This window comes from Paraglaciecola sp. QJM3NY_14 (assembly GCF_056173245.1).
The window spans coordinates 57672-115342 of record NZ_JBWBUI010000002.1 but is presented as its reverse complement, the minus strand read 5'-3'; the positions used below and the strand labels follow the sequence as shown (position 1 = coordinate 115342).

The window sequence follows — 57671 nt, the reverse complement described above, 5'->3', positions numbered from 1 at the left end:
AGAAATCAGGCAACGTATGAGTACAGTACCGACGGGAAAATATTCAATCCCTTTGGGCCCACTTTTACTATCAGTTTTGGTAAATGGACAGGTGACAGATTAGGTTTCTTTTCATGGAATGAAAAAGAAGATGCGGGGTATATAGACGTAGATTGGTTCAAATATGATTACGATGGTCCGAAATCCAAGCGGAAATGAAGTTCTAATCAAACTAATATTTGAATAATCACTTTAATTTGAAATCTATTTACGTTGAAGGAGTTAACTATGCTGGGACTCAAGGGATATATACTTAGTGTAGTACTTGTTTGCTTGGGTTTTGCTTGCAAGGCGTCAAATGAAACTAGTGAGTCACGCGCTACAAAGAGCGACTCGTCCGTGGCTAATCAGCAAAATATTGTAATGATTATTGTCGATGATTTAAGACCAGTGTTAGGGGTATATGGTGATGATAAGGCGCACACACCCAATATCGACTCATTGGCATTTCAAGGTGTTAGTTTTAATCAAGCGTACGCAAATGTGCCAGTATGTGGAGCCTCTCGAGCCAGCTTCCTTACAGGGCTTAGACCCCAAAAAAATAGATTTATTGATTACAAAGCATTAGCCGAAAAAGATGCGCTAGGTGCTAAATCATTACCACAAATATTCCGGGAAAACGGATATCAAACGATGGCCGTTGGTAAAATATTTCATCATGCACGAGACCTTGCAGATGAAAGTTGGAGTGAAGGAGTTCACACATCGGGAATACCTCATACCACTTCCTTAGCAGCAAACGCGGCGAAACTAAAAAATGATGTCCCAAGCGAATCAGAGCAACTTGACATGTTATGGTTCGAAAGTGCAGATGTCGAAGACGAAGACTATCCTGATGGAAAAGTAAAAGATAAGGCGCTTGATGCTATATCCCTTCTAGCTGTCAAAAAAGAGCCTTTCTTTTTAAGTGTCGGTTTTATCCGCCCGCACTTACCGTTTTATGCGCCAACGAAATATTACGATCTTCATCCGTTAGAAAAATTTTCACCGTTTTCGCACAGGACTACCCCTGATGATGCACCTTCTTCGTTGCGGGGATCTGGAGAAATTAAGACGTACAGCTTTGGTGACTATGTTTACAATAGTGATGTGTTCCATACTTCTTCCCTGCGTGGTTATTATGCTTCAATCAGTTATGTGGATGCCCTAGTTGGGGACGTAGTTGAACAATTAACGTCATTAAATTTACGCGAAAGTACAACGATAATTTTACTAAGTGATGATGGTTTCCATTTAGGCGAACACAACTTTTGGACTAAACACACTCTATTAAAAACTGCCTTGAGAGTACCTCTCATTATTTCAGGACCAAATACCGCAACTAATGTACAGTCAAATGCCCTTTTAGAGTTGATAGATATTTTTCCAACGGTTTTAGATTTAGCTAAAATTCCTAAGCCAGAGGGTATCGATGGTGAGAGTTTCGAAAGTATAACCAACAACCCTTTACTGGAACATAAGAAACAAATCTATAGCCGCTTCAAAAAAGGCGATTCAATCATTACTAGTGACTCAATTTTTACGTTGTATGACCTAGGAACCTCAAAAGAAGAAATGCTTTTTGACTTAATTGCCGACCCACACGAAACCCAGAATTTAGCGAGTGAATCAGAGTACCAAAATCGAAAAACAAAGTTAAAAACAATGCTTCTAGATTGCAAAAATAACAGCAAGTGCGTTACACATTGACTGCTAGTTGCGACATTTATTTAGAGTAAACTCATGGGGCTTTTTATAAACAACAGATTGATTTATTTAGTCATTAGCATGGTTCCGGCCATTTTTATAATAGGTTGCATGGACCAATATTTGTCTGCTTCGGTTACTGATGATGAGCGCAATATTGACATACGGCCGAATATAATTTTTTACTTAGCTGATGATCAAGATTATACGGATTATGGGTTTTCCGGTAACGAAAAAGTTAATACGTCAGCAATTGATAGGCTAGCAAAAGAAGGTATGGTCTTTAGTAATACATTTACAGGCCAAGCGATTTGTGCACCCAGTCGCTCTCAACTCTTTACGGGGAAGTACCCCATAAGAAACGGGACTTTTGCAAACCATACTCCAACGAAACCAGAGATAATATCCGTTACTAAGAAAATGCGATGGCTGGGATACGAAGTCGTACTGGCAGGAAAAAGTCATGTGAAACCTGCCAATGTATATGATTGGGACCAAGAATGGACGTCGATACCTAAGGCTGGTGTGCCACGAGATTACATACCATTAGAGGAAATAGAGGAGTACTTTTTAACCGCAGAAAAACCGTTTGTGATGTTTATTGCTTCAAAATATCCCCATGGTAAATATTTCACTGTTGAAAACCCTAAATCTGAAAACTTAGAATTTTATCCCCATGACGAGCATTTGAAAAATAATCCCGACTATATATCCAAGAGGGCGGGCTACTATAGGAGTATTCAAGAGGACAATACTCAGCTTGAATCGGTCTTGAATATGGTAGATCGCAACCTCGGAGACAATACATTATTTATATACAGTTCTGATCATGGAGTTTCTGGTAAATTTACCGTGAAAGATATTGGATTAAAAGTGCCATTGGTTGCTCGCTGGCCAGGTTTGATTCGGGCAAATTCTCATTCAGAGCAGTTAATTCACTTTACAGATGTATTACCTACTTTTATTGAAATTGCGGGTGGTAAGCCGGATAAGAACTTAGATGGGGAAAGTTTTTTACCTTTATTGAAAGGTGTGAATAAGCCAATCCATCAGTATGTTTACGGGGTAAGTACAAATCAAAATATCATCAATACTCATGTTTTTCCTTCGCGCATGATTCGTGACAACCGCTATAAATACATACGAAACTTCAATGCACTGGATGTATTAAGTGAAAATCTCACAAACAGAAAAAGTGTAAACATATTTTTGCGTTTAGGTGCAGAGAAACATCCTGATACTGCGTTTGAAGAGTTATATGATCTTAAATCGGATCCATTTGAAAAAATAAATCTTATCGATGCACCACATCTGCAAGAAACAGTACAACGCCTAAAAGGAGAGTTGTTTTCATGGATGACCAAACAAGGTGATTTTCTCGATGAACGTATGGGTAACGTTCCTTTGCTTTTATCCCCAACGTTCAAACTCGATCAAAACAATCCGTTAAGAAAAAATAAATTAAAGCCTGAGAATTTAAATATTTTGAAGGAAGAAGACTACCTGAAAATAGAACATTGGTTACAAAAAGATTAATAAGGATAACAAATGAAGTTACTTATAGCCTTAACAATGCTCTGCTACTTGCTTACATCTTGTAGCAATGAACCGATACTTCAGAAATCCATAATACAAAAAAAACCTATGGATATAGGTTCTTCTAAACCAAATATTGTAATGATAGTAGTTGATGATTTGGGTTGGTCTGACGTTGCTTACAATCAAACAACCGATTTATTTGAAACACCTAATATAGATGGTCTCGCTAAGCAAAGTTTAAGTTTTGATAATGCGTATGCTGGAGCAGCAAATTGCGCACCTAGTAGAGCTGTTTTAATGTCTGGGCAATATGGTCCTCGACATGGCGTATATACAGTATCACCTTCAGAGAGAGGGGATATCAAAACACGGAAATTAGTTCCAATTAAGAATACAAGAGGCTTATCCACAGAGAATGTAACACTTGGAGAAACGTTAAAAACAGCGGACTACACTACAGGCAGTTTTGGGAAGTGGCATTTGGGAGCTGATCCTGACAAACAAGGTTTTGACGTAAATATAGCAGGCAGTCATCAGGGTATGACTTTTCATTATTTCAGTCCTTATAACTTGCCTAATATCGAGGATGGTCCTGAAGGAGAGTATTTAACAGAACGCTTAACATCAGAGGCGATTCGCTGGATGAAAGCGCAAGAGGATCAGCCGTTTTTTGCTTATATACCCTACTATACTGTCCATACGCCATATCAAGCTGTACTAGACAAGATTGAAAAGTATCGGAAAAAAGGTATTACAAATGATAAGGAAGCGACTTATGCCGCTATGGTTGAGCACATGGATATCAATGTCGGTCGTATATTGGATATGTTGAAAGCTGAAAATTTAGAAGAAGACACTCTAGTCATTTTTACGTCTGACAATGGCGGTTATCGCATGTCATCATTCCCCTCCCTATTGAGAGCCGGAAAAGGTTCGTATTATGAAGGTGGATTACGAGTACCTTTGTTATTTCGCTGGAAAGGTAAGATAAATCCAGGCTTAAATCACAATCCAGTTATTAACGCTGATTTTTACCCTACTCTGCAGGCCATTACTAAAGCTCGGCCTCCTGAACAACAATTAGATGGAATTGACTTGACCCCTGTATTACTAGGAAAGCAAAAGGACATCAAAAGAGATTTGTTTTGGCATTTCCCGGTTTACCTTGAAGCGCACCATGCACCTTCAGATCAATCGCAAGATGCACTTTTCCGCACACGCCCGGGTAGCGCAATTCGCAGTGGTGACTGGAAACTTATTCAGTATTTCGAAAACGACGATTTTGAATTATATGATTTAAGCAATGACATTGGGGAAACTAATAATGTAAGTGAAATTTATAAAGAGAAATTCAACGAGTTAAAAGCCAAACTGTCGATCTGGCAACAAAATGTTGGAGCCGATATCCCCACCAAACTTAACCCAATGTATGATGAGACTTATAGTCGTCAAAAAGCCTCTGAGGTTTTAACCGGGAAGACTAGGTGGTCTAAGAGTAACGAACAGATTCACAATTGAGTGCTCCATTATTTCAGCCAATAATTTTTTGCCTGTTAATTAGGCGTTAATTTCTGCTTTAGGGTGATAGTCGAATTAAAATCTGAATGTCCCCAACGACTGCTTCTGGCACAAAGCGGCACTATGAGTTTTGAAACCTGAGCGTCCGCTCCTTGTCTTAAGCGGAATACCGCCGCGTTTCTAACCAAGAACCGCTTTTCGCTCAAAGCTGCCAGTCAGAGAACTACCTCACAACGACTGCAATTGGCACATTGCCGTCGTTGTGAGGTAGTTAAAATCAACATTTCGAAAATGTAAAATCTACGCGGAACTTCAACCTAAAAACAATGGCCAGTTTACGCTGCTGACAAAACATGCCGTTCTCAAAAGGTGCTTGTGAGCATGACTGAATCAATAGCTTGATAATCGTCATGTTAGCTTTCATTCGATTTAATTAAATCAACATTAGCTAGCAGGGTAAAATTGAGTTGTTTTATTTTCTTTCCAACAGCTCACCGACTTCACATTCAAATAATTCACATAGTTTATCGATTGCATCTAGATCAATACGCTGCGCTGTTTCTTTGTAGAGGAGTGTCACTGTATTTCTGTGCAAACCAGTTTCTCGGGCTACGTCCATCACCTTCATTTTTTTCTCGCCCATTAGGCGAGCTAAATGACATTTAATCATTCTTTTTGATACCTAGAGTTATTATTTGTCTCTTTACATGACATTTTTTAGATTGACTTGAGACGCTTATAATTACATAATGTCATTCAGGGTGGCAAAACGTTCTTATAAGTCGTTAATTGCTGTGTAACTTAACATATTTAGGAGTGTCGAAATGAGTTTTTTAGTGATAACACGTAAATCTGGCGAATCTCTGGTACTGAGAGCAGGTAACCAAACTGTTCAACTTGTGGTTAGAAAAGTAACAAATGATGGGGTTAAAATCTGCTACAACACTTCATGTGCAGTAAATATAGACACTGGATTCAGCATGGTAAGCGTTAGCAGTATAGAGCCGGTTATTATCAATCATTCTAGCAACGATTTTGAAATTTCGGGCCTGAAAAATGAATTAGGTAACCCAGTTTATGTAGGCTGTTCTTTTTTAGATGTTAAACGAGGACACATAAAGCTGGGGGTGCAGGCTGATAGTTGCGTTGAAATCATGCGTGATGAACTTCTTTCAACTGAGGTGCTAGCATAATGTTTCGTTTAGGATTTGAAGGGAAAGGTAAGTTTGGATTAAATTATGATTATTACTGGGACTTGCAAAACTATCGTAATAGTCATGAGCACGAATCCGCTCCACTGTTTAATGATTGGCAGATGCAAACCCCGTTTGCGCGATATCTGTCTGAAGAAAAACGTGTTCTATGTTTTGCTTCTGCAAAAAGTAAGTGCGATGTCACAATCGACAACTGCATTTTTCACCTTAGGCAGCATTATGCGCTGAATGAAGGTGACCACACATTAAAATTACATGTCATTAGCTATCATGGTCATGATGATGTAGTCGTGTGGGACGTCATGAAGCATTTGCCAGCGAATTTGAATAAAGGTGGGGCTCACACAGAGCACAAGGTGAAAATTGCGCGCCCTCTCAAAATAACGATGCAGCAGGATGATGAGCTCATCTTAACACATAGCATGAATATTCAGTTGTTGGACTCTACGTGGATCGATATAAGGCAAGATGAGCATTGCTTGGGTTAATAGGCTGGTATTTGCCAAACAAGCTTTGATTACTGACAGGTTCACGAGTGAAAAATTAAACTCGCAGTGTGATATAAAAAGTGAAACTTTAAATAGGTACGAAAATGGATGTCGATGTCGTAAAAAAATTACAAGTGGAATACTCAAAATCTGACAAATTGATAGTCGCGCTAGATCAGGACGATAATCTGCATATTGCTATGTATGTAGGGCAAGGTGCATATGACTCAAGGCCTGTTGAGCGTTTTGTAGATGAAATCAAAGAGACCGTTATTGAACTGTATCAAAGTGAGCAGTTTATACTTGACGGGACGATAATCTCATACCCAGGATGTCCAGTGCTCAGGCGTTTAAAAGTTAAAGATACGATGCAGCAGGAGTTCATTTTGAATCGCGTTAAAATGTGGGCAGGGAGTGATGAAGCGGCACTAAATTGGTATGAAACTGAAACGATTGCTGCATTTGGTATGACAGCGAAATCAGCTGTGGGATCTGGTTTTTTTATTGAACTTGTTGATTACATTGAGGCCATTAATTTGGGTGGTTATGCTTGATACTCAATCTTACTTGTTGGTTTTATCTATCTGCGTGGACGGCTAAGATGGTAGATGAAAGTAAGTTTGTCACATCAATAGGCGATTTGACTAGGGCTTAATCTCATCATTGTCTGCTTGAAATAATCTAGAAAGCTATGTAGCAATCTGTTTACCCATGCTCTCATAAAATTTCGGATTTTTAGGGCTCAGAAAGCAAAAAGTGATTTATGGATTTGCAACGCATTGAAGGGTTATGGAAAGTTTCCAACGACACGAGTTGCCGATTGATGTGCTAATTAACAGAATCGAAAAATTACGAAAACACCGCTGAAGTGATCAGTGATTTTAAAGATAATTTAAAACAGCTAAGTCAGTGCGCTGTGAAGTGGTAGCGGTTTTCAAATAAAGGGTAAATAGTGAGGTATGAATCAACTATATTTGCGAAGGTTCATTTTGGTATTATTTAGAGTACATAATAATATATATTGCAAATAAGATTTATCAGTTAATAGTCTCCATTAACGAATAATACTTGGTTCGTAAACGCCTGCAAAAATACGACGAGAGGACGCAGTTCTGCATTTCGTTTCGTAGATTAATCATTCAAAAAAGACGTTACTTGATTATTTTATTGGCAATTTAAAATACTTTTGTGCGCTTAGTGTCACTGGACCTAATAATCCAGAATCAATCAGCGGGTCACCAGCTTTCACAAACTTATAAGTGGTAAAAGTACGACGATGCCCTTTTTTCCCGTAATTGGGAAGCGGCTCATTGTTTGTATACCAACTTGGCATTACAGGCACATGACTGCCATCTTGTTGCCAATATCCCGAGCTATCAATAAGTTCTTCGTCAGTGATTAAACGGTTGTTCCATGAGTTCGCCACCTTCACGGTGATATGATTGTCGCCGCTTTGTAGGTAATCGCTGACATCTAGAGTAAAGGGAGATAACCAAACCGTACCTACCTTGCTCCCATTAATAAAAACTTCTGCTGTATCATGTACTTTACCAAGATCTAAAATAACCATTTGATCTTCAGCGAGTAAATCTTCGTTGACAATAAACGACTTTCTATAAGTGGCGATACCCGAGTAAGCGCGAATTTCGGGGTTATTAGAGTCTTTCCAATTGTTTAATTGTTCAAAGGTAACGTTTTGGCCGAAACCGTAATCTTTATCAAATACCACATGCCAACTACCTGATAGGGTTTGCGAGGCAGGGATACGTTGACCGTTGAAGTCGGTTAACTGTTCTTGTTTATTTGTAACTTTAAACGAAATTTCATATTGCTCGTCATATAACACTTCAATATCGTTGTCTTTTACTAATAGTGGGCTAAGAGTAGCCTTATTTGCGATATCATCGTTAAAGACGATAAATGTTGATTCATTTGGGTCTAAGCGGAACGCTAGATTTGTAGTGCTGTTACCACTATCGAAAGCAGCTATTTTCTTTATCCTGCCAGTCTTAGCATCCCATAACTCTGGTATCTTTCCACTGACCTCAAAACTAGCGTCAAATAGTTTTCTCTTTCCGCTATCGTTGTATACAAAGTAGATATCTTGTGTATCTGTTTTTCTGTGGGTATAAAACAAATCTTTGGTATCTTTTATGCGTAAATCAAAATCAAAGCCATGTTGCTGGTAGAGTTTTTCCCACTCTGAAGCGCTATTAATGCTTAGGTGAGTGGTCGGCTGTGCCCAAATAAATTGAATCATTTTCTCAAACTGGGCTTGTTGAACAGTGGTAGTATTTCGACCCGCTAAATGTTGAATTGGAGCCCCAATAATAACGCCTCCCTGCTTGGCGAACTCGTATATTTTTTTAACCGACGACAGCGATAAAGTGTCATGGTTTTTCAGCATCAGGATCTTATATTTAAGGCCATGATCAAGCTGATAGCGACCGGTTTGGTAACGTAACTCGTTCAGTTTTTCTGTGTTTAAACAATCGTAATTCACATAGGTTGGCACGTGTTTACTTTCTCGTTGGCGTCTGTCAGGGCAACCTGTTGGTGTAGCTTCGCCTATATACCATGCAACATCAGCAACTGGATGCCCTTGACGTAAGATATATTGCCCTCTTGAAAGGTATTCAAACCAAGCTTTTCCGGCCGTTTTAAACCAAGGCTGAGTTGCATCAACATGCGCTCCCCACTTATCCATGGTCATACCGGGCACGACATGTGTATTCGCTTGATGAACGAACCGATGGAATACAAATTCGTTTACACCCAAGGCCCATGTTTTATCACCATCGAATTTCGCATACGCTGGATTAAACTTCCAGTTATGATCTACGGTTGCAGTAAAGGCTTCGGCAGATATGACATTTCGGTTATATATGTGACCTGCGGAAATTGCTGACGCTAACATATAGATATCACGTTTTAACCAGAACTCACCCATCGGTATGTCGACTTTACTGCCAGCGTCCAACTCATTAAACGGCCCATGCCCGTATGGTTCCGTATAGGTTTTCAAACCATCTTGATGCGCTAACTCAGTAAAGTACTCGTAATAGTTTTCGGTGATTAGTTTATTGCTAAAATCGCGTATATCCCAAGTAATATCCTCTGACGTTTCAGCTGAGTCCACAAACTTACCAGCGAGCAAAGGCAAAAAAGGTATTAAGTCGTAGCCTTTATACTGTTTAAACTGTCGGGCATAGCCTTGTGTCCAGTTTTGCCCGCCCACCTCATAACTATCAATTTCTAGATACTGCATTACTCCCGGTGCCACTTCTTTTACCTTATCGATAACGTTGGTAACATAAGCGCTGTAGTGATGTTTAAATGCAGCGCGGCTGAATTTGTCCACTTCTAGACCCCGTCCTTCATCGGTAGGAGGTATATTCGTTGTTCCTTTAGCTGTAAAACCAAATCGCATTATTGTCCAGTCCCCCTCGGGCAACTCTGCTGTTAGGTGACCATCGTCTGATAGCTTGTCGGTCAGATCGACAATCGATCTTGGGTCAATAATATGCGCTTTTTTAGGGTTACCAATTGGGGGAAGGTCATGGTATTTGGTATGAGTCGCAGATGTGCGTCCTAAAAAGTTTCCTATTCTAGGTGTGGAAGCAAGACGAGCCTCAAATATGTTTAAGGTCTTATCAGCAACAATTCTAAAATATTTAGCCGTTACTCCTTCAAAAGCAGCATCAAGTGCCCACCGGACACGGCCAGGCCGATTGACCCGCATATCGGTGTGCTTTTTAAAGTTCGTCCCATCTTGCGAATACTGGAGTTCATACTTTATATGTTTCCCCCAGTTTATATCGACACTGGCAAAGCGAATGGTAACAGGCTTTTCATAACTAAACTGTAGCCACACAGGTTCCCCGTTTTTTGATTCAATGGTCGAGACATTATCAACTTCGGTATTGTTCACTACCGTGACATCAAATTCAGGATCAGACGCTGTTATGATTGGCCTAAGTTGAGAATCAATTATATCGGTAGGCAATGAGGGGTAAGCGAGTACCGCTATATCATGATAATAGTCAAGCATAGTCATAGGTTGGTCTAATCTGAGACTTATTTTCCCCTCGTTACTAGCGTCACTAGTCACGACTGATTCACTCCAAGTAACTTGCTTCATGCTATGTTCTGGTTTGTTCCAGGGCCCACCACTTGACGACCATCCGTCAGCATTGTGAATGCCAAATGTCAAACCAAGGCGCTTAGCTTCAGAGGCCATATGCCCTATCAGTTCAATGTGTTTTTCCGAGTTAAAAAGTACTTTTCCTTTAGAAATATTACGGCCAAGATTGAAATACAATACGCCTCCTATGCCAGCCTCAGCTATACTTTCAAAGTCTTTGGTGATCCCTGCTGCAGACATATTGCTATTCATCACGTGATACCAAGTATAAGGTCTGCTGTCGGAAGGTGGTGACTGAAAGTTTTGCACTAAGGTTTGATACTGTGTCTTCTCTTTAGCGCGAGGGATAGCTTGACTATCGACGTTTGACTGTGTTTTTGTACTTTGTCGATTCTCGCAACCCGTTAATGTGCCAATAGTGAGAAAGGTTGCGAGCATTAGTATTTTATTATTTAACTTCATGAATACCTCATTTCGTTATTTTCTGTTTTTCTAGTGCTACATAAAACAGGGCATAATTCGCTTTGAGTTGATTTTGTCTAGGACTATGTTGTCAGTGTGCTTCTTATAAACTTTCAATCGTAATATTTCGGAAAGCGACGATATTTGTAGCGTCGCCATGGTCTTTGTAAATTTTGCTTCCATGATGTTGAAACGCAATAACCCCTTTTCTATCTTTAGAGTCTTCAACATGGGTTGTTAAGGTGCCATTGACATAAATTTTTAATTCAGAGCCAATACACACAATTTTCAAAGTGTTCCATTCTAAGTGTTTGTACGCGTCTTGTTGCTCTTTCCTCCAAGCACCTAAATGACTTCTAATGAAGTCTTCATCACGATGTGATCGAGTCGGGTGAGTGGGATATAGCCATTTTCTTCTTGATTGATCGAATAATGCGCCTGTCCATTTTCGATCACTAGGGTCCACTTCCGCTTGATAACCAATCACTTGTTTTCCATTGTCTGTATCTACAATTTGGCCGCGAAAAATGATGCCTGAATTGCTGAATTCTGAGGTATTCGGCATTTTGACTTGTGCTTGTAAAACGAAGTCAGAATATTCAGCTTTCGTTGATAGAAACCAATTTTTCTGCGAAATAAGATGTAGTTCGTTATTTACAACCTCCGCATGACCGTATGTGTAGACATTTTTAAAGTTAGAAAGCTTATCGTCTATTAAGCTCTGCTGTGCTAAAGACTGATAAGATATAGTTGCTAATAGTAAGACAATGAATAAAGTTGATATTTTCATAATTGGATGCTTTTTCTCTGAATGTTTTGACTTGGGCGTTAGTCATATAAAACAATACCTCTCCATCTTCCTCTAGCGAAAGCTGTTCCGCCGTTTTCAGGAATTTTCCCATTTGTGACAGCTTTCGCTTCAACTCGTAGGATATCGTTGGGTTTAAGCGTCAATGATCCGAGTTGGAAATAATTCTCCTGATAGTCGATTGCCGTTTCCTTGTTAGTAACCTGTGCTATCAATTGATCATTAAGAAAGACACGTTATGATGATTCCCCATCAATCTCTCCTAGTGTCACTAAAGTTACTTGTGAAAATACGCGCTTTTCTAAGGGCTTTTTACTCCAAATATTGTCTGAAACTTTTAACTCGGCTGAGACCCAAGTATCTCTGTATGCATCTTTCCGAGCATCAATAGAAAGTGCTTCATTATTCTGGTCGTAGTAAAAAGGTATATTGCCAGCTGAACCAAATTCTTTATCCGCTTTAAGGATTAGGCTGTACTCTTTGATCTTGAGAAACTTTGTTTTTTGTTTAATTGGGTCTGGGAAATAACGAGTCTCTTTTGGCCCCTTACCCGAAGGTACATAGGAAGGATCTTGGGTAAGAATAAGTTTATCTAACTCGAAACCGTCTTCTCGCATCGAAACGGAGAGGTTATGTATCCCCTCATTTGGAACTTCAATCCAGACAGTGTTTGGTGTTCCACAATGATTTCCTTGAACCCTTTGATTAGAAGACCATGTCCAGCTGTCTTTGCCTTTACATAATTGAAGGCGCTTACCACTGGCGGGCCACTGCGCGTTCAGGCCGAAGTGTACGCCGTTATCTTCGCTGCCTGTGCTGTAAGCTCTTGCCCAAATATAGTATTTCCCTCTTTCTCGAAAATGTATTGGATATGTAATGATGGCTAGTTTACCGGGCTTTGCTGAAAAATTTTTACCTTCGATGAGCTTCTCATTATGATGAGTTCGCGTGTCAGGTAGCAGTTCAATGTAACTGTTTTGACTTGCGCCCTGAACGTGCAACGGATCATTATCAGCGAAGCCGTGTAGCACTGCGCTAGAATCATTAAATACTATCCATCTTCTGTGATCGCTATAAATCTGCGTTGCATACTGTTCCGCTTCAATAACAACTAAACCATTCTTGCTCTGAATTGGGGTATCTCTTAACGCTAAAGTAGCGTTAGCAAGCTGACTGTTCTCAAGTGCCTTAGTGCTTGACGATACTAGAAAAAAACACAGTACCGTCAAGTTCTTGCAGCTTTTGTTACGAATCAAAATGCTTACTCTGTGTCGTTGGTGATTCGGAAATCAAATTGAACTGATAAGTACCTGGTTGAAGATCGAATGAATCGCTAATAGGTTTTTCATTCAAAACTTTAGATTTATCTATCTTGTAACCTACTGGTATGACCACTCTTGCTGTCGAGTTTTGGGGTATTACTACATCTAGTGTTAGTAAGCTATTTTTCGTACTCCAAGAGACTTTTACCTCGCCTTGAGGCGTTGGATATGAACCTTCAACAAAATTAAGCTTTGCTGTAATTTGGGGAGCAATCGTGATTTCCTTAAAACCTGGTTTGGCGGGCTTAATACCCAAGATTCCTTCATAGAACCACTTTGATATTGTGCCATAAGCATAATGGTTGAGTGAATTCATACCTTGTGGATTGAATCCATCTTCAGAAGAGTACGAGTTCCAACGTTCCCATGTAGTCGTTGCACCATTATTAATTGAGTAAAACCATGATGGGTAAGTTTCTTTAAAAATAAGCTCGTAGACTAAGTCACTTCTGCCTGAGTTTTGAAGTGTTTCCGCCAGCAAAGGGGTACCTAAAAAACCGGTACGTATATGCATATCTGATGCTTCAATAAGTGCTATCAGTCTGTCTTGTGCTGTTGCTCTTTCAGACTCAGGAATCAGATCGAATGCTAATGATAATAAGTATGCGGTTTGTGTTGCTTTACCTTTGATCACGTTCAGGTTTGAATCAAAAAACGTATTTCTGAAAGCGTTGGCTATTTCAGTATGCAATGCATTCAAAGTTTTAAGATCTTTCACTTTATTCAGTTCTTTGGCGGCCTTGGCTGTCATTTCTACTGAGCGAGCGAAAAAGGCGGTTGAAATAAGCGAGAAATCAGTATCCCCACGGTTTGCAGACTTGCCTTCTGCTTCTGGAAAAGGTTGTAACCAATCTCCAAATGTTTTCATATGAGATACATAGTTAGTTGACTGACTTTTATGGTACTCAACCCAAGCGAGCATTGACGTATAGCTGTCTTCAAGTATTTTGTCGTCTCCGGTCATTATATAGAGTTCCCAGGGTAAAATTGTCGCAGCATCTCCCCAGCCAGACGATGTCCAATCTATCCATTTCACATATGGAATATAAAGCGGAACGAACCCATCTGTTGTTTGTTCTTCGCGCAGACTTTTTAGCCACGCCGACCAAAAGCCATATGAGTCTGACATGTACAAAGAGGGGGTAACAAAAGCGTTTGCATCGCCTGTCCAACCGAGCCGTTCATCCCTTTGGGGACAATCCAGAGGAATATCAAAGAAATTACTTTTTAGACCCCAGTTAATATTCTCAAACAGCTTATTCAGCTTTGGATTCGAGCTGTTAAAGTTTTTGTAAAGTTCAATATCAGAATGTTGAACATTGGCAGTTATCCAATTGATATTTGGTTTTTTGGTTTCATCAAAACCAGAAACTTCAACATAACGGTAACCATGGAAGGTGAATGTCGGTTTGTAGTTTATTACTGATGTTTTTGCTGGAAGATAATAATCAGTTGAATGCGCAGAGCGATAGTTCTCAGTATAAAACGCCCCCTTATGTAACGCTTCTGCAAATCGAATTGATACTTGCTTCCCTTTTGTAACTGGTAAACTAAGTGAAGGGACACCCACCATATTTTGGCCGAAGTCAAAAATAGCAGTACCTGGTTTGGTTTGAGTAACAGAGATTGGATTAAGCGTTTCTATTTCTCTTATAGGAAGATGACGTTTTGGGCGTAAATTTACAGATTGCAAAACATCTTCTACTACTACTTTACTCCAACCAGAGTCATCAAAGGTGTGTGTTTTCCACCCCGGCATTTCATAACGTTGGTCATACCGCTCACCGTCATAATTACTAGCAAAGCGAATCGGACCATCCTGCGTGGACTTCCATGTGCTATCCGATGCTATAATCTCTTTGCTTCCATCAACGTAAGTAATTTCTAACTGAGCTAAAAAGCGAGGGCTTTGCTTGTGATCTGTGTCTAATAGATCTGCAATCCTTCCTGCATACCAGCCTCCAGCAATTGTTGAGCTGATAACATTTTCCTTCGACGTCAGTAGGGGAGTAACATCGTATGTGAGGGTCTCAATTCTTTTCTTATAAGGTGTCCAGCCGGGCGTAAGGACATCGGATTTCGCAACATCTCCACCATTGATAAATACCTTAAAAACGCCTTTCGCAGTGACATAAAGTCTGGCTTTTTGTACATCAGGGAGTACGGTAAACGGTTTTCTTAAGTATTGAGGTGTAGCTAGCACTTCTTGAGATGGGGATAAATTAGTATCTGTTGTAGCAGCACCAATCCATTTTCCTACCCAGTCATTATTCTGTAGAAGCCCCATTTCAATAGTTTGAATTGGGCTCCAGTCGGACATGCTATTTACCTGATCCCAAATTCTTACTCTCCAGAAGACCTTTTCTCGTGAATGCAATTCTTGGCCCTTATAAGAGATCCAAGATGTTGATGACGACGAGATCTTTCCACTATCCCATTTATTGGGAGCAGACTGAAGCTGCTTGATGGATGTAGCCACTTGTATTTGAAAAGCTGTCTGCTCTAGGCCGCTTGTTTGATCGGAAGGAAGCTTCCATGAAAAGCGAGGCTGTTTTTCATAGTAACCCAAAGGGTTTGCAAATCCTTCTCCCACTCTCAACTCCTCTGGAGGAGCGTTAAGTGAGCTGACCTCATTGGTTGAGCAGCCGATTATTAGTTGGCTGATTAAAAGTGAGATTGAGATAAATATGATGAATTTCACTGCGACTTACCATCCTTTTGACTAGGTTGACTGATCTGAAATACGTTGCTAATGCTTTTTTGAAAACCTATTCGATGTGCGTTTGCTTCAATCTCTCCTTGGTTCACGGCAATTGCTTGGGTATATGGGCGCCAACCTGAAACTGAGCCCTCATCTTGTCTAATACGATATGAAATAACTGCACCTGGAGTGTCGCTTGATATTGTGATTTTCCCGTTACGTTTTTTAAATACCGGCGCAGATGTCTTCGGTTGTACATCGCTACCATTCCATAATTTCGTTACAAGCTCTCGTTCGGGTAAAAGTGGATCATCATCAATCTCAACAAGCCAGCGATCCATTTCATGCTCCAGTTGGTTGAGCACGGGTTTGTAATTCTCAATATTTGCTAAATTGGATAGCTCGTGAGGATCTCTACAAACGTCAAATAGCTCGTTTACAGGCTTTTTAGTGCGAAACCATTGCTTTTGATCGGTAGTTAGCTTGCTTGCTTTTTCAAGTGATAGTAACTCCTGCATCGTCGGGATCTTTTCACGATAAGCTACAGGCAGATAATAAGGCGTGTCGGGTTGATAATTTCGAATGTATTTATAGCACTTACTTCTCACCGCTCTTATTCTGTCAGTTATCGCATCAAAGCGGTCTGCTGCAGCATGTATGTATTCTCGTTGTTGAGTATCTTGTGAGAGAAAACTTCTACCTTGCATATAATCTGGCTGTGAAATACCGGCCATATCAAGTGCGGTGGGGGCAAAGTCAACAAATGAGATTAACTGTTCGTCAATTGTTCCTGCTTTTTCACCGTCAGGGAAACGGATTACCATAGGAACTTTTAGACCACTATCATAGATTAAACGTTTTTGCCTTGGCAGCGGCCCCCCATGGTCTGAATAGAAAACGATAATGGTGTTGTCATACAAACCGTCTTCCTTTAATAGTTTGAGTATGGCGCCAATTTGTTTGTCTGTTTCGACGAGATTATTGTACATCTTCCAAAGGTCGTGCTGCACAACGAGCGTATCCGGCAGATACGGTGGAACAGGGAAGTGAGTATCTTTACTAATGTGTACAGGGGTGTGTTCTTTGTCGGTTTTAACGAGTGCTTCGGTGGGTAATTTGGAAATTTTTTCCGCGTTGTCAGAGTAGTAGTGTCTTTGTTCAATTTTACGGATGCCATAGGGTTCAAACAATCCTGACTCGTGTGTAGTGGTGAAATTAAAAACAGAGAAGAAAGGCTGGTTACTGGGTCGATGACGCCAGTGTGCATATATACCATTTTCATTCCAAGCACTATCTGGCGCTGTAAATTGATAATCAGTTTTATAATTATTTGTAGTGAAGTACCCAGCTTCTCGCATTAGTTGACTTAACATTTTAGCGTTAACCGGAGGTACAGCTTCATACTTTGGTAACCCAGTTTCCTGTGTATTTGAAGAGGTACGCATATTATTGGCGCCCATTGAAGTCGGATATATTCCTGTTGCTATAGCTGCTCTGCTTGGGGCGCAAACACCTGAAGTAGAGAACACATTGGTGTATACCACTCCTTCTTTAGCCAAACTATCAATATTGGGTGTCGCTACCGTATCGTCACCGTACAAGGCCAACGTAGGGCTCATATCTTCGATTACTAGCCAAATAATATTTTTAGGCTGCGATCCCACACCATCTTGTGCAAAGGATTTAGCGGGAGATAAAAATTGTCCTATTAAAATAAGTAGCGAGATAATTATTGTATTGCGATTCATGAGTTGTCCTATCACTTACTCGTTTACGTGGTCAGCCATAAGCCGGTGCGACATAGAATTATCACTATGTTAACACTTTTTTAATCAAATGTAGTGAAATATAGTCATAATCAATCTTTGTTGTCAGTGTTATCCTCCTAATATGGTGCTTAGACCTGTGCTTCTGTCTTTATTTCCTACACTAGTATCGGTACATTATTTGGCGATAACAAACTAAAACTCCCTGAATACTTTTGTATCTAACTGCTTTAGATACACTTATTGTCGACTTCGGCGTTTTACTCGAATACTGATTGGTCAATCCCACTTGGTGAGCGAAAAAGATTGTAAATGACGTTTTAATTGTTTAAAATTGTTAACGCTGTATTAACGTTTAGGTATTTAGGAGTTTGAATTGAAATCTCTTTGTCGCTTGTTGAGTACGACGTTTTTGGGGGGAGTATTGCTTACACCAAGCCTTGCTTCCGCTCAGACTTTTGACAAAAGCGCTTGTTTTGCAGTGGAAGCAGTCGATCGTGTTTGGTCAGGTCACCGTGTCGCTTTTGACTTTGTGACCAAAGGCGATCGACAAATAGTCGCTTATTATGATGCAAGTAGACAAATGAGCGTTGCCTACCGTGAGTCGCCAACGGGAAATTGGTTTTTTCAAAAGTTAGATAGTTACCTTGGTTGGGACAGTCATAACAGCGTTGTTATTGGATTAGATGAGAAAGGGTATATTCATATTGTTGGCAATCTGCATGTGAATCCAATTGTCTATTTTCGGAGTGAAAACCCTTACGATGTGCGAAGCCTTAAACGCGTTGAGTTTATGGCGGACAAGGTAAGTGAAAGCCGAATGACATACCCTGAGTTCTTCAATGATGCGGATGGCCATTTATACTTTAAGTACCGAAACGGCCGAAGCGGAAGCGGAAATGAAATCTACAATGCCTTTAATGCAGGCTCAGTTAGTTGGGACCGACTTCATCAAACTCCCCTTGTTGACGGCGAAGGAGAAAGAAATGGATATTTTTGGGGGCCTGTTTTGGGGCCTGACGGCTTCTTTCATCTTTCTTGGGTGTGGCGAGAAACGCCTGTCGCATCCTCAAATCACGATATCTCTTATGCGAAGAGCCGTGATCTAGTCTCTTGGGAGACGTCGAATGGAAAGCCCCTTCAGCTTCCTATGACACTCAATAGCGCCCAGGTGGTTGTACCTTTGCCACAAAAATCAGGGTTACTAAATGGTCATACCCCCATTGGGTTTGATCGTCAGGGGCGCCCTATTATTTCTTATCAAGCTTATGATAAGGAAGGGCAGAGTCAGTTATTTATTGCTATTAACATCAACGGAGAATGGCGCCGTCACCAAGTATCTTCATGGAAGGGCTCAAGGCAAGATCTTGATATGACAGGAGCCTTACCTACCACGTTAAGCGTTAAAAAGCCTGCTAAGACTCTCGATAATGGTGATATCCAAGTTTATGCAACCTTTGAAAATAATCGTTTTGCTTACAACTTAGACGTCGATACTTTGAGGGTCAAATCACAGAGTATCGTGTCTGAAATACCTGAAGCTTTACAATCATTCGATAAACCAAACGATATGCCCCTTTATACGGCTCCAGCTAAACGGTTAGAGGAAAAAGGGACCTATTTTACAGGTGACAAAAAATTCTACTTAGCGTGGGAATCGCTGCCACCTAACAGAGATAAAGGCAGAACGTTTATTCCAGAACCAACTACTTTGACCATGCACTGCATTGAGTAGTGATCGGTAGCGGTTTCGCATACACATTTTTCGATACTTGTTATCTCAATTTTATTAGGAACTATAATGAAAAAAATCAGGGTTAGCCTCATTGGGTTATTTGGTGCTGTCTTAACATCCTTATCCTCTAGCGTTGTTGCAGCTGATAAACCCAATATCATATTTATTTTGACTGACGATTTGGGATTTAACCAGGTTGGTGCGTACGGCAACTCGCCCATTAAAACGCCTAATTTAGATAAGCTTGCGTCAAATGGAATTCGATTTGACCAAGCCTATGCGGGCAACACTGTTTGTTCGCCCTCAAGAGTGTCTTTGTTTACAGGGCGAGATGGGCGCTTAATGACAAACAATTCAAATACCGTTCAATTGACTGATATGGATGTGACGTTGGCGCACGTGCTCAAGCATGGTGGTTACGATACGGCTTTATTCGGTAAATACTCAATTGGGTCTCAGATGGGCGTTACCGACCCACTCGCGATGGGATTTGATACTTGGTTCGGCATGTATTCAATTCTAGAAGGCCACAGACAGTACCCACAAATTTTATGGCGTGATGGTAATAAAGTCCGTATTCGCGAAAATGAAGGCGGCAAGAAAGGCGCATACGCCCAGAAACTATTTACAGAAGAGGCCATAAAATACATTAATGAGCCGAGAGAAAATCCATATTTCATTATGCTGGCTTATTCTTCTCCCCATGCCGAACTGGGTGTTCCAGAGAAATACAGTGACCAATACAAGTTTGACGAAACCCGCTATACAGGCATGGCGTCGGGCGTTCCCGCTGACAAATATGCCTCATATTATCCTGAGCCGATCGAAAAGCCTAATGCTACTTTAGCGGGAATGGTTTCTGCGTTAGATGATTATATTGGGCAGATAGTCAAAGAGCTCGAGGCGAGCGGGCAGCTTGATAATACGCTTATCTTTTTCACATCAGATAATGGTCCACACGATGAAGGCGGAGCAGATCCTGAGTACTTAAAGGCGTCAGAGCCTTATCGTGGAATGAAACGCGATTTATATGACGGGGGCATTCATGTACCCATGATCGTGCATTGGCCAGAAAAAATTAAAACCTCTCGAGTCGATGAAACGCCTTGGTTGTTTGCAGATGTAATGCCTACGTTTGCTGACGTCGCAGGGGTCAATTTGAACATGGTTCCGCGAGTAAAGACTAATGGTAAGTCAATCATAGGGCTACTCAAGTCACAGCCAAATAAAATGGAGGAGCGGGTTTTGTATTGGGAGTTTTCAAAGCAAGTTGGCGATCCTAACTCGGGTGTTATTGGAGATACGTACCAAGCTGCGCGTAAGGGCAAATGGAAAGCCGTTAGATATGGCTACGATGCGCCACTAGAACTTTTCAACATCGAGGCTGATCCTTCTGAATTAAAAGAAATGTCTAAGCAACATCCAAAAGTTGCAGCTGAATTTCTGAGCCTGTTTGAAGAAAACAAAGACTAACTATCTCTCGGGATACTTAAGAGCCAATAGTATTATGAATTTAAATAAAATATTTAGAAAAAATTCGCCCAGTGGATATAAAGCATTACTCACGTTTTCAATTATCTCCGGTCTTATGTCCACCGGTTGTGCGCATCAAGAGTCTTTGCCAAACTCAACGGAAAATACTGTAGACAGGCAGGTTGGATACTTCGCAGATAATGGGGTAGGTAATCCGTTAGCAATTGTACAGCACCCGGCTGGAATACATCAAAACGGTATCACTTATGTTTCCTATCAGGGCCCGAAAGAAGATCCTTATATTGCGTCTTATAACCATCAAACTAGAGAATGGCTGGGGCCATTTAGAGCTGGGATCAGTGAATTAGGTAGACGCGATGGAGGAAAGAAATTCGATAATCATGGTAAGCCAACCATGTTAATTGATGATGAAGGATATATTCATATTTTTTACGGTGGGCATGGCGGTCAAGCATCGAATGGGAAAAACCCTCTTGGTAATACTCACCATGGAGCGAATAAACACGCTGTTTCCAAAAGACCATATGATATCTCACAGTGGGAAGACCTGAACAATATCACTCCGTTTGGTACCTATAACCAAGCACTCAAAATGGACAATGGCGACATTTATTTATTTTTCCGCCACGGTGCTCATCGAAGTGATTGGGTATACCAAAAATCTGTTGATAACGGTCGAACGTTTGCTTCACCTGTTTCTTTCCTAAAGCACAAACGTAGAACTGATATTGACGCGGTTGATAGCTGGTATGCATGGGCGGGAAAAGGGCAAGGAGACAATATTATTGTCTCCTACGACTATCACGTTTGCTGGGACGGAGGTGCAGGTGTGAATGGTCGCGGCCACACTACAGAGCGCCACGACGTGTATTTTATGTCGTTTAATACCAAAACCGGAGAATGGAGCAATGTTGAGGGTGAAAAGCTCGTATTGCCAGTCACGCGCGAAGTCGCTGATGAAAAAACATTGGCGATGCGAACCGGCGATCTATGGACTTTTAATGGATCAACCCATTTGGATGCACAAGGCCAACCTCATATAGCTATCAATGCCGGTATAGACAAAGGTGCTAAAACCGGTGGACCAAAACAAACTAGACATGTGCGCTGGAACGGCAACAAATGGGTCGGTGGAAATAAAGTTGTTTCGCAATATGAGGGCGTATCGCGAGGTGACTTTACGGTCAGAGATCCTGAAAATATTCGCTACTTAACTGCATACAATCAAGACAATGATGCTGTTTTATCGTGGTGGCAGAGTCATGACGGTGGGGAACATTTTGTAGAGGATAAAACGGTCTTAAGGAAAACTAATGCTAGTTTTGCGATATCTGCATTTATCAAAGACGCTATCCCTGATGCACAAATGTTAGTTGCTGAAAAAGTCAGTGACGAAGGGATAAAAATGTACTTAGTGGGCGAGGGAGGTGCAGTTACTCGCTCTCTTGTTGACCTTAAAGCAGCTATACCAATTTCAAATTAAAATTTAATAAATGTCTTTTGGGCGAAGGGGTTTTTATAAAAACGCGCCGCGAGCCAACAGTGGGAAACGATGATGAAAAAAATGACAATGAAATTATCTGCTATAGCGCTTAGCTTAACGATGGGCTTAGTTGCTTGTTCTGAGCAGTCAGACACGGTGCAATCTAGTTCGAAAAAACCAGTTGTAGATATACAGGCTCAACAAATGAGCGAAGCTGTTGATCGTGATATTCAAAACACTGCAAAAGATGTAGGAACTAAGGTTGCGAAATGGCAAATAGCCCAGTTTGGAAACCTGAACTACATACCTGAATCTCATCGTGAAAAATCAGAAAATGCGAAGTTTTGGATCCAGGCATCATTTTACATTGGCTTAACTCGGTGGATAGACGAAACAAATGATAAGTCACTGAGTGACTACGTTAGTGATGTAGCGAAGAAAGAGAATTATGAACTCATACTTGAAAGACCCTACCATGCTGATGACCACGCGATAGCACAAACTTATCTGTGGCTGGCTGAGCGTACAGGTATAGAAGATGCTTATCTTCCTACCAAAGAAGTTTTCGATATGATACTAGAAAAGCCACCAACAGTTGGTTTGTCTATGGCAGATACAGAAACCAGTACGGGCAAATACCACCTTGAGGGAAATTGCCAACTGCGTTGGTGTTGGGCGGATGCATTATTTATGGCACCTCGGGCTTGGGCACAAATGAGTAAAGTCACGGGCGACCCAAAATATCTAGAATACGGCGATAAAGAGTTTTGGGCTAGTGCAGACTACCTTTTCTCAGATGAATATGGACTATTTTACCGAGATAGCCGTTACTTTGATACAAAAAGCGATAACGGCAAGCCTGTCTTTTGGGGACGAGGAAATGGATGGGTTTTCGCTGCAATTCCATTGATTATCGAAGAACTACCAAAAGATCACCCTTCTCGGGACAAGTATATAGAGCTTTATAAAAAGCATGCTGAAGGGCTAATGGTACTGCAAAAAGATGATGGCTATTGGCCAGCTTCGCTAATGGATGCCGACAAGGTTAAAACGCCTGAAGTAAGTGGTACGGGTTTCATTACGTTTGGCCTCGCTTGGGGCGTGAATAATGGTATTTTGACCGACGCACGTTCGAAGGAGGTTGTCGAAAAAGGTTGGGATGCTATTACTAAAGCTGTCACTGACGATGGACGCGTACATTGGGTACAGCATGTGGGCAAAAGCCCAGACCCAGTTAAAGAATCAGATTCTCAGCTTTATGGCTCAGGAGCTGTATTGCTTGCAGCATCTGAAATGTTGAATTGGCAACAGTAACTAATGTGTTTCACAGAACCTTAATCATTTAGTGATGATTAAGGTTTTTTTATCTGATTATAAATTAAAGCCACGCAAGTCCTCGCCGGAGAAACGCTTCATGCCACTCGCTAAAATTATAATTTTATCTATCACCTTACTGATGATGAGCTGCAGTTCTAAAGATCAGACAGTGGCCAACACGCATCCTGATAATTTAGCTGTGGAAGGTATTAGCGTACCGCTTAATGTACATAGCCGTGCGCCGACTCTGTCTTGGCATGCCAATGTAGATGAACAGACGCATTATCAAATTCAAGTAGCCACGAGTGTGACAGCGCTTATTGAAGGTCAACCGGATTTGTGGGATTCCGGTAAAACAGAATCTAGCCGGTCGATCAATATTGGCTATAAAGGAAAGACTTTAGCAAGCAGGCAAAAAGCGCATTGGCGAGTTCGCGTTTGGTCTAGAGCTAATTCGTTAGAATCAGATTGGAGTGAAATAAGTCATTGGGAAATGGGCTTAACCACTAACGCAGGTTGGTCTGCGAAATGGATCATGGCAAATAGACCTGAGGCATCTGCGCTTTCTCCTCAAGTATCCCAGTGGATTTGGAATGCAGCTAGCGACCAAAACCCGCAGAAGACGCGACCTGAATATATTGTAAAGAAGCTACAGGAACAGCCTACGGCCTCCTTATTAAGGCGCCAATTCAATATTGATAAGAAAGTGGTAGGCGCAAGGTTACATAGCACCGCTGCTGGCTATTACGAAATATTTATAAACGGCAAAAAGGTAGATTCGCGGATCATGGATCCTGGACAAACCGATTACGAAGAACGAATTCTATATAACACTGACGCCGTTGAGGACTTAATAACACCGGGTGACAATGTTATTGCCGCTCATTTAGGTAGTGGTTGGTACAGCGAAGAAATTGCTTTTTCTAAGCCAGATAAAAACTTGTCGTACGGTCAACCTAAGCTTATCGCTCAGTTAGAGATCGTCTTTGAGGACGGTAGCTCACAAACGGTTAGTACGGACAACTCATGGTATTGGCATACTTCACCAGTATTAAAAGAGGGGTTGTTTTCAGGTGAGTTATTTGACCAACGCTACGCGATAGATAACTGGATGACGAAAAAGGATACAGAGCTATCCGATGCTTGGGAAAATGTAAAATCGCTGCAAAGTTGGCCAACAAAATCTCTAGAACCTCAATTAATACAGCCAGTCCGCGTCGCTGATAAGCTGGTGGCTGAACGTATCCTTTCACCAAGAAAAGATGTGTGGGTATTCGATTTCGGCCAGAATTTTACAGGGATCCCTGAGCTGAACATAGCATTGTTAGACTTAGAAGAAGGCCAAGCTGTTTATCTAAAGTATGCTGAGTGGATTGATGATGATGGCAACATCAGTCAGAAAAGTGGTGGTGCTGCCCCGAAACTTAAGCAAACCGATGCATATATTGCTGGCAAAACTAACCCCAAAAAGTGGCGACCAATTTTTACTTGGCACGGTTTTCGTTATGTTGAAGTGGTTGGTTTAAAGTCGAAGCCTAAGCTCGACGCCATAAACGCATATCTGGTCAGAAGCGATGTGCCTGTAAGTGGTCATTTCTCAAGCTCGGATGACATGATTAATAAAGTTCATGACATGGCGTTATGGGGTTATCAAAGCAACTTAATAAGTGTTCCTTTTGATTGCCCGATTCGAGAGCGGGCAGGGTGGACTGGAGATGCGCATGCCGCTTTAATTACCGGGAACTATAACTTTAATCTAGAGAATTTTTGGTCAAAGTACCTAGGTGATTTTCGCACCTCGCCATATGTGGCACCTACTGTTGTACCTGGCAGGAGGTCACAAGGTGGGAAGTTTGATTGGGCCGTAGCTGAAATTATCATCGCCTGGGAACACTATCGTCATCATGGTGATATTACTGTGCTTACCGACCAATATGATAGCTTGCAGGAGTACATGGATGCGGGGCAGGTGGAATTAGACAATAACATGATAAGAACTGGCTACGGCGATTGGTGTGATCCAGTTAGAGAGCCTGGTATGGCAAGAGTTGGGGGAAGATGTACGCCGCAGCATACAAGCCATATTGTCACCAGTTCTGCTTTGTTTGCGCATGGTGCTGACCTGATGGCAAAGATATCGGAAGCGTTAGGTAAAAACACTCAGCAGGCTTTTTACAAACAACTTTTCGAGTCGGTTAAGAACCAATTTAACGAAGAAGTATTCGATCAGAATGCGGGACATTACGGTAGTCAAACTGCTGATGCAATGGCGTTAGCGTTTGGTATTGTCCCTAAAGACATGGAACACCAGGTTGCTGACAAATTGAATGAAGACGTAGTGGTTAATTGGGGCGGGCATGCATCGGTCGGGGCCTTAGGGCAAACTTATCTTTACCGAGCACTAAGTGATTACGGTTATGCAGACACCGCTTTTAATATTTTCAAAGCCGAAGGGTACCCTGGCTACCCTTATCTCATTAAGGAGCTAAACGCTACTACACTGTGGGAGCGAAAAGGTGGGTTTAAGCCTAAAGATAAACTTACTTTAGATGATGCTCCGGGCCGGTCGCTAAACCATCCGTTTCACTCAGGATATGACGGGTGGTTCTATGAAGGCCTAGGCGGGATTAGACCTTTCAAGGACACAGTAGGGTTTCAAACTTTTCAGCTTAAACCTGTATTTCCAACATCTTTGAACGCCGTAGATGTTAGTTACAACACGGGGTATGGGAAAATTGAAAGCCGATGGCGCAGAGCGAATAATCAAATAATTTGGGATTTTGTGATACCTCAAAATACCAAAGCGACAGTGTTCGTACCGAATCTAGAGCCGCGTATGTATAAACCAGGTAAGCATACAGTTGTGCTTGGAAATTAAATGATGAACAACAGTGCATAGAATGTATAGGGAGCAGCTATGAAAATTAGTAAATTTTCGCTACCCAGTAAACTACTGCCTGTAGTCGTCTGTGCAATGATCTGTATTAGTTTGCAAGGTTGTGCAAGCAAGCCTATTGCCGAACCTGAAGAGGTGAGCATTCAAGATGAAAAACTCCCTAACATCGTACTGATACTGTCTGATGATCATGCTTGGAATGATTACAGTTTCATGGGCCACGATATTGTACAAACTCCGAACCTAGATAAATTAGCAGCTGATGGCATCACGTTCAGGCATGCGTACGTGCCCACTTCTTTGTGTAGGCCGTCACTTGCAACTATCGCTACAGGATTGTATGCGTATCAACACGGCATCACGGGGAATAATCCATCTAAAATGGTGCCTGGTGGTAAAGAGGGGCAAAAATATCATCGCTTAAGAGAACAAATAATTGCGAAGATTGACAAGGTTAAAACGCTTCCGCAACTGCTTAAAGACAAAGGCTATATTTCCCTTCAAACTGGGAAGTGGTGGGAAGGGAGTTATTCTAGAGCTGACTTCGATGAAGGAATGACTCTTGGGTTCCCTCAACTTGGAGGAAGACACGGCGACGATGGCTTAAAAATAGGCAGACAAGGAATTGAGCCCATTACAGATTTCATTGACCGAATGGATGAACAAAACAATCCATTTTTTGTCTGGTATGCGCCTTTCATGCCTCATGCGCCCCACACACCACCCACGCGTATTTTAGAAAAATACGCTAGCTTTGATTTACCTGAATCCATTGCAAAATACTACGCAATGATAGAATGGTTTGATGAAACAACTGGCCAATTATTTGAACATATAGAAGAACGGGGCCTGTCAGACAATACTCTGGTTGTTTATGTTTCGGATAATGGTTGGATTACAAACCCTACTCAAGAGGGCCGATTTTTACCAAAATCTAAACAGAGTCCTAATGAAAGCGGTGTACGTACTCCCATAATCTATTCTTTGCCGTCCAAGTTTAAATCTGGATTTCGAGACGACTTAGTGAGCAGTATCGATATTGTCCCGACTATATTAGGCGCGACAGGTATAGAGGTACCGCCAGAGTTACCAGGTATAAATCTGTACGACAACTTGGTCAATGGTGAGCCTCTAGACAGAGACACTGTTTTTGGTGAAGGGTATGCTCATGATATGGATATAATAGACGATCCAGAATCGACACTTTTGTATCGATGGGTAATTAAAGGAGATTGGAAGCTAATCGTGAGTTATGACGGGAAAAATGCCAGTTATCAAAAGTATCATGATCAATTCCTAGTTGGGCCTCGTCTTTACAATTTGGCAGAGGATGAACACGAAAAGATTAATTTGGCTGCTAAGTATCCTCAAAAAGTGAACCTACTAAAAGACGAATTAGTGCAGTGGTATAAGCTCGAAGAAAGAAAAATGATCAAATAAAGGACCTAATAACGAGCAAGCATTTATCAATTTGTTTGCTCATTATGTTTGCAATGACTAGGGCCAATGTCTTTTTCCAATCTGTATATCGTAAAGCAGTTAACCACGATAACGCTCAATTCGAGCAATACTCCACCTATTGAGCCAATATAAATATTATTCGTTAGCCAAAAAATTGCTCCACATATAAATAATCGACGCATGGTAATACCTGACGCATAAAAAATTGCATATGTTCCAACGCAAGCCCCAAAAACGGGGAAAATATCAATCCAACGCTCAACGTTAGATGCACCCCAGACGATATTTAACAGAATAAAGACAATCCCAAAGCTTTTGTGATTGGATTTGATGGAAACGATTGTTCTTAAAAAATTGAGGCCGTTAGCTATCATTCCGGTCGTAGAGCCTAACAGCATGAAATGAATCGTCTGCAAGGCAAACATGGCGATAAGGCTAAGTTTCAATTTAATATCTTTTTTCTGGGTAAAAGTGAATATTGCAACTAGAAAGCCTAATACCCCAAATATCTGGCCCAAAATCTCCAACGTCATAATAGACCTTCGCTTTTTGAGTTGAGTAAAATTTACGTGGCATAGTTCAAAGCTATGCACACAAACTGGTTTGCCTGCGTTGGCGGTAAGTGTTTAGTTAATATCTAAATCCCAGGTTTTTGTATCAAGGATTTGCTCTATAGAGGCTAAGTGATGAGCCTCTTTAATAGCAGGCTCATCAGTATTCCTAATCGCTGAATTCCTTTATTAAGCTGTTAATGGTTTCTTTTGCATCCCCTAACACCATTCTTGTATTGTCTTTAAAAAATAGTGGGTTATCGACACCGGCAAAACCTGCATTAATGGAGCGTTTGAGTACGAAGACCGATTTCGCTCTATACGCTTCAATGACCGGCATACCGTAGATGGGGCTGCCTTTCATTTCCTTCGCTGCAGGGTTGACTACATCATTAGCACCAATAACAATCACGACGTCGTAGTTTTCCATCCTTGGGTTTACATCATCCATTTCATACAGTTGGTCGTATGGTACGTCAGCTTCTGCAAGAAGCACATTCATGTGCCCTGGCATTCGCCCCGCAACAGCGTGAATAGCGTAATCAACACTGCATCCGTTATCTTCCAACAATGTTTGCAATTCTCTGACGGCATGCTGAGCTTGTGCAACAGCCATACCGTACCCAGGAATGACTAGCACAGCTTGTGCCGCTTCTAGCACGTAAAAAGCATCTTGCGGTGAAAGGATTTTCACTTCGCCCTTGATTACTTCCCCTTGCTCAATAGGCTTAGAGAAACCTGAAAGTAAGACATTCATAAGGGACCGATTCATCGCTTTACACATTATATTGGTGAGAATAAGACCCGAGGCGCCTACTAAAAGCCCTGTTACAATTAGAATGGTATTGCCGATAGCTAAGCCTGCAGCAGTTGCTGCAATCCCTGAGTAACTATTCAACAGTGCAATCACAACAGGCATGTCCGCTCCGCCAATTGAGATCGTAGCCCAAAGACCAAAACTTAATCCCAGTATAATAATTACATATAGCCACAGCCCATTGAGAGGTTCTAATACAAAGAGAATACCCGCTATAACCATACCCACTAGATGCAATATGCTTAGTTCTCTTAGGCCTTTGAATATAAAGGCTTTAGAGGACATTTTGCCAGATAGTTTCCCCCATGCGACTAAAGACCCTGAGAATGTTATTCCACCTATTAATAGCGTTATAAGCAGCGTTACCAATAATGTATGATGATTCGATCCTGGGGGTTCTACTCCAATACTCAGAACTGTAGACCAAGCTAGTAGCAAAGAAGCCGCTCCTCCGAAGCCGTTGAATAATGAGACCATTTCAGGCATTTGTGTCATTTGTACTGATCGTGCTTTCCAACCGCCATAGCATGCGCCAATAAGCATGCCTGCAAAAATATATTGGTAAGTTATGATCTGGTGGTCTAGCAGCGTGGCGACGACTGCTACTAGCATCCCTATAGCTGAAATAAAGTTTCCTTTTCGTGCACTACCTGGATGACTGAGCAGCTTCAAGCCAAAAATAAACAGCCCAGCGGCCACAACATAAGTAAGATTTATGATAATTTCTATAGTCATTTGGAGCGGCCTTTAATTAGAATCTTTCTTTTTGAACATGCTAAGCATTCGATCAGTTACTAAATAGCCACCTACCACGTTAATGCTCGCCAAGGTAACTGCGGCGGTGCCCAGTATGGTTGTTAGAAGGTCATGATCTGCACCAGAGGCCACAAGAGCGCCAACTAACGTGATACCCGATATAGCGTTTGAACCAGACATTAACGGTGTGTGAAGGGTGGCAGGAACTTTTCGGATTAATTCGAAACCAAGAAATGCTGCGAGCAGCACAATGAAAAATAGATAGATAGTTTCCACGTTAAGCTCCTTTGTATGCTTCGATTAGCATATCGTTTGTAATAGATCCGTTATGGGTAATAACACAGTTAGTAAGAATGTCGTCTTCTAGATCGAGCAGGAAATTTCCGGTATCTGCATCTATAAACTCATCAAGTAGATTGAAGATATTATTGGCATACATATCAGTTGCATCGCGAGCCACCTCTTGGCTCCAGTTACCGTTTCCTACTAAGGTGACGCCATTTATTTTGATAGTTTCACCAGCCTTAGAGCCTTCCACATTGCCCCCAGATTGAGCAGCCATATCGACTACCACGCTGCCTAACTTCATCTTTTCAAGGGTGCTGCTCTTTATCAGTAACGGGGGCTTTCTACCGAAAAGTTGTGCAGTTGTAATAACGATGTCTGAGTCAACGATTGCTTTTTGCTGGGCGGCTTCTAACTTATGTTTCTGCTGTTCTGTTAGCTCTTTCGCATAACCATCTTTTGTTTCGCCAGTATCTCCGATATCAATTTTTAAAAATTTGGCTCCCAATGACTCAACTTGTTCAGCAACAATCGGTCTGGTGTCGTAAGCTAATACACTTGCGCCTAACCGCTTTGCGGTGGCAATAGCTTGTAGCCCAGCCACCCCAGCCCCAATAATAAATATCTTCGCGGGTTTGATTGTTCCTGAAGGAGTCATCATCATAGGTAAAATTGAAGGTAAGTTACCCACTGCTTTCATTACCATGACATACCCAGCCAAACTGGCTTGAGAACTAAGTGCATCCATTTTCTGAGCTCTTGACGTCCTGGGGATCATTTCAACAGACAAAGTAGTAATGCCGGTCTGACATAGTTTGGTGACCAATGATTTTTGGAAGAAGGGGTCAATATGGCCAATCACAATTGCATTATTCGCCAGTCGAAGGATGAACTCTTCATTAGGACTGTTAACACACAATAGGATATTAATTTGGGAGATAATGGGTTCAATTGTATCGACAACGTGAGCGCCAGCTGCTTCAAACTCTTTATCTTCGTAAAGCGATAGGGCGCCGGCATCTTGCTCAATAAATACATCAATACCTTTACGGGTTAGTTTGGCTACGGTATTCGGTGACGCCGCACATCGCTTTTCTGTGTGCGAGGTTAAAAGCGCACGCTTTGCTTCATTTAAGATTAGGATTTTCAATTATCTCTCCTTTTTTGCTAACAGGAGAATGAGTAAACGACTCATTCAGTACACGTTTTCTGTCGTTTACTGATTTAGAGGTGCCGAGTAAAAGCTAGTGAAATGAGCCCGCGATTTCGATTATTTATATTCTTGTGTTGAGATCGCGCGCTTGAATATTAGTATGAGCGGTTAAAATTACTCAAGATGAAACACCTGCGACAACTCAGTCGTAACCGGCTCGTTATCGTCAAAGGTTTCCATAATATCTGCCATGTACGCCCACCATTTTTTTACTATGGGGTTTAGAGGGAGTGACTCCATGGTGTGCGTATCCTCGCGTTTCAATACTGCAAACAGTTTGTTAGACCTTGCTTCATAAAAAATGCTGTAGTCGGAGACACCAGAGCTCTTTAGTTCATGCACTAACTCAGGCCAAATTTCATCATGTCGTTTTTTATATTCGACTTCAAAACCTGGCTTGAGCGTCATTACAAATGCTATTTTTTCCATTTTTACTGCTCGAAGTTATTAAGGTAATTTTTCCACTGATCTAGTGACGTAATTTCACCAGCCCCTTCCCAGCCGAAACCTGAGTAATATGTTAATTTGCCAATTTGAGAAGATTGCGTTACCAACCATATATGGCTCGTATCTTTGGTCTTTGAAGGAGTGTGAATTATCTTCTTGACCTGGCTTGGTTCAATTAAAGCGCCGGTTCCTAGTCCTTTTTGGTCTATTTCCTCCCATGCGGCGATCCAGCCTTGTTGCTTGTTCTGATATACGCTGGCTTTCTCATCGTGAGTGGCAACGCCTATAGCAATAGGGAGCGAGGCAGGAGCTCCATTTAAGTAAAAAATAGAGTCGACTTTGTACAACTGAGAGCCGAGAGATAGCGACACTGTTTTCTCTTCTTTAACTTTACCTAATGGCGTTTCAAAATCGTAATAGAGCGTAAACTTAACTTCGTCACCATTATTTTGATGTATTTTATACGTCGTAAAGTTATGTGCGTAATAGGGGGTGTCATCTACCCAAACTGCGCTACCACCAACACCGCGACTGATACCCGTGTGGTATGGGTCGTAACCTTCCCCTCTGTCTTTGTGGTATGTTTGTCCTGCGAAATGCATTTCATACCACTTATCAATAATTGAGTAATCTACTTTTTTCAGCCAAGCGTCGACACCGCTCGCATGCCCGGCTAATGGTGCTGCAGGTCCATATACTCTAAATGCTACTTTGTCGTTTTCCCAAGCAAAGTCGTCACGTCTCTCAGGTACAAATGAAGCGTATGATTTTACTTTATCTGCGTTTTCATTTGGTTGCGCTTGTTCATCAGATTGAATTCCTGATGAACAACCAAAAAGGAACGAGGCTGCAAGTATTGTCGTAACTGGGACAAACGCCCACTTAGGTATATACATCTTAAAACTCCTACAACTATTCGAAACTAAGGAAAATACATTACCGTCAATGGGCATTTTCTATGAAGCCTTAAGCAGAGGTTCTGAGAAAACATAGATTGACATAACGGGTTAATTTTTGCGATGTGACCGATAATGATTGATATTGCAGTATTATGAGCCTGATTGCAATGACATATTATGCGAGAATATATAAACAGTTGCCCATCTTACAGCCTCTTGCTTGCCAGGGTGCATAAGATGGTAGGTTTGCTCTATTTTTTTATTGATTTTTGATTTACTTAATCGCAACAAATTGATTGAGTATGGTTAACAAGTGATTTATATTTCCCGAAAATGATCGTTAATGATTTTTTAAGGAGAGGGAAATGCTAAAAGTAAACACAAGAAAACTCTATTTGGCTGCAGCAATATCATCCGCTTTTGCTTGCGTTACAATGAGTTCCCAGGCGCAGGTTTCTCAAGACGAGAGTGAAGGAAACCCAGAAACAGAAGTGATTGAAGTTCGAGGAATTAGAAGCGCATTGGCGAGTGCGTTAGCAGAAAAACGTTCTGCCGATAGTATTAAAGAAGTTATTCAGGCAGAAGATATCGGCAAGCTACCAGATCAAAACCTTGCTGAGGTACTTGAAAATGTAACTGGTGTGCAAATCGACCGCACCGCAGGTGTTGGTACTGGTGTTCAGATTCGAGGTACCAGCGCCAATAGAGTTGAAATAAACGGGGTTTCTACTGTAGGTAGTGGTAGTGGGCGCTCTGGTATCAGTTTTGATGACTTGCCTGCAGCGCTAATATCCTCATTAGAAGTGATTAAGGTACCAACCGCTAAAACGATTGAAGGTTCTGTCGGCGGTACGATAAACCTCAGAACCCTTAGAGCTCTAAGCTTAAATGAACAGTTGCTTTCATTTCGAGCCCAAGCTGAAAATAGCGATTTGGCAGATTCTACATCGCCGAGAGTTTCCGCAACCTTTGGAGACAATTGGGATACCGACTTTGGACGAGTTGGGATTGTGCTTACAGGGAGTTATGCCGAACAGCAGGTTGCATCCTTCGATCCTAGGCTCGATCGGGATCGAGAGGTGTTACCGGGTTCTGGAAGTGGAAGTGCAGAGTCTTTTCCATTTCTAAGAACGCAGTTTCTGGAGCAAATGACAACACGATACGAATACGAGACTAATAACTTTACTGCCTCCGTAGAATTCGAGCCTATGGATAACCTAAAGTTATACTTTGACGCAACGGTCAACAAACAAGAACGAGCGCAGAAGACATCTAGAGCCTACATATCGGGTACTGGTGGCTCTGCCGTGGTAGATAATACGGTAAATAATGAATTTGAAACGATTAATTTAGGGACAATAGATGGCCCTAACGGTCCCCTTGAATTGGGAGAAGTTCAAGCGGTGCTAAGTGGGACGTTAGGTGTTGGCGTTGATAGTAACAATAATAATATTGATCCCAATCTACGTGTTGGCACTATTACCGGCTCGCGCATTACAGATAGTGATGTTTTCGCAACCGGATTTGAGTGGGAATTAGATCGACTTAAATTGAATTCTGAAATCTCTTATTCTAGCTCAGATTCAACGTTCCCTAGATTGAATACCGATCTCGATTTCATTAATCCTTTTGGGCCACAACCTTCTGCTGGCCTCAGTATTGATAACGGCGTGCCGATTGATTTCGATGCTTCTGGCGGAATGCTTCAATTTGGAATAGCGCAAGGAATGGACACCTCTCCACTGAGTGAGGATCTGCTTAATCCAGCAAATTATGCTCTACGTGGTGTAGGAGTCGGGCGAAACTCTCAGGAGAATGCCGAGACTGCTTTTAGAGTCGACGGTTCATATGACATATCAGATCTAAACCCCTATTTTTCAGATATTAAAGCAGGGGTACGTTGGAACCAAAATGAAGCCCTTAGTAATAACGTAAATTCATCATCCAATTTTTCAAACCCTAATACAACGTTTTATCGACCTACTGCGGATCTCTTCGCGGATGTAGTCGCGCCAGGTCCGAGTAATTTTAATGAAGCTGATAGTAGGCGTTTATATATTGCTGATTATCTTGGAATCGATGCTGACGTCGCATTCTCGAACCCTGAAATGGTTCTCAGCGCTTTAAACGAAGCAATAATAGCTAATAACGCCACACAGATTGCCAACGGTAATATTACTGAAGGTTATGCAACTCTTGCTGAGCCTTCATTACAACTCGACTCTTTTTTTGATATAGAAGAAGAAACTACAGCACTTTACGTTCAAGGCGATTTCCATTTTTACGTAAATGATATCCCTATTCGTGGCAATTTGGGCCTGCGTTACATTGACACAGAAGTAACATCAGTTGGTAATAATATTGAAAATGGACAGGCAACTGGGCTCCGAGAAGAGACATCATCATATGATTATTTTTTGCCACGTTTTAGCCTTGCTGCCGAAGTTATCGATGATCTGGTTTTACGAGGTGGGATAGCAAAAGATATACGTAGACCTGATTTTGATAACCTGTCTACGTCGATAAATTTCCCAGGAGGAGCGGGAGCTGCTGTTCAAGTGGGTAATCCTGGGTTAACGCCTGAAGAAGTTCTTTCTTATGATATTTCTGCCGAATATTACTTTTCAAACTCTAGTGTTGTCAGTGTTGGGTTTTTCCATAAAAAACGCACTGATATTTTTGCCGCTGTGAGAGATAACCCAGAAGAGCCTATTGGTGAAAATGGACAAATAGAACGTGATATTACCGACCCATGTGAAGGGGGCGGTATATGGAATCCAACGGTAACGGATCGCAATGTTTGGTCATCAGTACCGGGAACTGGAATTTGTGTGCCATTGCAAACTACGATTAATTTGCCAAATGAGGAAACGCAAACGGGTGTTGAGATAGCGTTTCAGCATGATTTATCAGCATACGAAGATACACTTGGTTGGGCTTCAGGGTTTGGTCTTATCGCTAATTACACTTATCAAGAATCGGGGTCTAATATTGACACCTTTAGACCTGCTACCGGTGATGGGAATGCTCTGAATAACCTTTTAGGACGAACAGATACCGATCAATCGACCTCGACACTCAGCGATGACATCGTAGAAGAGCGAATTGAACTAGAAGATTTATCCAAAAACGCATACAACATCACACTGTTTTATGACAAATACGATCTTAGTATCAGAGCTCGTTACACGTGGAGATCGTCGTTCAAAACGGGCAACTTGATCAGTTTCGATATGCCAAGAATTGTTGATGATAGAGCGCAACTGAATATGAGCGTTAGCTATGATATTAACGATTCTATGAGTGTAGGTTTAGAAGGAATAAACCTTCTCAGGGAAGATAGAACACAATGGTGTGTCAATGAAGGGGCCTTGTTGTGTGAGCAGGGGTTAACAGATCGTCGAATCATTCTTGGTGTGACAGCGAATTTTTAACTATTTTAATTTAGCCTATCCCTAAATTTTTTAACGGTGCCCCCAATAGTCGTTGTCGGCGAGTATTGGGGGCGTAATACTCTCAACTCACTTCAGTTTTCTAAACTCATTGTATATTTCTTGGGGATTGACCAGTATAGTCGAATAGGAGACATATTTGTCATTGCCTTCATCTATCAGGAGCATCAAATGTACGAAGACCTTATTTTGCTAATCCCATTGGCAATATTAGTTATCGGTACAATGCTGGTAATTCGCTATCCGAAAAAAACAACCACTGGTGATTAACAAAAAGGTTAAGCATTTATCTCTAATGGCATAAGGAGCGCATCTAACAGATTATTTTGGGGATATCACTCCACTTGGTGGTGTATTGCGGTGAAAGGAACTCCCGTCGCATAGCGAACTTTTGCTCAAAGCCTTTCGCCGCCATTCGAACTGTTGAGCGGCCATACCTGGCATTGATATTATCCATACAAGACATGAGCTTGGCATTGTCATTTGAAGGGCTAAATAAGTCGTATTGAAACAACCCTTCGTCGTGTAAATCCAATAACCCAACACCGCATTTATAATAACGAACACCTGATTGATATAGTTGCACCATGGCACTTTCAATGACTTTAATGATGTTGCGGGTGTCATTAGTAGGCACAGTAAAGCGATGAAAATACGAACGGCGAAAATAACCTTCCGTGTCGTGGGGTGAACTCGTCGCAAAGAGCGTCATACTTCCAGTCAGACTCTTCTGTCTGCGCAGCTTTATCGAAACCGTTTCTGCATGGCTAGCTAACGCACTGCGTAGCTCGTTGAATTCCGTAATCCGATTACCAAAGCTCCTAGTGCTGTATATCTCTTTTTTAGCCGCACGCACACTATCCCAATTATGGCGCACCTCACCGTTTAGCTCTCGCACTGTATTCTCCACAATTATCGAGAACTCCTTTCGAATTTGCGACGGGTCTCGATTCGCTAGCTCCCATGCTGTATTCACTCCTAAGGCATTCAGTCGTAACCCTAAACGTTTACCAATGCCCCACACTTCGGTTACTTCCATTTTGGACAACACGTCTTTACGGGTAGCTTCGGTATCTAGGACTGCGACGCCTTTAAAGCCTTCGACTTTTTTTGCTGCGTGATTAGCGACTTTGGATAATGTGGGGGTTGGGCCAATCCCCACACAAATAGGCAGTCTGACTTCACGCCAGACAGTTTTTCTAATCTGCGTCGCTAGGGTTGCCCAGCCTTCTTGGGGCGGCGCTGCCTCTTTACCGTAATACAGAAAGCACTCATCAATAGAGTACACATTAATATCAGGGGCAAAACGGGCGCAGGTGTCCATCATGCGCTGACTCAAATCAGCGTAAAGTTCATAATTACTCGAGCGTATGACGGCCCCTGCGGCCTCAAGCTCCCTTTTCATCTGAAAGTACGGTACAAACTTCTTACCCACATCCAGGCGCTTAGCAATGCCACACGCAGCGCATATACAACCATCGTTATTCGTCAGTACCACGACAGGTTTATTGCGAATACTGGGGGCAAACACCTTCTCGCAACTGGCATACATACTGTTGGCATCACACAAGGCGAACATCAGAGCTGCTTCTTAAAAGGTCGGTGTAAGCGGATGGAGCGCGTAACTACCCCCTCAATCTGAAAATCGTCACCTTCTTGCAAAAAGTACGGTGGAAATCGCTTACTGGATGACAGTAAACAGCGCTGCACCTTATCGATTTTCTTGCATACGAATACACCGTTAAGGTTTGCCACCACAACGTCTTGGTCTTTAATTTCTAAAGCGCGGTCTACAATCAACAGGTCATCTGAGAAAATACCATCCCCTTTCATTGATTCCCCCTGAGCAATACCAATGTAGGTAGCAGAAGGATGGTCAATCAGTAGTTGGTCTAAATCTAGGTTAAGCTGTGTGTACTCTGCCGCAGGTGACTCAAAACCAACGATACCCGCAGACGCTTTTATTGGGATAAATTTCAACATGCACTGTAATTATATACAGTATTGTTTTATTTGAAATAAACTTCGTAATAACTTTTTAGGTGAAAAGAAAAAATGTCTACAAAGATAGGGGGAACAATATGTAGTGATGGTAAAACAAATATAGCCTAACCCGAGGGAAGCTTAGCAATCTAGAAATGACCAAAAATTAATCACGCACTTCTAGATATTTTGCTGATTCGCATTCATAAAAGTTTTGTTCTATAAAAAATCTTCACGCATAGGGCTAAATGTATCGATTAATAATCCACCAGTGATTGTTGTCGTTCCATGTTCAACGTTTGGAGGGATAATACAAGAGTCCCCACTTTTTAATATGCGCTCTTTACCGGCGATAGTGAAAATGAACTCGCCTTCTTCAACATAAGTGATTTGTGTATGATGATGCTGGTGCGCGTAGCCGATAGCGCCTTTATCAAACCATACCTTAACCGCCATAATATCTGCGTTGTAAGCAAGTATTTGTCGCTTAATGCCTTCTCCTAGGTCTTCAATTTCTCTCACTTGAGTGTTCATATAGCTCCCTTGTCTATAAATGTGAAAAAAGTAAAACGTTACTTGTAACAAAGTCACGCGTGCGCAAAAGAGTCAGTTTCGCGCGATAGCTTCATAATTAATCATTATCTGTCAAATGTGGACGGTGGAAAAGCAGTTTTTTAACGTTATGCATTGTTTTCTCCTACTTCGACCTCGGAAAAACGAGCGCAAAAACTCATTTAATGGGTTAGCTCGATAAACTTATCGCTTTTATCCATGAGTAAAAACTCGCTCTTTTACTTTATGAATAGGGCGACCATGACCATTTTTTCTCATTTCATCTAAAAGTTTTATTTTACCGCGTGGGTACTTAATTCTCGTTGATAAAGATGTTAATATATCCATTATTAATCATATCTAGTCAGGTGCAGTCATGAAAATCGCTTTAATGATGGAAAATAGTCAAGCAGCAAAAAATCCGATAATTCTTGGGGAATTGGAGTCTGTATCAAGTTCCCTGGGACATGATGTCTATAACGTTGGCATGAGCAGTGAGGGTGATCATCACCTTACGTATGTTCATCTAGGCATCATGGCTGGAATTTTATTAAACTCGAGTGCAGTCGATTTCGTTATTGCTGGTTGTGGCACAGGACAAGGCGCTCTTATGTCACTGAATGCTCAGCCTGGTGTATATTGCGGATATTGTATTGACCCGTCCGATGCATTTTTATTTAATCAAGTTAATAACGGCAATGCACTAGCCCTACCTTTTGCAAAAGGCTTTGGTTGGGGAGCAGAACTTAATGCTCGATACATATTTGAAAAAGCTCTTACGGGCGAGAGAGGAAATGGATATCCAGTAGAAAGAAAAGAACCTCAAGTTAAGAATGCTGCCATTTTAGCCGAACTTAAAGCTGGACTCGCCGCCGAAAGCTATGTGGATACCTTGAAAAAGATTGATCAAGACCTTGTAAAAGTCGCTGTCTCTGGAGAACGTTTTCAGCAATGCTTATTTGAAAATGGCCATGATGAGTCAGTGAAGGCCTACATAAAATCCTTGCTATCTTAGATAAATAACGAAAGAAGAGAGTGGGTTCTAGATGAGCCTGCTTTTTACTGTTTTATCCGATGGTTAAAGTTCCATTAGGATACAAGACTCTTACGCTACGTGGGCTGGCCAAGAAATATGCAAGTGTGAGAGGGCCTAAACGTCCGATGTACATGAGTATTATAATAATCAGCTCACCAATGTCTGATAGATCCCCTGTCAATCCTCTCGATAACCCTACAGTGCTGAGGGCTGAAATAGCTTCAAATACTACGTCAAGGAACGGTGCGTCTTCGGTTATCAATAATAGAAAAATAGCCATCCAGGATACACCAGTGGAAATAAGTGTCAGTGCGAGCGCTTTGTTCCTGGTTTCATAACTGATTGCTCTACCGTACAAGGTTGGGGAAGGATCTCGTTTTAAATAGCTGTAAGCGGATAGAATTAGCACGATAAAAGTGACCAGTTTTATTCCACTTGCTGTGCTCATGGACCCGCCGCCAACAAACATTAGCAGAAGCATGAGAAAGGTAGTGGCATTTTCAAGCTCTGAGATAGCTAATGTGTTGAATCCTGCCGTTCTTGGTGTTACGGCTTGAAACCAAGTCGCCCAAAATGCAGATACACCATCAAGAGAAGCTAAGGTATTTGGGTTGTCTTCTTCGATGAGATAGAAAAGTACGACCGCAACTATATTGACTACCACGGTTCCAAGAATCATTACTTTGCTATAGACAGATAGGCCTTGCCATTTACGCTTTCTAAGTAATTCGATCCAAACAGAGAACCCGAGCCCGCCGATAATAAAAAGTCCTGTGATGGTTAGGTTGATAGTGGGGCTATTAACATATGAAGATAAGCTGTCTTCAGTTAAGGCAAAACCGGCATTGTTGAAAGCTGAAATGGTATAGAAGAAAGCGTGGAAAAGTGCTTCGCTCCATGTTTTGGTTTGTAACCAAAACATGGATAATATTATGAAACCGACCAATTCTATGACAAAGGCGAAGATTAGTACTGACTTTGCAGTTGACACTAAGGTTGATAAGTCGGTCTGATTAAACGCTTCCTTGATTGCAGATTGTTGAATAAAACTGATTTTTCCACCCAGAGCAATAAGAGTAACAACAGCGAATGTCATTAACCCTAATCCACCTATTTGGATGAGTAATGCGATAATTGTTAGCCCTAACGTAGTAAAAACCGTGCCTGTGTCGACTACTACCAAGCCAGTAACCGTCACTGCTGACGTTGCGGTAAATAGGCTTTGTATCCATGATATTGGCTGTGTGGTCATGCCAGGGAGCATAAGGAGTATGGTGCCTATGAATATCACTCCCAAAAAGCTCAAAGAAAGAATAAGCGGTGGAGCGGCTTGAACTTTAGAGGCATTTTGAGTTTTTTTGTGAGATGGACGTTTCTGTAAACTCCATTTAGTCATCGTTCGAGCCTTGGGGCGATTTTAATAAGAGACTCACGTGGTCCACACAAAATAACGGTGTCACCTGCTATCAAGTCAAATTGTAAACTGGGGGACTGCTCGATATGTTGTCCTCGCTTTAACACAAGGCAAGACACTGTATTTTCATAACCTTTTAGTAGAGCTTGAATAGTGCGATCTGAAAAGGAGCTAGGCAAATTTATGTCAACGATGTATTGACCATGTCCTAGGCTTAAATAATCATTCACCATAGGATAATTCAACGCCTGAGCTACACGGGCTCCCATCTCTTCTTCTGGATGAATTATCCGCGATACACCCAACTTGGAAAGTATAGTGTGATGTGCAGAAGTATTTGCCTTAACCCATATATCTTTAACATTTAGTGATTTTAGGTTTAGGGTGCAAAGCAGACTGGCTTGCATGTCTTCACCTATGGCGACCAATACCGATTCGCTTTGCGATAAATTAAGGTCTTTAAGAACTTTCTCGTCAGTCGCATCACAAATTAACGTTTGAGTTAATTCACCAGCATGTTGCTCTGCTAGTTTTTCGTCTTTATCTATTCCGGTAACGGTATGTCCCATGTGGATTAATTCAAGACTGGCGGTCAAACCAAATCGACCTAAGCCAATAACGGTAAAATGTGCCATAACGCTACTCCGAAGGATGACAACTAATGCGGTAACCTTGACCTGCTGCTGTCTCTATTGTGAAAGATGGCTTAGTTGCTACTTGGATTTTTTTGCGAAGATGGCTGATTAATATACGCACGTAATGGGAATCTTCACTTCGATGTACACCCCATATTGAACGAAGTATGCGCTGCTGGCTGACAAACACCCCAGGCTCTCTGGTTAATATATCTAATAGTTGAAACTCCTTCGGAGTGAGTAATATCTTTTTGCCATAGGCCTGCACTGTATTTGAGTTGATATCAATACTCAGCCCAGCGAATTGCCGGAGGGGTTTTGCTTCGGAAATAATGGGAGTTAGGTCTCTTAGCAAAACGCTTATTCGAGCGATGAGCTCTTTAACACTAAAGGGCTTGTGCACATAATCATTTGCCCCTGCCATCAGTAGTTGCACTTTATCCGTTTCTGAATGTCTGGCGGATAATACTAGTATGGGTACTTTGCTAGTTTCTCTTACCCTTTTTAATATGCTTTGTCCGTCGCCATCGGGTAGACCGAGATCAAGAACTATCAGGTCTGGCAATGAAGATATTGCGATATGGATTCCGTCGCGCACCGTTGAAGCTTCTATACAGGTATAACCCTCAACCGAAAGAGCAATTTTAATCATTGTTCGAATATTTATTTCGTCTTCAATAATTAATACTGTGCTCATAACGCTGGCTCATTGATAGTTGGAAGAATAATAGTGACCTTACAACCGGGGTTTGTATTTCTAAGTTGAATGGTACCCTTGTGCGCAGAAATTATGCCACGTGACACGTTTAATCCTAGGCCGATCCCGCCCTTACCTATATCACCCTTTCTTGAAGAAGAAAAAAGTTGAAACGGTGCTTCGGTATCGTTATTTGGTAAACCACAGCCATTATCTCTGACTGTAATCTTAAGGTTTTCATCTGTATCGATCACATGAATAATTACTTTGTCTTGGCTAAATTTCAAAGCATTATCAACCACATTGTAAATTGCTTGTTGCAAAAGAGGTTCGCTAGCAATAATAGTTGGGGAGCTCACAAGGACAAAAATCTCAAGCCGAGATGTGTTAAAGCGGCTTTCTAAATCGCTAAAAATTCGTTCAATATCCGTGGGAGTTCTTGCTGCAATAAGTAAATCGTTTTGTATCTTAGTCGCGTGCAGAATGTTCTCAATATATGCATGCAGGCGCTTGCTCTCTTGAAGCGCTCCACTAATAAGGCCCGCTTTTTCGCTTTCCTCAAGGTTTGTAGAATATTCATGTAGCGTTTCCATTGAACCAATAATAGAGGCGAGCGGTGTTCTAAGGTCGTGGGATACGGAGCGCAATATATCTGCTTGCATCTGAGCAACTCGCAGCGCCTTTTGTTGCTTTTGATAAAACGTAGTGAATTCACTTGTTACAAATGCCACAACGACAAATGTCGCCATATTGATTATATCTTCTATGTTTTCCATGCGAATAGAGAATTGAGGCTGGGTAAACAAAAAATTAAAGCTGACAGCGCCAATTAAAGCTGCGAGTAACCCGTTTGAGCGTGAATATAAAATTGCGCAGCTAGCCGCTCCAAACTGTAAGATAAGTAATATTCCACCAATGGGCATAAACCAGCTGCTCATCGTAAAGCAGACGAGTATTGCTAACAGCATAATTAAAATGGTGAGCGCGGTATGAGGCATGGCGACGTAATATTTATTCGAATCTTTAGTGTTTAACTAATGTAACAATCAACCGGAAATAAAACGCGTAAAATTTGTGTAAAACCGAGAGCGCTGGGTGGAAAAGGTTGAAGAATGTTGATTATCAGAAGGGATATTTTTTGGCTTTGGTATTGAGTGATAGAAGACTAAAAAAGGCTAGCCCTTGATTAGTCTTATTTGGATTTTACACTGAGAGATAATCGGCAAGATTATAAATGAAAAAGCTTAATCACAACGAAGGTCATGATTAAGCTTTATATCGCCACTACTTTCAGGTTTGCCTGGTAGCTTTTATAGCAGATGCTACGTTTTAAGCTTCACAATTAGAATGAATAATTTAAGCTTACTTCGTATATACGACCAGTGTAATCTAAACGAGCTATTGCTCTTTCATCATCACCAAAGTACTCGTAGGTTTGCTCATTCGTTAGGTTATAGGCTTTAAAGTGAAGTCTTAAGTCTTTATTGACTTGGTAGCTTGATGCTAGATCTAATCGACCACTTGCTTTAACAGTACGATCTTCGGTTCCGTAATAGGAACCGCCAGGGTATTGAACATCAAATTTGTCACGCCAGTTGTATGCTAAACGAATGCTAATGCCGTCATTTTCCCAATATCCAATTAGGTTATACGAACTAGGTGATACTTTATAAAGTTTACTATCCCCTTCTACAGTCGCGTCTTGGTCAATGTATGTGTAGTTGAATACTCCTCCTAAGCCGTTCCAAGGATATGGGAGGAAATCAAGTTTTTGCTGCACTGCAAATTCAGCACCGGTTAACTTTATTTCGTTATCTGCATTGAAAGTACGGTTTACTGTCACTGTTCGATTTATCTCATCGCCTGTATCGGGATTTATAAACACAGTAGATTGGAGGCAGTTTCCGGGTAGCTCTGAATCTTCACCAATAAATTCTCCATACAGTTCATCTAGGAAGGGATATTCACCTAAGCCTGGGCAATCCCTAGAGATGTCAAACAATCCAGTAATGTTTTTCCTAAATAAACCTAATGAAATAGCGCTACCTTCACGGTTATACCATTCAAAGGATAAGTCATAGTTATCAGCCGTATAGGGGCTGACGTCCGCTTTAGGTAATGTAATATTAATAGAAGAATTCCCTTCATTAACATTAAGTGCAGGGTTTTGACTTCTTAAGTTTGGTCTGACTAACGATTGATAGTATGACGCTCGTACAACAAAGTCTTCATGGAGATCAACAGTCAAGTTTACTGATGGCAACGTATTACTGTAATCACTACTATAGGTGAATTCGCTAGGCATACTCACACCATTTACTTGCGTAATAGATCGTCCGTCAAAATCATTGGTTGTTTTCTCATGGCGAATACCTGCATTACCACGGTAACTTATGTCGCCAATTTCACCTTCAAAGCTTGCCATAATATACGCCGCTGAAATTGCTTGCTCAGTGGCAAAATTATTCGTAAAGAATTGTGGTAATCGAGTTCCATTATTTAATCGATCATAGAAGCCGCTGGGGTCTGCAAACGTTAGAGCTACTGGATTATCCTCTGTTACCTGAGTTAGATCAGCCATTCCGTCTTGTAATTGACTGGTCACAAAAGGTGTATCCAATGTTAACCAACCATTAGATACATCAAAAGTGCCGGGCAATTTGCCATCAAAAAATGCGGTTTGTTGCTCTGTTAAAATATTGTCACTAAAGAACATTGAATTGATGTTCGCCACGTTTATACCAGGTACACCAATTTTTTGATCTCGATTTTGCAAATCTTCAATGCTATGGCGTACTCCGAATTTAATCGAGCCAATAGTTAGCACATCACCCAACGCAAACTCGGTATACCGCTGTGCATTAAATTCAGCGGCTTTCATGGTGCGGGTTGGGTTATCAACACGGCCATCAACGTAATGACCGATACGAACGCCACCATTAGAGGGATCCATAGAAATGACACTTGCTCCGGCAACTGAAGGTGCAGACCAATTTAAATTATCATAATTAAAGTTTTCCCAACCCGTTGCCGATACTGCCATTTGGCCCATTGCGCCTTGACCAGTATTTAACGTACCATCAATGCCAGTTCCAACTGAATCAATTGTTACTCTAGAATCAGCTCCTGCTGCTAAATGGTTAACCGAAGCGTTGTGATGTTCCATATGACGAAAATCTAAGCCAACGTTTAGAAACTCGTTTTCAGCTTTAGAATAACTAACAACACCATCAAAAACCCAATCATCGGTTGCATAATCGCCATACAACAATAAGCCCTTCGAGGTTTCTAAGAAGGTTGTTTTGCGGTTAGTAACTAGCCATGCACCGTCAGTAAAACTGGATTGACTAACCGCATAAATAGGGTTGCCATCTTCGTCATGCTTGTAGATGAAAGGGGCGGTCTCCATGTCAGGCTCAAAACCCGCATGTCGATGATGTCTGTCACTCCTGGTTGGGTTTAATCCAGCAGTAAACGCGGTATCTTCTTTGGTGCCTTCGCCTAAGTCACGTTTTGTATATAAAACATGAGCGCCCAATTTTAAATCGTCAGTCGCTTTCCACTCAATGTTACCAGTAAATGAGTGACGATCACCTTCACTGTATTCACTTACGTTACGACCGCTTGCAACACCTAGAACGTTTGCGTCGGGCGCTAAACCATATTTCTCTTTATATGCAGCGATGCTTTCAGAAACAATACGTCCGTCATTTGTGGTTTCTTCAAACGAAGAATATTGACTGAATTGGATTAAATCACGACGAAAAGTCTGATCTGAACCTGCAAACTTAAAGGCTACGGCTAATTCGTCCTCAATTAAGTGCTTTGACGCTGACAGCTTGACTGATTTATCCCAATTACTTGTAAGTTCTTCATAACGACCGCCTAAACTAACGCTGTACTTTCCATCTTTTTTCGACAGTGCTTGTTGTAATTGTTTATCAACAATACCCGCCATACCACCGGCCTGCATATCCGCCGTGGGAGATTTGACAAGAGTTACTCCATCAAATACACCAGCTTCAAACGCAGCGAATGGGTTGGTACCACCCGTTGGGCCGGCACTTCTGCTTGGCGTTGCGAAGCTTTGCCCAAAAGCAGTTGTCTTCACAAAACCACCAGATAAGCCTCGCAAACTAATTTCAGAAGTACGTCCCTCATTCGAACGGTCTAATTGCACACCAGGTAAAGCTTGTAATGCCTCACCAAAGTCTAGTGCGGGTAAGGCATCAATATCTGTAGCTGAAATTGCATCTACAATTGAAGGCGCTTGGCGTTTAACATTTAGTGCATTTTCAAGAGAGTTTCTAACTCCAGAAACTTCAATAACCTCTACATCATCTTGGAGTTGTTCATTTTTCTCAGTGCTCTTCTGAGCATTATTCACAGCAGAATTAACTTCCTGCGCCAGTAATGTGGGGGAACTTACGGTTAGCAATAATGCGGCTGTGTTACCGATTAGTTTCCTATTTAAATTTGATTTTCTATTTTGCATCGACCCAGTCTCTTTGTTGTGTGTTCCAAATTTGCCAGTTCTTAAGGAATCGTTGTTAACGATTTGTAAAGTTATGTTAACCTCAACATTCAATCAAAACAAGTCATTTATCATCACTTGCAATGGGTTCAACCATTCTTTCAGGCCTTTTTATGATTGCTTTTGATTTTTTTATTTAGCTTTAAAGAGGAAATGAGAGGTGAAAAGCTTACTTTTCTGCATATTATTCTGGAATTTAATAAATAGCTGGTTGATGTAACTATTACATATCTTGAAAAACGTGGCGGCTAATAGGGAAAACGTTAGTTTAAGATAGGCTCAACGCTACCTCGTCACACATAGAAAATCGTTTATGTAATAGAATCAAGGCGTTGTTTACTTCGTGCTTCATTGCAATAATATACGTGAGTTCGCTCTTTCTATAGCAACCTTTAGCTAGTAAGTAGTAACTGCATACCCTTCACACCTTTGATATTCGAATACACATCTATAATCGACTCCGGCCAGGAAACGATTGCGAGACCAGCCGGCATAATCGCACGTGGATAACTGCATACTTACGTTTAGTTAATCAGTTTAATGTTTTTACCAATCTATGATTGTAATTGACGCTTGTTGACTGGGTAGCGGAATTTGTCTTTCTATAATGTTTTTAAATCAGCATTAAAATTGATATGCAGAGGCACTTGTTAATGTGACGTGTCACATTAACAAGGTTTTTTATTCGCATGCAATGTTGTGGTATTTATTTGAGGTTATCTTTTATGACAAGTCATATAATTGCTTGCAAGCTTGTAATATTGATAAAAGCTATTATTATAGATAATTACACTTATCTGTAATAATACGGTTATGAATACCAACATCACCATTTCACAACATGACTTTGCGATTGACGACGCTGACAAGGAAATTGTCTTTAGCAATTTAATTGAACTTCGGGATGATGTTTGGACCACCATGTCAAAAAATACGCGCAAAGCGTATCAACAAGATTTTGCTCAGTACTTGGCGTTCTGCAGAAAAAATGGAATGCCAGCAATGGCAAGTGATTGGCGTGTTACTAAAGAAAGCTGCAAAGCGTATCTTGAATTTATGATATCAGGACCACTTGGTCATCATAGTATTAAGCGAAAATTAGCCTCTATCCGATTCTTCATTGGTATTTCTGAGCTGCCCGATCCGTGGAAACACTCCAAGCTTTTTACCAAATTTGTATCGGGGCAACTCAAACAAAAACCTGCTGCACAGAAACAAGCAAAGCCTCTTAAATTACGCGACATACAAAAACTTAATCGCACACTTGAGCTGTCCAGTTTACTTGGTTTACGTGACGCTGCGCTTATCAATTTGGCTCTCGATACGCTCTTTCGTGCGTCTAACATCGTCGATATAGAGTTGAAACACATCGATTGGGATGCTAAAACCATTTTTGCTCCAAAATCAAAAACTGACCAATCGGGTGAAGGTTTTTACGGCTACATTTCGGATGAGACCGCAGGTTTGCTTAATCGCTGGATAGAAAAAGCTAACTTATTAGACGGGTTTTTATTCAGAAAATTATCACCAAGGCAGACGGTACAAACAGAGCCAATGCAATACCAGGCTTTACTAAAACGATACGCTGCAGTGGGTATGGCACTGGACACAAAAGGCGCATTTACGTGTCACAGTACGCGAACCGGTGGCGTCCTGACAATGATGGAAGCTGGCGTTCCTATGGCCGATATTGTGCTATCAGGTCACTGGAAATCTGAGGCAATGCCTATACGTTATGGTCAACAATACCAGGCAAGTAAAACGGGTATGGCAAAAGTTCGGTAAGTCTCTGAGAAATATCTAATCCAGCTTCAATCATTACTTGCCGTTCTACTCCAAAAATCAGCCAAATCACTTTCATAATGTTCATAAGTACGTTTACCGCGTCTTCTGCGGCTATCATGCCAGCCTGAAAAGTAAGCATGATCAACAAGCATTTTAACTTGCCGATATAGATTGTGATGCTCTTTAGTGAGGTACTTTATGAAAAGTCTGTTTTTCTCTTCTGAGTCAAGACCAAGAGGCATGCTTCGAATTTCTTTTTTTGCTTCTTCAAACTCTTCAGGCGATTCGAGTAAGTATTCAAACATCAGATCGTAGTTGTCTTTATCGAAATGAGTACGTATCGCGACTTGTTTAAGTCTTGCAAGTGTTTCTTCCTTGAGAACTATAGTAGTTGATCTAGAGCGCTTACGACTAACCCATTTGCTGAAGCGTGACAAAGCCCTACGAGCCCCGTCTTTAGTAAGGGTTTCCCTTAATAACACAACATCTTTTTCATAATCCCCAGAAAGAACTATTGCACTTAGATTTATTCCTTCAACTACATCTACGGCAGCAATCTTGTTTATCACTTCATAGTGTTCAACGTACTGCTTCCAAAAGGCATAAATTTCAGTTTTATCTTTTTGACGGCCTGGGTTTGCCACGTCAATCTCCGTTAGTTTTAATCTAATTTAACTCAATAAAAATCAGTATCAGAAAACGAATTGAAAATTCGACTCGATCATTAAATCTTTACTCATGTGCGTATAGTAACGATGTTCGTACGGGAATCAAAATAGCTTTAGCCAATCCGTGGAGCGCAGATTTGACTCAATACGGCACCATACCAGTACATTGTTTTGCTAAACCTTCCGCCGCTTGCGGCGGTCCATCGCGCTTTGCGCATAGTTTATCAGACGTTGAGCGCTTCCAATGAGAAGAGCACGTATTGACCTACGGGTGTATCAGCATTGTTGGGAGTGGTGTAAAGAATGCTTAGTAGGGATAGCGGAAAGTGATTTTTTAGCGCGAAGAAGGTCAGCCGGCAGCGCCCTCTACCCTCTTCCGTGTCACCTCATTTTCCAGTTTCTCAGGTGTTGGGTACAGACAGTAACCAAGGGATACTTGTGGTATGGTGCCGTACTGCTTCTATTCATCAAACAGGTCTTTTCCTTGAACTAGTAGCCAGTCTACAAAACCTAGGTAGACGAGAAAGGCTGGGTATGCAAGTTCTAGAGCAGGCTGTTAGAGGCAAAGAATAATACCATCTGAAATTTGAAACGATATTACTACTCTTTAACTTCATCGCCTTTTTTAAAAATAACCAAATAAAGTGCGAACCCAATTACGAAAAACAAGGACAACCCGAAAAAAAATGGATCAGACTCCATATAAAATTTACTCGCTCTAAGTCCTATATAACCTCTTTCATAGGAATAATACGCATACCAAAAACAGATTCTCGAAATAATATGGACAGAACATTTGAAATACTAATTTTGAACTTCATTCTTTTCTTCCAATTCGTTTTGTTTCTCTACGTCAGATTGAACTTCACTGCCTATATAACTCACAGCTTGTGATACTCCATATTCAAAAATGACAAGTAAGGTACGCTAATTGTGTATGGATCACTTCAATTCGGACTCTAAAACACTGTGAACATGAGGATAGCCAAGGCAGTAATTTAAAACATACGTTGCTGGACTACTTAAAGCATATGCAAATTGGAGGTGGAAATACACTGATTGAATGTAGATAGATCGAAAGTATGCTTAACTAAAGTGATTATTAGATTAAAGTATGGACATGTTCGACGAAAAACATACTAACTAAGTGCCAGTTACACAGAATCTGTTACAGGCTTTCTCTATCACCTACGTATTTAGCTCTACCTTCTCAAGTATATATTTTCCAACCACAAAACATCATTGTTATTATTAGTCTCATATCATAACTACAGGTTTAAGTTTAATATTATGAAAAGTTTATCTATTGATAACTCCCCACACGCTATAGCGGAGAGCTTAGGGAAACGGCTCAGGCGCCAACGCTTAAATCGTGATATGACGCAAGCTGAACTTGGCGAGCGTTCAGGTACATCTCGTAACATAGTGAAGAACGCAGAAAATGGGAAAGTCAGCCTAATTAACCTCGTTGCAATTTTACAAGAACTAGGCGTTTTAGAACATTTAGATGTTTTTCTTTATGAGCCAGAAATCTCTCCGCTACAACTTGTAAAACTGAAAGGGAAGGTCAGACAACGAGCAGGAGGCACGCGAAAAAATGCTAAAGAGTCAGTAATTGGCGAGCTATTAGATTGGTAATTAACAAATAGCTTTAGCTAAATTCATCAGTTTACTATGGTTAAAATAGAACCAATATAGTTACCTAATGCCTATATTGGTGCCCATAAAACCCCTATGATAAGCGTGTTAATGAGCGGTATTGATGCCATGTTTGAATTTTCCTTCCTGCATTAAGAGAAAAACATCGAGTTGCGGGGTTGATAGTTTTGTCATCAATATTATGTAAAACATTTGTTTTAAGTAGCTCTTCATCTGTTACTTTCATGGCATCGAGTAGAGTTGAATTAAGCGTTTGGATAAACAACATTGACCAAGATGTTATATCTGTATCATCTTTTTGCATTTTTTCCAGAGTATCATAATACCCTTCGCGTTCCGCAAGGATACAAACCGGCATAGCGAATAGTTGCACTGAATAATATTCACCCTGAGCAAATGCTAGATCGGTTATCAAGCGTGCTATTTGGCCATTTCCATCGTCGAAAGGGTTCAAAATGATAAACCAGAAATGAGAGATAGCTGCCCTCAAGAACGGAGCAAGTATTGGAACCACTCGTGAGTCATTAAACCAGATTGAGAAATGTGTCAGTTCGTCGTCAATTATACTCTGATCGATATTCATCAACCTTTTATGCCAACGAGCAAGGGCCACGAAAGGATGCTGAAGTGCCTATAATTGGGGAGATCTTTGAACTGAGAGTTAAGGAAAAAGTCCAATTTTATTCTTTAGTTTATTATGAGCCAAATAGAGCCATTAGATACGTTTAAACCCTATAGCGGTCGATAGGAGACCATTACAACAACTGTATTAACACCTTAATTTGTACCCCTGTGCTTCGCCCAATATAGCCTAATTTAACGAAATCCCCACATTAGTTATGTTTATTTAACTAAAAGGTGTCTGAGAAATAATTCGTTCTTCATAGCTATTTACTATTTAATAGCCAAATAAAAATGTAATACCCCTATTTTAAGCAGCAGTCATTTGTAGAAAATCTTTAAGCCACTCCCAATAATTGCTTGGGGGGCACACCACCTATTGCCATACTAGGTCTTTCATTGTTGTAGATCCATAACCAATCTGTCGCTAAGTTTTGTGCTTGCTCGACACTTTCAAACATATGCAAGTCAAGCCATTCATGCCGAGCTGTTCGATTAAACCGTTCAACATAGGCATTTTGTGTGGGTTTGCCAATTTATTCGTCCCACGCATTTTAAGAGATGAAGCAATTCCAGAAGAAGCCAAGAAAGCATTTGAATATGGCTCAAGTATGGGTGGCGCTAGGCCCAAAACGATTGTCCAAGATGGCGATACATCTTACCTAGCAAAATTTAATCGAGCGGATGACCTGTTCAATATTGTTAAGGTTGAACATGCCTCTATGACAATGCTTAAAGAATTGGGGGACAGTGTTGTCTGCATTCACATGGAAGTAATATTTTCTTGTAGAACGATTCGACTTATTCAAAGGACGGCCAATTGCACATTTCCTAAGCAAAAATTCACTTTTCAATATGCAAAGAGGCAATAAAAGCGCAATGAAAACGACTTACACCAATGCTTTTTTGGCTAAATTTATCGTGAAATATGGTGATAATCCCCTAGATGCCCACGACCTCTTCAAGAGAATGGCCAGATTATTTTAGTGCTCATGGCGTCGGAGATGGCGATTTAAAACGGCTTAAATCTGTCATTCCCTACGTGTGAATAGGTACCGCCTGGTTATTAGTTATGTCTCTTAATCCACATTAAATATGAAAATTATAAATTTTTATTCAAAAAATCACCTTTAAGCTATTATTGCAATGTTGTAATCACTCTTAATGGTGATTTAAGTTTAGAAAATGGAATTAAAGCGCACTTTAAAGTGATAATTATTCTTTTATTCACTCTTCATAGTGAGTATATTATTTTATAGTTATAAAAATCCTTATGAAAGGTTAAATATGAGCACCTCTGAAACGAATGAGCTTATCAATCAAGCTTTGATAGAACTTCAAAAGAATCAAGCTGCAGCAACACTCACCCTTGAGAGGCAATTAAAAAAGGCACTGAGCTCAGGTGAATTTGCAGGGCGAATTCACCAATTTAACTTTATCTTAGAGGCGTACATTAAAGAGCATCGTATGGATTTAGGAACGCTGGCAATGCTTGCTGGTGTGTCTAAAAATACCATGACTCGGCTTAGGAAGTCCGTCGACTCTTCTCGAGTAGAAACACTCAGCTCTATTCTTGACACAATGGGGATGGAACTCGTGATTGCGAAAAAGGCACAAGCAGATGTATGAAATCAGTCGCCAAGGCGCAATTTTTGCCAATGACATACTAACGGGGTACCTGACTGAACTCGTCGTAGCCGATAAGCTTTCTTATACGTACCAGTATCATCCTGACTATCTTCTTATAGGCGTACCTATTGGTCACAGTTTTCCGCTTCAATCTGCTCCGTTCTCGTTTGATGCATTCCCCACTTTTTTTGAAAACTTACTTAGCGAGGGGTGGATTAAGATGTATCAAACAGCCAAGGGAAAATTAGATCGACGCGATGAGTTTGGGTTGCTACTGCATAACGGTAAGGTTTTGATTGGGGCGCTATCTGTAGTGAATTTAGAAAAAGAGTTTGTGAAGTTATGACAGCTCAACTAGGTCAAATATCACTCAAGAAGGGCGTAGCACCGTATTCCCCCTCCTTTCTGAAAAAAATGTTTAACTTGTCAAAGTTGCCTGATGAGGGCTTAAAAGTAAAAGGTGATCAGCAATCATTTAATCAAGCAGCCCCAAAATATCTAGAAGGACAATCAATTTCCGGGGTGCAGAAAAAACTGTACATGGATTTAGAGCACCACTACCTTGTGCCGGTGAAAGGGCATGGGCAATATATTGTTAAACCAGCGCCGGATGGCCTGCCACACTTGCCTGAAAATGAGCATGCAATGATGCAACTCGCTAGGCTTTGTAAGTTTCAGGTGGCTGATAACGCCTTAGTACCATTTGAAAATGATGAATTGTGCTATGTCACTCGTCGTTTTGACATGCTTGAAGATGGTAGACGTTTGTTCGTAGAAGATGCTGCCAGCCTATGTAATATTCATTCATCTAATAAAGGAAGTGATAATCTTTCCTATGAAGACGTTTTAAGAACATTGTATGAAGCCAGCGGAAGAAATATGGCGATTGTATATGGGGGAGTAAGGCAAGTCTTGTTTGCTTATTTAATAGGAAACAATGATTTGCATTGTAAAAACCTATCAATGTTTAGAAACCCAGATGATGCGACTACCAGAATGCGCGACTTTACTCGAATGTATGATGTCGTCTCTGTTGCTCCATACCCTGAGTATTACCAAGAGGACTTGACGCTGTGTGTTTTAAATAGTGAGTTGGACGCTGTGTTTAGCCCTACTTACGAAATTGTTGGTCATTACTCTCTAGAATGCTTTGTGACGTTAGCCACTAACCTTGGGATGACACCCAGCGTCGCTCTAAAGCTTGTGACTCAATTATGTATTGACGTGGCGAAGTACTTTAAGCCCTTACTTTCAGCCTCAAGCAGTCCACACAAGCTACTAATTCAAAATCACATAGAAATGAAACTCTCCCGATTTGCTTCTGATATACCCATACCTTCTTTTGTCTAAAAAGACAAACATTGACCCCCCATATAATGCTAGATATGATTGATTCTGTATATTAATACAGTAGTTTATTATGGCAAATTTAATAGATTTAATGTCGGCTCTTGAAGCTGAAATTGTAGAACTCAGAATATTGATACGTGAAATGGCGATACCAGAGTTGTGTACCTATTTTCATGTACCATTAGTCACCAAGGATGATGAAAATTCAATTATTGAATTTGGCTATGCCAACATCGAAGTAACAACCTTAACGGGGTATGAGGCACTGCAGCGAAGTCTAGAAGCATTCTCCGACTTCTATGTCCCAGATAGTTCTTTTTCACGGCGTTTTGTGACTAAGCATCCTGGTCTTATTGTCGTTTCAGGCGCTAAGGCCGAAATCTCTGAACAAGTAAAGCGGGTTAACGCTGCAAAGTTGGCGTTTAGATCCGGTGTTCTTGCTTTAAGCGATGCAGCGCTAGAAAAGTGGAAAGAAGTTCATGACCGCTTTATGCATTTGATTACGACAACTGTATACCGTTCTATCTATTGCTTTGACGAAAATGTTCATAGAATCAACTTCAATTGGGTTTCTCGGCCCAGAGTAAGTAATTTAACGAAAAATGAATTAGTAGAAAAAATTGAGAGCGGAATGTTTACTATTCCTCCTTCTCATTCAATCCAGAGCTGGAAAGCGGTTTTAGACGCAGATAAATCTCTAATTGAGAAACAGAGAAATGATACGTTTACTATCCGCCGGAGAATAAAATTGCGACCCGAGGCCTCTATTAGGCTGGAAGATGCAAATACAGCAATGGGTTATAGTGCCGGCCTGCCTTACATTACCTTTAACAAGCCCTCATATTTCACTCCTTTGGAGTCATTCGATGCCAGTAAAAAGCAGAATCGAGCTAGAAAGGAAGATTCGCTACAATTACTAATTAAGAGGATGAACTTGTATGCCGATCGCAATAGTTCGAGAGCTTAATTGTATTGATCGTGAAACTATCCACAGCCCTGTGGATAGTTTATGCCATACCCCATTTAGTCCAGAATAAACTACTCAACTTTTGACGGGCAAAAGCATTCTGAAAAAACCGGGACGATCTCGCCCTGCCCCGCACGCTGAGATTTAAATTACGGCTATTTTTAAAATAGTAAAAGTATTCATCGCTTTGCGAAATTGCTTTTGATTAATATTGACCAAATATGTATTATTGTGAGTGCTTTTAAATGTCCTTTAACGTTTTCATTAAGATTTAAACTGAGGCAGACGTAAAGTACACAGCAGCGTGGGCCCAACTGAGAAAAAAAATGATGAATCTCCATCGTAAAGCGTTAACAAAACGCGCTCCGAGTGCTAAAGATTTATGGCTGATGATCTTAATACTTCCTGCAATCTATACTACCGCCGGTTGCAGCCCATCGCATAGCCCAGTGGAACCAACAGATAAAGGCAGCTTCTATTCTCAGCGCCAGGCTTTGATCGATCAGTTTTCTAAAAAGGATAACGTTTTCGCTACGCTAGAAGCACAAATAGAGACTGCGGACTCTGAAAGTGAAAGCTATTGGCAGTGGCGAATAGATCAGTATATGTACGGTCGCTACCCAGAATACCAACCCATTTACAATGCTTTTAAGAGCGATAAAAACTTCAACGACATCTACGGCCTATCAGAAGAGAATTTAGGCCCTAAAAAGCCATTACCTGAATCACTTCCGGAATTACCGCTAGGCTATTTCACAGAGAACCTAGGTGGTAACCCCCATAGAGGCTGGCATTATGTAGACAGCGATACGGTATACATCACCTACCAAGGCCAGTTAACAGACCCCTACATCGCTAAATACAATCTTGTTACTCACCAATGGCAGGGGCCTTTCAAAGCAGCAGAGAGCACTCTATCAAAAGGCGAACGAAAAATAGATAGTCATGGTAGGCCAATCATAGAAATGGACAGTAAAGGTTACTTACACCTTGTATACGGCGGCCATGGGGGAGAACGTGAGGATGGGCTTAATCCTTTGTCAATTGATACCCCTCATGCCGGCGGGCGAATGCTGCATGCCATGTCCAAAAGGCCATATGATATTAGTGAATTTACATACATAGACGATATATCCCCCTTCGCGTCTTACACAAAAAGCTACAAAATGGGTAATGGTGATATCTATTTGTTCACGCGGGCGGGCACCCACAAGTCACCTTGGGTGTACTACAAAATGAAAGCGGGAACCCACAGATTTGAGAAACCAGTAATAATTACAGTGCCAACACCACAGCAAGATAACCCAATCAATGTTGATACGTTTTATATCAATCCACTGAAAATATCTTATTCAGAAATTGCGATCAGCTACTTATGGCATGAATGTAATTTTCTTGAATTGCACGACAAAACGACTTACGCCCGTATTAATGCGTACTATATGCGTTTAGATACAACCACTGACATGTTCTACAACGCCCAAGGAGAGCAGATACAACTCCCGGTAACACTTGATGTAGCTAACGAAAAAATGCTTGCTTTCGACTCCACTGATAAGGAGGAAACGCCCTTTGGTACCGCGCCAGTGGTATTGGAAAGCGGCGCTCCGGCGGTAGCTTATGAAGCCCGGACAGAAGATATACGCGA

General features: G+C 41.1%; 45 protein-coding genes and 1 pseudogene (2 of these 46 cut by a window edge). 23 read left to right on the top strand and 23 right to left on the bottom strand.

Annotation, left to right across the window (positions count from 1 at the left end):
• The 4 genes from AC0VYA_RS22365 to AC0VYA_RS22350 all read left to right on the top strand — a co-directional run.
• Positions 1–198, top strand: partial view of a glycoside hydrolase family 43 protein gene (locus AC0VYA_RS22365; protein WP_475491149.1) — the 3' end only. Its footprint begins 1599 nt before the window's first position; the window shows 198 of its 1797 coding nt (coding positions 1600–1797); the start codon falls outside the window, past its left edge; the stop codon is at positions 196–198.
• A gap of 69 nt (positions 199–267) precedes the next feature.
• A complete protein-coding gene (locus tag AC0VYA_RS22360) occupies positions 268–1728 on the top strand; it encodes a sulfatase (protein WP_475491148.1) in 1461 nt (486 codons plus the stop codon).
• A gap of 120 nt (positions 1729–1848) precedes the next feature.
• The gene (locus AC0VYA_RS22355; RefSeq protein ID WP_475491147.1) at positions 1849–3261 is read left to right on the top strand and encodes a sulfatase family protein; all 1413 of its coding nucleotides are present in this window, start codon (positions 1849–1851) and stop codon (positions 3259–3261) included.
• 12 nt (positions 3262–3273) lie between these two features.
• Entirely contained in the window at positions 3274–4782 is a 1509-nt protein-coding gene (locus tag AC0VYA_RS22350; RefSeq protein ID WP_475491146.1) for a sulfatase, read from the top strand.
• Positions 4783–5254: 472 nt separating this feature from the next.
• Here the strand turns inward: AC0VYA_RS22350 and AC0VYA_RS22345 are convergent, their stop codons facing one another.
• Positions 5255–5452: a helix-turn-helix domain-containing protein gene (locus AC0VYA_RS22345; RefSeq protein WP_475491145.1), complete on the bottom strand. Its 198-nt coding sequence runs from the start codon at positions 5450–5452 to the stop codon at positions 5255–5257.
• 154 nt (positions 5453–5606) lie between these two features.
• Here AC0VYA_RS22345 and AC0VYA_RS22340 point away from each other — a divergent pair, with 154 nt between their 5' ends.
• The 3 genes from AC0VYA_RS22340 (at position 5607) to AC0VYA_RS22330 (ending at position 7038) form a co-directional block, all read left to right on the top strand.
• Positions 5607–5975, top strand: coding sequence for a hypothetical protein (locus tag AC0VYA_RS22340; protein WP_475491144.1), 369 nt, complete (start codon positions 5607–5609; stop codon positions 5973–5975).
• Complete coding sequence (locus AC0VYA_RS22335; RefSeq protein WP_475491143.1) at positions 5975–6484, top strand: hypothetical protein; 510 nt, start codon at positions 5975–5977, stop codon at positions 6482–6484. Before AC0VYA_RS22340 ends, AC0VYA_RS22335 begins: the two co-directional genes overlap by 1 nt.
• Before the next feature lie 104 nt (positions 6485–6588).
• The gene (locus AC0VYA_RS22330) at positions 6589–7038 is read left to right on the top strand and encodes a hypothetical protein (RefSeq protein WP_475491142.1); all 450 of its coding nucleotides are present in this window, start codon (positions 6589–6591) and stop codon (positions 7036–7038) included.
• A gap of 605 nt (positions 7039–7643) precedes the next feature.
• On the opposite strand, the gene AC0VYA_RS22325 is transcribed toward AC0VYA_RS22330, so the two are convergent.
• The 5 genes from AC0VYA_RS22325 to AC0VYA_RS22305 all read right to left on the bottom strand — a co-directional run bounded on the left by AC0VYA_RS22325 (position 7644) and on the right by AC0VYA_RS22305 (position 17669).
• Positions 7644–11090, bottom strand: coding sequence for a glycosyl hydrolase (locus AC0VYA_RS22325; protein ID WP_475491141.1), 3447 nt, complete (start codon positions 11088–11090; stop codon positions 7644–7646).
• A 103-nt stretch (positions 11091–11193) separates the two neighbouring features.
• Complete coding sequence (locus tag AC0VYA_RS22320; protein ID WP_475491140.1) at positions 11194–11880, bottom strand: 3-keto-disaccharide hydrolase; 687 nt, start codon at positions 11878–11880, stop codon at positions 11194–11196.
• Positions 11881–12134: 254 nt separating this feature from the next.
• Positions 12135–13154: a hypothetical protein gene (locus AC0VYA_RS22315; protein ID WP_475491139.1), complete on the bottom strand. Its 1020-nt coding sequence runs from the start codon at positions 13152–13154 to the stop codon at positions 12135–12137.
• Positions 13144–15921 (bottom strand): family 78 glycoside hydrolase catalytic domain, encoded by a 2778-nt coding sequence (locus AC0VYA_RS22310; RefSeq protein WP_475491138.1) that lies wholly within the window; start codon positions 15919–15921, stop codon positions 13144–13146. Before AC0VYA_RS22310 ends, AC0VYA_RS22315 begins: the two co-directional genes overlap by 11 nt.
• Positions 15918–17669: a sulfatase family protein gene (locus tag AC0VYA_RS22305; protein ID WP_475491137.1), complete on the bottom strand. Its 1752-nt coding sequence runs from the start codon at positions 17667–17669 to the stop codon at positions 15918–15920. The genes AC0VYA_RS22310 and AC0VYA_RS22305 overlap by 4 nt, the downstream gene beginning before the upstream one ends.
• A gap of 394 nt (positions 17670–18063) precedes the next feature.
• Between AC0VYA_RS22305 and AC0VYA_RS22300 the strand changes: the two genes are divergently transcribed.
• From AC0VYA_RS22300 to AC0VYA_RS22275, 6 genes are all read left to right on the top strand, one after another.
• The gene (locus AC0VYA_RS22300) at positions 18064–19422 is read left to right on the top strand and encodes a BNR repeat-containing protein (RefSeq protein WP_475491136.1); all 1359 of its coding nucleotides are present in this window, start codon (positions 18064–18066) and stop codon (positions 19420–19422) included.
• 66 nt (positions 19423–19488) lie between these two features.
• Entirely contained in the window at positions 19489–20895 is a 1407-nt protein-coding gene (locus tag AC0VYA_RS22295; RefSeq protein WP_475491135.1) for a sulfatase-like hydrolase/transferase, read from the top strand.
• A 34-nt stretch (positions 20896–20929) separates the two neighbouring features.
• Positions 20930–22399 (top strand): BNR-4 repeat-containing protein, encoded by a 1470-nt coding sequence (locus AC0VYA_RS22290; RefSeq protein WP_475491134.1) that lies wholly within the window; start codon positions 20930–20932, stop codon positions 22397–22399.
• 69 nt (positions 22400–22468) lie between these two features.
• Positions 22469–23713 carry a glycoside hydrolase family 88/105 protein gene (locus AC0VYA_RS22285; RefSeq protein ID WP_475491133.1) on the top strand — a complete coding sequence of 415 codons (1245 nt, stop codon included), beginning with the start codon at positions 22469–22471 and terminating at the stop codon, positions 23711–23713.
• Between the two features lie 100 nt (positions 23714–23813).
• On the top strand, positions 23814–26594 hold the full coding sequence (locus tag AC0VYA_RS22280) for a family 78 glycoside hydrolase catalytic domain (protein ID WP_475491132.1): 2781 nt from the start codon (positions 23814–23816) through the stop codon (positions 26592–26594).
• Between the two features lie 39 nt (positions 26595–26633).
• Entirely contained in the window at positions 26634–28052 is a 1419-nt protein-coding gene (locus AC0VYA_RS22275) for a sulfatase family protein (protein ID WP_475491131.1), read from the top strand.
• A gap of 26 nt (positions 28053–28078) precedes the next feature.
• Here the strand turns inward: AC0VYA_RS22275 and AC0VYA_RS22270 are convergent, their stop codons facing one another.
• From AC0VYA_RS22270 to AC0VYA_RS22245, 6 genes are all read right to left on the bottom strand, one after another.
• Positions 28079–28606, bottom strand: coding sequence for a YgjV family protein (locus tag AC0VYA_RS22270; protein WP_475491130.1), 528 nt, complete (start codon positions 28604–28606; stop codon positions 28079–28081).
• A gap of 187 nt (positions 28607–28793) precedes the next feature.
• Complete coding sequence (locus AC0VYA_RS22265) at positions 28794–30176, bottom strand: NAD(P)(+) transhydrogenase (Re/Si-specific) subunit beta (RefSeq protein ID WP_475491129.1); 1383 nt, start codon at positions 30174–30176, stop codon at positions 28794–28796.
• 12 nt (positions 30177–30188) lie between these two features.
• Positions 30189–30473 (bottom strand): NAD(P) transhydrogenase subunit alpha part 2, encoded by a 285-nt coding sequence (locus AC0VYA_RS22260; protein ID WP_475491128.1) that lies wholly within the window; start codon positions 30471–30473, stop codon positions 30189–30191.
• 1 nt (position 30474) lies between these two features.
• Positions 30475–31632 carry an NAD(P) transhydrogenase subunit alpha gene (locus AC0VYA_RS22255; RefSeq protein WP_475491127.1) on the bottom strand — a complete coding sequence of 386 codons (1158 nt, stop codon included), beginning with the start codon at positions 31630–31632 and terminating at the stop codon, positions 30475–30477.
• Between the two features lie 177 nt (positions 31633–31809).
• A complete protein-coding gene (rhaM, locus tag AC0VYA_RS22250; protein WP_475491126.1) occupies positions 31810–32124 on the bottom strand; it encodes an L-rhamnose mutarotase in 315 nt (104 codons plus the stop codon).
• A gap of 2 nt (positions 32125–32126) precedes the next feature.
• On the bottom strand, positions 32127–33038 hold the full coding sequence (locus AC0VYA_RS22245) for a DUF4861 family protein (protein WP_475491125.1): 912 nt from the start codon (positions 33036–33038) through the stop codon (positions 32127–32129).
• 368 nt (positions 33039–33406) lie between these two features.
• Here AC0VYA_RS22245 and AC0VYA_RS22240 point away from each other — a divergent pair, with 368 nt between their 5' ends.
• Positions 33407–36475 carry a TonB-dependent receptor gene (locus tag AC0VYA_RS22240; RefSeq protein WP_475491124.1) on the top strand — a complete coding sequence of 1023 codons (3069 nt, stop codon included), beginning with the start codon at positions 33407–33409 and terminating at the stop codon, positions 36473–36475.
• A 331-nt stretch (positions 36476–36806) separates the two neighbouring features.
• Here the strand turns inward: AC0VYA_RS22240 and AC0VYA_RS22235 are convergent, their stop codons facing one another.
• From AC0VYA_RS22235 to AC0VYA_RS22225, 3 genes are all read right to left on the bottom strand, one after another.
• Entirely contained in the window at positions 36807–38072 is a 1266-nt protein-coding gene (locus AC0VYA_RS22235; protein ID WP_475491123.1) for a Y-family DNA polymerase, read from the bottom strand.
• On the bottom strand, positions 38072–38476 hold the full coding sequence (locus AC0VYA_RS22230) for a LexA family protein (protein WP_475491122.1): 405 nt from the start codon (positions 38474–38476) through the stop codon (positions 38072–38074). The genes AC0VYA_RS22235 and AC0VYA_RS22230 overlap by 1 nt, the downstream gene beginning before the upstream one ends.
• A 219-nt stretch (positions 38477–38695) precedes the next feature.
• The gene (locus tag AC0VYA_RS22225) at positions 38696–39010 is read right to left on the bottom strand and encodes a cupin domain-containing protein (protein WP_475491121.1); all 315 of its coding nucleotides are present in this window, start codon (positions 39008–39010) and stop codon (positions 38696–38698) included.
• A 394-nt stretch (positions 39011–39404) separates the two neighbouring features.
• On the opposite strand from AC0VYA_RS22225, the gene AC0VYA_RS22220 reads away from it, so the two are divergent.
• Positions 39405–40043, top strand: a complete 639-nt coding sequence (locus AC0VYA_RS22220) for an RpiB/LacA/LacB family sugar-phosphate isomerase (protein WP_475491120.1) — start codon at positions 39405–39407, stop codon at positions 40041–40043.
• A gap of 52 nt (positions 40044–40095) precedes the next feature.
• Here AC0VYA_RS22220 and AC0VYA_RS22215 read toward each other — a convergent pair whose 3' ends face one another.
• The 5 genes from AC0VYA_RS22215 to AC0VYA_RS22195 all read right to left on the bottom strand — a co-directional run bounded on the left by AC0VYA_RS22215 (position 40096) and on the right by AC0VYA_RS22195 (position 47398).
• Positions 40096–41460: a TrkH family potassium uptake protein gene (locus tag AC0VYA_RS22215; RefSeq protein ID WP_475491119.1), complete on the bottom strand. Its 1365-nt coding sequence runs from the start codon at positions 41458–41460 to the stop codon at positions 40096–40098.
• Positions 41457–42113 carry a potassium channel family protein gene (locus tag AC0VYA_RS22210; RefSeq protein WP_475491118.1) on the bottom strand — a complete coding sequence of 219 codons (657 nt, stop codon included), beginning with the start codon at positions 42111–42113 and terminating at the stop codon, positions 41457–41459. The genes AC0VYA_RS22215 and AC0VYA_RS22210 overlap by 4 nt, the downstream gene beginning before the upstream one ends.
• Before the next feature lie 4 nt (positions 42114–42117).
• Positions 42118–42810: a response regulator transcription factor gene (locus AC0VYA_RS22205; protein ID WP_475491117.1), complete on the bottom strand. Its 693-nt coding sequence runs from the start codon at positions 42808–42810 to the stop codon at positions 42118–42120.
• The gene (locus tag AC0VYA_RS22200; RefSeq protein WP_475491116.1) at positions 42807–43808 is read right to left on the bottom strand and encodes a sensor histidine kinase; all 1002 of its coding nucleotides are present in this window, start codon (positions 43806–43808) and stop codon (positions 42807–42809) included. The genes AC0VYA_RS22205 and AC0VYA_RS22200 overlap by 4 nt, the downstream gene beginning before the upstream one ends.
• 344 nt (positions 43809–44152) lie before the next feature.
• Positions 44153–47398 carry a TonB-dependent receptor gene (locus AC0VYA_RS22195; protein ID WP_475491115.1) on the bottom strand — a complete coding sequence of 1082 codons (3246 nt, stop codon included), beginning with the start codon at positions 47396–47398 and terminating at the stop codon, positions 44153–44155.
• Positions 47399–48157: 759 nt separating this feature from the next.
• Here AC0VYA_RS22195 and AC0VYA_RS22190 point away from each other — a divergent pair.
• Positions 48158–49129, top strand: a complete 972-nt coding sequence (locus AC0VYA_RS22190; protein WP_475491114.1) for a tyrosine-type recombinase/integrase — start codon at positions 48158–48160, stop codon at positions 49127–49129.
• Between the two features lie 26 nt (positions 49130–49155).
• Here AC0VYA_RS22190 and AC0VYA_RS22185 read toward each other — a convergent pair whose 3' ends face one another.
• On the bottom strand, positions 49156–49773 hold the full coding sequence (locus AC0VYA_RS22185) for a hypothetical protein (protein WP_475491113.1): 618 nt from the start codon (positions 49771–49773) through the stop codon (positions 49156–49158).
• 1314 nt (positions 49774–51087) lie between these two features.
• On the opposite strand from AC0VYA_RS22185, the gene AC0VYA_RS22180 reads away from it, so the two are divergent.
• A complete protein-coding gene (locus AC0VYA_RS22180) occupies positions 51088–51435 on the top strand; it encodes a helix-turn-helix domain-containing protein (RefSeq protein ID WP_475491112.1) in 348 nt (115 codons plus the stop codon).
• Positions 51436–51529: 94 nt separating this feature from the next.
• Here AC0VYA_RS22180 and AC0VYA_RS22175 read toward each other — a convergent pair whose 3' ends face one another.
• Together AC0VYA_RS22175 and AC0VYA_RS22170 are read right to left on the bottom strand one after the other, a co-directional pair.
• Positions 51530–52069: a Fic family protein gene (locus AC0VYA_RS22175; protein WP_475491188.1), complete on the bottom strand. Its 540-nt coding sequence runs from the start codon at positions 52067–52069 to the stop codon at positions 51530–51532.
• A 346-nt stretch (positions 52070–52415) separates the two neighbouring features.
• Positions 52416–52610 (bottom strand): annotated as a pseudogene (locus AC0VYA_RS22170) (integrase core domain-containing protein); the annotation flags it as partial.
• On the opposite strand from AC0VYA_RS22170, the gene AC0VYA_RS22165 reads away from it, so the two are divergent.
• From AC0VYA_RS22165 to AC0VYA_RS22140, 6 genes are all read left to right on the top strand, one after another.
• Complete coding sequence (locus AC0VYA_RS22165) at positions 52539–52949, top strand: HipA domain-containing protein (RefSeq protein ID WP_475491187.1); 411 nt, start codon at positions 52539–52541, stop codon at positions 52947–52949. The pseudogene AC0VYA_RS22170 and the gene AC0VYA_RS22165 sit on opposite strands and share 72 nt — an antisense overlap.
• 415 nt (positions 52950–53364) lie before the next feature.
• A complete protein-coding gene (locus AC0VYA_RS22160; protein WP_475491186.1) occupies positions 53365–53706 on the top strand; it encodes a hypothetical protein in 342 nt (113 codons plus the stop codon).
• A complete protein-coding gene (locus AC0VYA_RS22155) occupies positions 53699–54052 on the top strand; it encodes a HipA N-terminal domain-containing protein (protein ID WP_475491185.1) in 354 nt (117 codons plus the stop codon). The genes AC0VYA_RS22160 and AC0VYA_RS22155 overlap by 8 nt, the downstream gene beginning before the upstream one ends.
• A complete protein-coding gene (locus AC0VYA_RS22150; RefSeq protein ID WP_475491184.1) occupies positions 54049–55056 on the top strand; it encodes a HipA domain-containing protein in 1008 nt (335 codons plus the stop codon). The genes AC0VYA_RS22155 and AC0VYA_RS22150 overlap by 4 nt, the downstream gene beginning before the upstream one ends.
• A 70-nt stretch (positions 55057–55126) precedes the next feature.
• Positions 55127–56023, top strand: coding sequence for a DNA replication terminus site-binding protein (locus AC0VYA_RS22145; protein ID WP_475491183.1), 897 nt, complete (start codon positions 55127–55129; stop codon positions 56021–56023).
• Between the two features lie 326 nt (positions 56024–56349).
• A protein-coding gene (locus AC0VYA_RS22140) for a heparin lyase I family protein (protein WP_475491182.1) crosses the window boundary here: on the top strand, positions 56350–57671 show its 5' portion. 1243 nt of this gene lie beyond the right edge of the window; the window shows 1322 of its 2565 coding nt (coding positions 1–1322); it begins with the start codon at positions 56350–56352; its stop codon lies off the right edge, out of view.

Bases quoted from the DNA above. Each gene is read 5' to 3' on its own strand.
- AC0VYA_RS22360 (WP_475491148.1), top strand. From the start codon at position 268: ATGCTGGGACTCAAGGGATATATACTTAGTGTAGTACTTGTTTGCTTG.
- AC0VYA_RS22350 (WP_475491146.1), top strand. From the start codon at position 3,274: ATGAAGTTACTTATAGCCTTAACAATGCTCTGCTACTTGCTTACATCT.
- AC0VYA_RS22345 (WP_475491145.1), bottom strand. From the start codon at position 5,452: ATGATTAAATGTCATTTAGCTCGCCTAATGGGCGAGAAAAAAATGAAG.
- AC0VYA_RS22340 (WP_475491144.1), top strand. From the start codon at position 5,607: ATGAGTTTTTTAGTGATAACACGTAAATCTGGCGAATCTCTGGTACTG.
- AC0VYA_RS22335 (WP_475491143.1), top strand. From the start codon at position 5,975: ATGTTTCGTTTAGGATTTGAAGGGAAAGGTAAGTTTGGATTAAATTAT.
- AC0VYA_RS22330 (WP_475491142.1), top strand. From the start codon at position 6,589: ATGGATGTCGATGTCGTAAAAAAATTACAAGTGGAATACTCAAAATCT.
- AC0VYA_RS22325 (WP_475491141.1), bottom strand. From the start codon at position 11,090: ATGAAGTTAAATAATAAAATACTAATGCTCGCAACCTTTCTCACTATT.
- AC0VYA_RS22320 (WP_475491140.1), bottom strand. From the start codon at position 11,880: ATGAAAATATCAACTTTATTCATTGTCTTACTATTAGCAACTATATCT.
- AC0VYA_RS22305 (WP_475491137.1), bottom strand. From the start codon at position 17,669: ATGAATCGCAATACAATAATTATCTCGCTACTTATTTTAATAGGACAA.
- AC0VYA_RS22295 (WP_475491135.1), top strand. From the start codon at position 19,489: ATGAAAAAAATCAGGGTTAGCCTCATTGGGTTATTTGGTGCTGTCTTA.
- AC0VYA_RS22290 (WP_475491134.1), top strand. From the start codon at position 20,930: ATGAATTTAAATAAAATATTTAGAAAAAATTCGCCCAGTGGATATAAA.
- AC0VYA_RS22285 (WP_475491133.1), top strand. From the start codon at position 22,469: ATGATGAAAAAAATGACAATGAAATTATCTGCTATAGCGCTTAGCTTA.
- AC0VYA_RS22280 (WP_475491132.1), top strand. From the start codon at position 23,814: ATGCCACTCGCTAAAATTATAATTTTATCTATCACCTTACTGATGATG.
- AC0VYA_RS22275 (WP_475491131.1), top strand. From the start codon at position 26,634: ATGAAAATTAGTAAATTTTCGCTACCCAGTAAACTACTGCCTGTAGTC.
- AC0VYA_RS22270 (WP_475491130.1), bottom strand. From the start codon at position 28,606: ATGACGTTGGAGATTTTGGGCCAGATATTTGGGGTATTAGGCTTTCTA.
- AC0VYA_RS22265 (WP_475491129.1), bottom strand. From the start codon at position 30,176: ATGACTATAGAAATTATCATAAATCTTACTTATGTTGTGGCCGCTGGG.
- rhaM (WP_475491126.1), bottom strand. From the start codon at position 32,124: ATGGAAAAAATAGCATTTGTAATGACGCTCAAGCCAGGTTTTGAAGTC.
- AC0VYA_RS22245 (WP_475491125.1), bottom strand. From the start codon at position 33,038: ATGTATATACCTAAGTGGGCGTTTGTCCCAGTTACGACAATACTTGCA.
- AC0VYA_RS22240 (WP_475491124.1), top strand. From the start codon at position 33,407: ATGCTAAAAGTAAACACAAGAAAACTCTATTTGGCTGCAGCAATATCA.
- AC0VYA_RS22235 (WP_475491123.1), bottom strand. From the start codon at position 38,072: ATGTTCGCCTTGTGTGATGCCAACAGTATGTATGCCAGTTGCGAGAAG.
- AC0VYA_RS22230 (WP_475491122.1), bottom strand. From the start codon at position 38,476: ATGTTGAAATTTATCCCAATAAAAGCGTCTGCGGGTATCGTTGGTTTT.
- AC0VYA_RS22225 (WP_475491121.1), bottom strand. From the start codon at position 39,010: ATGAACACTCAAGTGAGAGAAATTGAAGACCTAGGAGAAGGCATTAAG.
- AC0VYA_RS22220 (WP_475491120.1), top strand. From the start codon at position 39,405: ATGAAAATCGCTTTAATGATGGAAAATAGTCAAGCAGCAAAAAATCCG.
- AC0VYA_RS22215 (WP_475491119.1), bottom strand. From the start codon at position 41,460: ATGACTAAATGGAGTTTACAGAAACGTCCATCTCACAAAAAAACTCAA.
- AC0VYA_RS22210 (WP_475491118.1), bottom strand. From the start codon at position 42,113: ATGGCACATTTTACCGTTATTGGCTTAGGTCGATTTGGTTTGACCGCC.
- AC0VYA_RS22205 (WP_475491117.1), bottom strand. From the start codon at position 42,810: ATGAGCACAGTATTAATTATTGAAGACGAAATAAATATTCGAACAATG.
- AC0VYA_RS22200 (WP_475491116.1), bottom strand. From the start codon at position 43,808: ATGCCTCATACCGCGCTCACCATTTTAATTATGCTGTTAGCAATACTC.
- AC0VYA_RS22190 (WP_475491114.1), top strand. From the start codon at position 48,158: ATGAATACCAACATCACCATTTCACAACATGACTTTGCGATTGACGAC.
- AC0VYA_RS22180 (WP_475491112.1), top strand. From the start codon at position 51,088: ATGAAAAGTTTATCTATTGATAACTCCCCACACGCTATAGCGGAGAGC.
- AC0VYA_RS22165 (WP_475491187.1), top strand. From the start codon at position 52,539: ATGCAAGTCAAGCCATTCATGCCGAGCTGTTCGATTAAACCGTTCAAC.
- AC0VYA_RS22160 (WP_475491186.1), top strand. From the start codon at position 53,365: ATGAGCACCTCTGAAACGAATGAGCTTATCAATCAAGCTTTGATAGAA.
- AC0VYA_RS22155 (WP_475491185.1), top strand. From the start codon at position 53,699: ATGTATGAAATCAGTCGCCAAGGCGCAATTTTTGCCAATGACATACTA.
- AC0VYA_RS22150 (WP_475491184.1), top strand. From the start codon at position 54,049: ATGACAGCTCAACTAGGTCAAATATCACTCAAGAAGGGCGTAGCACCG.
- AC0VYA_RS22145 (WP_475491183.1), top strand. From the start codon at position 55,127: ATGGCAAATTTAATAGATTTAATGTCGGCTCTTGAAGCTGAAATTGTA.